Annotated in this window: 47 protein-coding genes; 22 read left to right on the top strand and 25 right to left on the bottom strand. The window is 46.7% G+C overall.

Annotation, left to right across the window (positions count from 1 at the left end; genetic code table 11):
- On the bottom strand, positions 1-1,061 hold a 1,061-nt coding region (locus tag SD450_RS09085), incomplete at its 3' end, for a hypothetical protein (RefSeq protein ID WP_404828237.1).
- 601 nt (positions 1,062-1,662) lie between these two features.
- Here SD450_RS09085 and SD450_RS09080 point away from each other — a divergent pair.
- The 6 genes from SD450_RS09080 to SD450_RS09055 all read left to right on the top strand — a co-directional run bounded on the left by SD450_RS09080 (position 1,663) and on the right by SD450_RS09055 (position 7,587).
- Positions 1,663-2,403, top strand: coding sequence for a carboxypeptidase-like regulatory domain-containing protein (locus SD450_RS09080; protein WP_318344252.1), 741 nt, complete (start codon positions 1,663-1,665; stop codon positions 2,401-2,403).
- Positions 2,400-3,209 (top strand): hypothetical protein, encoded by an 810-nt coding sequence (locus SD450_RS09075; protein ID WP_318344251.1) that lies wholly within the window; start codon positions 2,400-2,402, stop codon positions 3,207-3,209. The genes SD450_RS09080 and SD450_RS09075 overlap by 4 nt, the downstream gene beginning before the upstream one ends.
- A gap of 333 nt (positions 3,210-3,542) precedes the next feature.
- Complete coding sequence (locus SD450_RS09070) at positions 3,543-4,061, top strand: DUF6702 family protein (RefSeq protein ID WP_318344250.1); 519 nt, start codon at positions 3,543-3,545, stop codon at positions 4,059-4,061.
- 60 nt (positions 4,062-4,121) lie between these two features.
- Positions 4,122-6,437 (top strand): M1 family metallopeptidase, encoded by a 2,316-nt coding sequence (locus SD450_RS09065; RefSeq protein WP_318344249.1) that lies wholly within the window; start codon positions 4,122-4,124, stop codon positions 6,435-6,437.
- Positions 6,438-6,732: 295 nt separating this feature from the next.
- Entirely contained in the window at positions 6,733-7,011 is a 279-nt protein-coding gene (locus SD450_RS09060) for a Sec-independent protein translocase subunit TatA/TatB (protein WP_318344248.1), read from the top strand.
- A gap of 3 nt (positions 7,012-7,014) precedes the next feature.
- Positions 7,015-7,587: a phosphatase PAP2 family protein gene (locus SD450_RS09055; protein ID WP_318344247.1), complete on the top strand. Its 573-nt coding sequence runs from the start codon at positions 7,015-7,017 to the stop codon at positions 7,585-7,587.
- On the opposite strand, the gene SD450_RS09050 is transcribed toward SD450_RS09055, so the two are convergent.
- Positions 7,553-8,194, bottom strand: a complete 642-nt coding sequence (locus SD450_RS09050; protein ID WP_318344246.1) for an O-methyltransferase — start codon at positions 8,192-8,194, stop codon at positions 7,553-7,555. The genes SD450_RS09055 and SD450_RS09050 overlap by 35 nt on opposite strands.
- Positions 8,195-8,257: 63 nt before the next feature.
- Between SD450_RS09050 and SD450_RS09045 the strand changes: the two genes are divergently transcribed.
- The 3 genes from SD450_RS09045 to SD450_RS09035 are packed head-to-tail and all read left to right on the top strand — an operon-like array spanning position 8,258 to position 11,241.
- A complete protein-coding gene (locus SD450_RS09045) occupies positions 8,258-8,722 on the top strand; it encodes a GNAT family N-acetyltransferase (RefSeq protein ID WP_318344245.1) in 465 nt (154 codons plus the stop codon).
- Between the two features lie 58 nt (positions 8,723-8,780).
- Positions 8,781-10,049, top strand: a complete 1,269-nt coding sequence (gene kynU, locus SD450_RS09040; RefSeq protein WP_318344244.1) for a kynureninase — start codon at positions 8,781-8,783, stop codon at positions 10,047-10,049.
- A 43-nt stretch (positions 10,050-10,092) separates the two neighbouring features.
- Positions 10,093-11,241: an MFS transporter gene (locus tag SD450_RS09035; RefSeq protein ID WP_318344243.1), complete on the top strand. Its 1,149-nt coding sequence runs from the start codon at positions 10,093-10,095 to the stop codon at positions 11,239-11,241.
- 169 nt (positions 11,242-11,410) lie between these two features.
- On the opposite strand, the gene SD450_RS09030 is transcribed toward SD450_RS09035, so the two are convergent.
- Positions 11,411-11,770: a DUF4180 domain-containing protein gene (locus tag SD450_RS09030; protein WP_318344242.1), complete on the bottom strand. Its 360-nt coding sequence runs from the start codon at positions 11,768-11,770 to the stop codon at positions 11,411-11,413.
- A 291-nt stretch (positions 11,771-12,061) separates the two neighbouring features.
- Entirely contained in the window at positions 12,062-12,742 is a 681-nt protein-coding gene (locus tag SD450_RS09025) for a hypothetical protein (protein ID WP_318344241.1), read from the bottom strand.
- Positions 12,743-12,884: 142 nt separating this feature from the next.
- On the opposite strand from SD450_RS09025, the gene SD450_RS09020 reads away from it, so the two are divergent.
- The 4 genes from SD450_RS09020 to SD450_RS09005 all read left to right on the top strand — a co-directional run bounded on the left by SD450_RS09020 (position 12,885) and on the right by SD450_RS09005 (position 15,135).
- Positions 12,885-13,457 (top strand): RNA polymerase sigma factor, encoded by a 573-nt coding sequence (locus SD450_RS09020; RefSeq protein WP_318344240.1) that lies wholly within the window; start codon positions 12,885-12,887, stop codon positions 13,455-13,457.
- Positions 13,458-13,646, top strand: a complete 189-nt coding sequence (locus SD450_RS09015; protein ID WP_318344239.1) for a hypothetical protein — start codon at positions 13,458-13,460, stop codon at positions 13,644-13,646.
- Between the two features lie 37 nt (positions 13,647-13,683).
- Complete coding sequence (locus SD450_RS09010; protein WP_318344238.1) at positions 13,684-14,511, top strand: mechanosensitive ion channel family protein; 828 nt, start codon at positions 13,684-13,686, stop codon at positions 14,509-14,511.
- Between the two features lie 75 nt (positions 14,512-14,586).
- A complete protein-coding gene (locus SD450_RS09005) occupies positions 14,587-15,135 on the top strand; it encodes a ClpP family protease (protein ID WP_318344237.1) in 549 nt (182 codons plus the stop codon).
- A gap of 144 nt (positions 15,136-15,279) precedes the next feature.
- Here the strand turns inward: SD450_RS09005 and SD450_RS09000 are convergent, their stop codons facing one another.
- Genes SD450_RS09000 through SD450_RS08990 form a run of 3 tightly spaced genes read right to left on the bottom strand, consistent with a single transcriptional unit; the run spans position 15,280 to position 18,248 of the window.
- A complete protein-coding gene (locus SD450_RS09000) occupies positions 15,280-16,809 on the bottom strand; it encodes a cryptochrome/photolyase family protein (RefSeq protein WP_318344236.1) in 1,530 nt (509 codons plus the stop codon).
- Positions 16,806-18,110 (bottom strand): DASH family cryptochrome, encoded by a 1,305-nt coding sequence (locus SD450_RS08995; protein ID WP_318344235.1) that lies wholly within the window; start codon positions 18,108-18,110, stop codon positions 16,806-16,808. Before SD450_RS08995 ends, SD450_RS09000 begins: the two co-directional genes overlap by 4 nt.
- A 3-nt stretch (positions 18,111-18,113) precedes the next feature.
- Positions 18,114-18,248, bottom strand: a complete 135-nt coding sequence (locus tag SD450_RS08990) for a DUF2256 domain-containing protein (RefSeq protein WP_318344234.1) — start codon at positions 18,246-18,248, stop codon at positions 18,114-18,116.
- Between the two features lie 137 nt (positions 18,249-18,385).
- On the opposite strand from SD450_RS08990, the gene SD450_RS08985 reads away from it, so the two are divergent.
- The gene (locus SD450_RS08985) at positions 18,386-19,735 is read left to right on the top strand and encodes an FAD-dependent oxidoreductase (RefSeq protein WP_318344233.1); all 1,350 of its coding nucleotides are present in this window, start codon (positions 18,386-18,388) and stop codon (positions 19,733-19,735) included.
- A 65-nt stretch (positions 19,736-19,800) separates the two neighbouring features.
- On the opposite strand, the gene SD450_RS08980 is transcribed toward SD450_RS08985, so the two are convergent.
- Both SD450_RS08980 and SD450_RS08975 read right to left on the bottom strand, forming a co-directional pair.
- Positions 19,801-20,580 carry a zinc ribbon domain-containing protein gene (locus SD450_RS08980; RefSeq protein WP_318344232.1) on the bottom strand — a complete coding sequence of 260 codons (780 nt, stop codon included), beginning with the start codon at positions 20,578-20,580 and terminating at the stop codon, positions 19,801-19,803.
- A gap of 5 nt (positions 20,581-20,585) precedes the next feature.
- Entirely contained in the window at positions 20,586-21,680 is a 1,095-nt protein-coding gene (locus SD450_RS08975) for a Nif3-like dinuclear metal center hexameric protein (RefSeq protein ID WP_318344231.1), read from the bottom strand.
- A gap of 47 nt (positions 21,681-21,727) precedes the next feature.
- On the opposite strand from SD450_RS08975, the gene lpxK reads away from it, so the two are divergent.
- Positions 21,728-22,726: a tetraacyldisaccharide 4'-kinase gene (lpxK, locus tag SD450_RS08970; protein ID WP_318344230.1), complete on the top strand. Its 999-nt coding sequence runs from the start codon at positions 21,728-21,730 to the stop codon at positions 22,724-22,726.
- On the opposite strand, the gene SD450_RS08965 is transcribed toward lpxK, so the two are convergent.
- From SD450_RS08965 to SD450_RS08925, 9 genes are all read right to left on the bottom strand, one after another.
- Complete coding sequence (locus SD450_RS08965; RefSeq protein WP_318344317.1) at positions 22,723-24,927, bottom strand: tetratricopeptide repeat-containing hybrid sensor histidine kinase/response regulator; 2,205 nt, start codon at positions 24,925-24,927, stop codon at positions 22,723-22,725. The two genes, lpxK and SD450_RS08965, sit on opposite strands and share 4 nt — an antisense overlap.
- 23 nt (positions 24,928-24,950) lie before the next feature.
- Positions 24,951-25,961, bottom strand: a complete 1,011-nt coding sequence (gene gap / locus SD450_RS08960) for a type I glyceraldehyde-3-phosphate dehydrogenase (RefSeq protein ID WP_318344229.1) — start codon at positions 25,959-25,961, stop codon at positions 24,951-24,953.
- 24 nt (positions 25,962-25,985) lie between these two features.
- Complete coding sequence (lipA, locus tag SD450_RS08955) at positions 25,986-26,861, bottom strand: lipoyl synthase (RefSeq protein ID WP_318344228.1); 876 nt, start codon at positions 26,859-26,861, stop codon at positions 25,986-25,988.
- A 62-nt stretch (positions 26,862-26,923) separates the two neighbouring features.
- Positions 26,924-27,484, bottom strand: coding sequence for an RNA polymerase sigma factor (locus tag SD450_RS08950; RefSeq protein ID WP_318344227.1), 561 nt, complete (start codon positions 27,482-27,484; stop codon positions 26,924-26,926).
- A 37-nt stretch (positions 27,485-27,521) separates the two neighbouring features.
- A complete protein-coding gene (locus SD450_RS08945) occupies positions 27,522-27,731 on the bottom strand; it encodes a membrane or secreted protein (RefSeq protein WP_318344226.1) in 210 nt (69 codons plus the stop codon).
- Positions 27,732-27,788: 57 nt separating this feature from the next.
- Positions 27,789-28,547 (bottom strand): anti-sigma factor, encoded by a 759-nt coding sequence (locus tag SD450_RS08940; RefSeq protein ID WP_318344225.1) that lies wholly within the window; start codon positions 28,545-28,547, stop codon positions 27,789-27,791.
- Positions 28,544-29,110: an RNA polymerase sigma factor gene (locus SD450_RS08935; protein ID WP_318344224.1), complete on the bottom strand. Its 567-nt coding sequence runs from the start codon at positions 29,108-29,110 to the stop codon at positions 28,544-28,546. Before SD450_RS08935 ends, SD450_RS08940 begins: the two co-directional genes overlap by 4 nt.
- A 199-nt stretch (positions 29,111-29,309) precedes the next feature.
- Positions 29,310-30,326 (bottom strand): UDP-N-acetylmuramate dehydrogenase, encoded by a 1,017-nt coding sequence (murB, locus tag SD450_RS08930; RefSeq protein WP_318344223.1) that lies wholly within the window; start codon positions 30,324-30,326, stop codon positions 29,310-29,312.
- Positions 30,323-31,516, bottom strand: coding sequence for a pyridoxal phosphate-dependent aminotransferase (locus SD450_RS08925; RefSeq protein WP_318344222.1), 1,194 nt, complete (start codon positions 31,514-31,516; stop codon positions 30,323-30,325). Before SD450_RS08925 ends, murB begins: the two co-directional genes overlap by 4 nt.
- A gap of 147 nt (positions 31,517-31,663) precedes the next feature.
- Between SD450_RS08925 and SD450_RS08920 the strand changes: the two genes are divergently transcribed.
- The gene (locus SD450_RS08920; RefSeq protein ID WP_318344221.1) at positions 31,664-33,004 is read left to right on the top strand and encodes an aspartyl protease family protein; all 1,341 of its coding nucleotides are present in this window, start codon (positions 31,664-31,666) and stop codon (positions 33,002-33,004) included.
- Positions 33,005-33,064: 60 nt separating this feature from the next.
- On the opposite strand, the gene SD450_RS08915 is transcribed toward SD450_RS08920, so the two are convergent.
- On the bottom strand, positions 33,065-33,451 hold the full coding sequence (locus SD450_RS08915) for a DUF1573 domain-containing protein (RefSeq protein WP_404828236.1): 387 nt from the start codon (positions 33,449-33,451) through the stop codon (positions 33,065-33,067).
- 196 nt (positions 33,452-33,647) lie between these two features.
- Between SD450_RS08915 and SD450_RS08910 the strand changes: the two genes are divergently transcribed.
- From SD450_RS08910 to SD450_RS08890, 5 genes are read left to right on the top strand one after another with little or no spacing between them, the layout of a single operon-like run.
- Complete coding sequence (locus tag SD450_RS08910; protein ID WP_318344219.1) at positions 33,648-36,278, top strand: valine--tRNA ligase; 2,631 nt, start codon at positions 33,648-33,650, stop codon at positions 36,276-36,278.
- A gap of 55 nt (positions 36,279-36,333) precedes the next feature.
- Positions 36,334-37,722 (top strand): Gfo/Idh/MocA family protein, encoded by a 1,389-nt coding sequence (locus tag SD450_RS08905; protein WP_318344218.1) that lies wholly within the window; start codon positions 36,334-36,336, stop codon positions 37,720-37,722.
- Positions 37,723-37,729: 7 nt separating this feature from the next.
- Positions 37,730-38,782 carry a GHMP family kinase ATP-binding protein gene (locus SD450_RS08900; RefSeq protein ID WP_318344217.1) on the top strand — a complete coding sequence of 351 codons (1,053 nt, stop codon included), beginning with the start codon at positions 37,730-37,732 and terminating at the stop codon, positions 38,780-38,782.
- 5 nt (positions 38,783-38,787) lie between these two features.
- Positions 38,788-39,621, top strand: coding sequence for a sugar phosphate nucleotidyltransferase (locus tag SD450_RS08895; RefSeq protein WP_318344216.1), 834 nt, complete (start codon positions 38,788-38,790; stop codon positions 39,619-39,621).
- A gap of 53 nt (positions 39,622-39,674) precedes the next feature.
- On the top strand, positions 39,675-40,943 hold the full coding sequence (locus SD450_RS08890) for a sterol desaturase family protein (protein WP_318344215.1): 1,269 nt from the start codon (positions 39,675-39,677) through the stop codon (positions 40,941-40,943).
- Here SD450_RS08890 and SD450_RS08885 read toward each other — a convergent pair.
- From SD450_RS08885 to rsfS, 6 genes are read right to left on the bottom strand one after another with little or no spacing between them, the layout of a single operon-like run.
- Positions 40,940-41,203, bottom strand: a complete 264-nt coding sequence (locus SD450_RS08885; protein ID WP_318344214.1) for an acyl-CoA-binding protein — start codon at positions 41,201-41,203, stop codon at positions 40,940-40,942. The two genes, SD450_RS08890 and SD450_RS08885, sit on opposite strands and share 4 nt — an antisense overlap.
- Positions 41,196-41,861 (bottom strand): phosphatidylserine decarboxylase family protein, encoded by a 666-nt coding sequence (locus tag SD450_RS08880; protein ID WP_318344213.1) that lies wholly within the window; start codon positions 41,859-41,861, stop codon positions 41,196-41,198. Before SD450_RS08880 ends, SD450_RS08885 begins: the two co-directional genes overlap by 8 nt.
- Positions 41,851-42,654 carry a phosphatidate cytidylyltransferase gene (locus SD450_RS08875; RefSeq protein WP_318344212.1) on the bottom strand — a complete coding sequence of 268 codons (804 nt, stop codon included), beginning with the start codon at positions 42,652-42,654 and terminating at the stop codon, positions 41,851-41,853. The genes SD450_RS08880 and SD450_RS08875 overlap by 11 nt, the downstream gene beginning before the upstream one ends.
- Before the next feature lie 3 nt (positions 42,655-42,657).
- Positions 42,658-43,266 (bottom strand): LUD domain-containing protein, encoded by a 609-nt coding sequence (locus SD450_RS08870; protein ID WP_318344211.1) that lies wholly within the window; start codon positions 43,264-43,266, stop codon positions 42,658-42,660.
- 59 nt (positions 43,267-43,325) lie between these two features.
- Positions 43,326-45,272, bottom strand: a complete 1,947-nt coding sequence (gene ftsH, locus SD450_RS08865; protein WP_318344210.1) for an ATP-dependent zinc metalloprotease FtsH — start codon at positions 45,270-45,272, stop codon at positions 43,326-43,328.
- Positions 45,273-45,276: 4 nt separating this feature from the next.
- Positions 45,277-45,654 carry a ribosome silencing factor gene (gene rsfS, locus SD450_RS08860; protein ID WP_318344209.1) on the bottom strand — a complete coding sequence of 126 codons (378 nt, stop codon included), beginning with the start codon at positions 45,652-45,654 and terminating at the stop codon, positions 45,277-45,279.
- 83 nt (positions 45,655-45,737) lie between these two features.
- Here rsfS and SD450_RS08855 point away from each other — a divergent pair, with 83 nt between their 5' ends.
- Positions 45,738-46,481, top strand: coding sequence for a biotin--[acetyl-CoA-carboxylase] ligase (locus tag SD450_RS08855; protein WP_318344208.1), 744 nt, complete (start codon positions 45,738-45,740; stop codon positions 46,479-46,481).
- Positions 46,482-46,502: the final 21 nt, after the last annotated feature.

The following is a 46,502-nucleotide window of genomic DNA, read 5'->3' as shown; positions in this document are numbered from 1 at the left end:
GCGGGAACCCCAGTGAGGTTTCCCCACGCACCATCAAAGTCATCGTTGAAATCGGTGTCGAGGTTGGGAAACTGGTTATTGACGGCGGTGGCTACCTGTGCCTCGGTTAGTTGGGTGTCATTATCAATATTGTCATCAAACCCAGCGGGAATATTAGTTATATTGGCCCAATCAGGAAAGATAGTGTTATTATTTACCTCAAGTGCTCCTGTCGTTCCGTTTTGGACAAGTCCTGTTCCCGCCACATCAACATTTATTTTATCAGCTGTCACACTATCATCAACAAGTTGGGCGGTACCTACTGAATTGTTGGCCATTTTGGTGATGTCAACAGCATTTGTGGCCAATTCCGCATTGCCAATCCCGCCATCACTTACATCCAAAGTATAGGGGTCGGTATCCGTTCCTCCTCCCGATCTGACAAGCGAACCGCCTACCGTGGCATTCAACACTTCATTTCCAATGATGCCATCCGTTTCGGTAATATTGATATCCGCTTCATTGATCAGTTCCCAAACAGTACCGTTCCATTGGAAAAGGTCGCCATCGGCACCCCCATTCTGCAAATGGGTCAGTCCTACGGATTGAGGTGCCAAGTCCTGACTGCCTACGGACCCATTCTGAATTTTCTCACCATTAATTGCAGATCGAGCAATATTTGCTCCTTTAATTATTCCTACTTCGAAGTTATAATTATTGTCTACTTGAGTGATTACCACCGTGCTATCTTTTGCCTCGGGATTGAGTGGCCTTAAGTAATCCGCCCGAGTGCTCACCGTAAAGGAGTTGTCCAGCGCTTCGCAGATGTTCACCCACTCCGTTCCGGTATAGTAATGCAGACAGTCGTGGTCGGTATTATAGACCAGGGCCCCGCGCAAAGGATTGATGAGGTTCATCTGCGCATCGCTCACCCGCGTGATCACGAGCACGCGCGAAGAACTTTCCAGTTCCAGCACGGAAGCAGGGTTCAGAGTTTCGGGATTGTCGCCGATCTTGACCTGGGCGGTCAGGGCGTTGATCATCAGTAGGGCAATGACCACATGGCTAAAGTACGTTTTCACAGTGTCAGTATTTGAGGTTTTCCTAACGTAATCCACAAAACTAACCTTATGGAGGCATTTTTTTGACATTTCCCGTCCAAATGCGAAGTTCAAGGGTGAACGGGATATTGGTTGCGGGTTGGGAGATGTGGGTTTCATGTTTGGGGTTTGCAGGCTAAGACATAAGGATGAAAATTCAAAACCCAAGTGCCAAAATCCAATAAAACATAAACCAGACAACGCTCACCTATATTTCGGCAGGCAGGAGCAACTGTCCCCTTGAGGCCTGCCTGACGGAGGTAGGGGACTTTAGGGGTGTCTGTTGTGGGTTTGGAATGGACATTTGAGGGAAGAGTGCATGGAGAAAAACTGAAACAAGAAACCATAAACCAATACCGCCAAACTGCGTACCGCCTAGTGCAATCTGCCGCCGGACCCATAGAATTAACAAAAGTTTAGAACCCCTTTACTTTTTTATATGGGCTTCATAGGTTTTCTTTAACTTGTGCTAAGGGGTGTTATTGCAAAGCGTGGCCGGCCATTTTTGGACGACTCATTTTACCGTACCTTTGATGAAAAGCATCCGTTTAGGCCCTTGAGGCATCATTCTAAAAAACAAACCATGAAAAACATCTTTTTGGCCGTCTTCACTCTATTCATCTCCACTGTGTCGCTGGCACAGCAAGATCGTCAATTGCTCCGCGGGAAGGTGCTGTACCGAAACACCAATGTGCCCAATGAGAACGTGATCAACTCCACTTCGGGCGAGGCCACCATCACCAACGATGATGGGGAGTTTGTCATTGCGGTTAAAGTGGATGACCAAGTGGTGTTCACCGCCGTGAACTATCAATTGCGAGTGGTAAAGATCACCCCGGAGATCTTGCAGAACAACCGTTTGGTGGTGGAGGTGACGGAAAAGGTGACCGAACTGGACGAAGTGGTGGTGACGCCCGAGAACCAAGAGGGCTTTCTTCGGGTGAAGAACGAGGATTTCAAGCAGTTCGATTACGAAGTGGACAGGAGCACCGAGGTGGTGAACGTTGCGGAATCGCAGACCGTGCGCGGTATGCAGGACGGACTCAATTTTGTGAACATCTTCAAGGCCCTTTTCAAATCCCGCGAAGTGGACGGGCAGGAACGGGAACCGCTCAAAGTGAGCGAGGTGCTCCGGCATGTGTATGACGATGAGTTTTTTGTGGTGGACCTGAAACTGCCACAGGACAAAATCGATGCCTTTTTGCTGTATTGCGATGACAAGATCCCTTCCCAGACCCTGCTCAAAAAAGAGAACGAGTTCCAACTGATCGATTTTCTGGTGACACAGAGCAAGGCCTATCTGGAAACCATCAATGAGGAATGAGACATTTTTTTCTTCCGTTGCTGTGCTTCACGGCCTTTTTTGCCACTGCCCAAGATGGGACCACCAGAACGTTGAACGGAAGGGTCACCAGTACCGATAAGGATGTGGTGGGCGTGGTGGTACAGAACATCAGCTCGGAACAGGCGGTGATCACCGATATGGACGGAAATTTTGCCATCCATGTGCAATTGGGCGACACGCTGGTCTTCTCGGCGGTCCATTTCCAGCGAAAAATAGTGCCCGTCACCGAAGTGCTGTACAGGACCAGTTTTGTGGAAGTGCCCATGGAAGAATTCGTCAACGAACTCAAGGAAGTGGTGGTACGGCCCTACAATCTTTCCGGGGACCTGAGCCAGGATCTGGGCAAACTGACCCTGGAAAAGGATGTGAGCGCATCTGCCTTGGGATTGCCCAACGCTGGCGTGAAGCCATTGACCCAAAGTGAACGGCTGCTTCGGGAAGCATCGTCCATGACCATGACGGCAGGAGGCGGCCTGGGCGGGGCAGGGGGCGGAATGTCGCTCAATCCCATCATCAATGCCATCACGGGACGCACCAAAATGTTGAAGAACCGGGTGAAAGTGGACAATACTTACGCCAGGACCCAACGAGTACAGGATTTTTATGTGGATTCCCTGTTTGTGACCACCTTGAAGATCCCCATGGAAAAAGTGGATGATTTTATGTATTTCTGCGAGGTGGACGAAGTGTTTCAGGAAACCGTTGACACACAGGACAAATTGAAGATATTGGATTTTATGATGAAGAAGAGCCGCGCCTACCGCAAGAACAATAATTTGGATTGAAGGTTGGGAGTCGGGAGTCGGAAAGTGCCAAGTTCAGGTTCAAGTTTCAAGTTCAAGAACTGAGAATATGGAAAATAGAGGATAGACTATAAACTATAAACTATAAACCTTTAACCCTTAGTCATTTACTCTTCACCTTTAACCCAAAACTGACTTCGAGCATCAAGCATCGAGCATCAAATTCCAATAACCCAATAACCCAGTAACCCAATAACCCAGTAACCCAATAACTCAGTAACCCTATAACTTGACAGAAAAAGATGTTTTGGCAAACTAATTGCAGATAACCCCATAAAACTGTAACATTGCCCTTAAATTAACGTCAGATATACCATGATGAAGCGGAAAATTGCAAGAATGTTGATGCTGCCTTTGGCCATGGTTCTTTTATTGTCCTTCACCGCTGCACATAAATTTTACGTGAGCGTCACCAATGTGGCCTATGCCGAGGACGATGGTGCGTTCCAGATCACCTCGCGTGTCTTTATAGACGATCTGGATGCCGTTCTGTTGGAACGCTACGGCATCAAGGCCAAATTGGCCACCCCGGACGAAGCCAAGGTAGCCGATGCCTATATTGAAAAGTATTTCAGGGCCAAGTTTGCCGTAATGTTCAATGGTGAACCCGCCCATTACAATTTTTTGGGAAAACGATACGATACCGATGTGATCATCTGTTATCTTGAAATTCCCAACGTGCAATTGTCGGACATCAAGACCATGAGCGTGCAGAACGAAGTGCTCACCGATCTCTTCGATGAACAGAAGAACGTAGTCCATGTGAAATGGAACGGGAACAAAAAGAGCTTTGTCCTGATAAAGAGCGACAGTAAAGGAATGTTAAACTTATAACGCATCCTTAACATTCGGTTAAAATGCGTTATTTTTCACCCTTATAAAATCAAATTGAAAATGAACAGAATCAAACACTACGTAGCTTCCCTACTTTTTCTTATCGGTGCCGTGGCGATGGCACAGGAGGGAGAGGCCAAAAAGGAGCGGGAGCCCGGACACTACAACCAAAGTAGGTTCAAACAATTGTACGAGGAGTTCTCCACTCCCAATACCTATCGCTCAGCTTCGGGCGCCCCAGGCCCCGACTACTACCAACAGCAGGCGGATTATGTAATGAACGTGGAACTGGACGACAAGAATGCCAAACTATATGGTGAGGAAACCATCACCTACCACAACAATTCACCGGACAACCTGGAGTTCCTTTGGGTGCAGTTGGACCAAAACGTGCGTGCCAAGGATTCCAAGTCGCCATTAAGGGACGGTAACGGCGTGAACATCGCCTATACCGCGGGCAATTTTGCCGAAACCTATATGACAGAGCCCTTTGATGGTGGTTTCAACATAGAGTGGGTGAAGGATGCCAGCGGCAAACCTTTGTCCTACACCATCAACCAGACGATGATGCGGGTAAACATTCCCCAGGCCCTAAAAAGCGGGGAGAAGATTTCCTTTTCCATCAAGTGGTGGTACAATATTCCCGATCATACCGTAAACAGGGCCCGTTCCGGATACGAGTACTTCCCCAAGGATGGTAACCGTGCCTATGTGATCGCACAGTTCTTCCCAAGAATGGCGGTCTATAGCGATGTGGAAGGATGGCAAAACCATCAGTTTTGGGGAAGCGGCGAGTTTGCCCTACCTTTTGGAAACTACGATGTGAGCATCACCGTGCCCGCAGACCACATTTTGGATGGAACCGGGGTATTGCAGAACAGGGAGGAAGTGTTCTCCAAAGAAATGATGAAGCGTTACAAAGAAGCCACCAAGTCCTATGACAAGCCGGTGATCATTGTGACCCAAGAAGAAGTGGAAGCCTTGGAAAAAGGTTTCGCCACGGACAAGAAAACTTGGAAATTCAAGGCGACCAATGTCAGGGACTATGCGTTTGCCTCTTCCAGAAAGTTCATTTGGGACATGCAGGCCGTCAAAATAGGCGGAAAGGATGTTATGGCCGTTTCCATGTACCCCAAGGAAGGAAACCCACTTTGGGAAGACATGTCCACCAAGGCTGTGGTGCAGACCTTGCAGACTTACTCAAAGCATACGTTTGATTACCCCTACCACAAAGCCATCTCCGTACATGCCAAGAACCAGGGGATGGAATATCCCATGATCTGTTGGAACTACGGACGCCCCAATGAGGACGGCACCTATTCCGATAGGGTCAAATACGGTATGATCAGTGTGATCATCCACGAGGTGGGACACAACTTCTTCCCGATGATCGTCAACTCCGATGAGCGTCAGTGGGGATGGATGGACGAAGGATTGGATACCTTTATGCAATACTTGGCAGAGCAGGAATTTGGAAAGACCTATCCGGACATTATCGCCCCGAACGGAAAATACCCATCACAAAGAGGTGAACCAGCTGCCATTGTGCCCTACATGAGCGGCGACCAGAAGTATATCTCACCCATTATGTCCAACCCGGAGAACGTGTACCAGTTGGGCCCGAATGCCTATGCCAAACCAGCTACCGCATTGAACATCTTGAGGGAGACGGTTATGGGCAAGGAACTGTTCGATCATGCCTTCAAGACCTACGCACAGCGTTGGATGTTCAAGCACCCAACTCCTGAGGATTTCTTCCGTACCATGGAAGATGCATCCGCCGTGGATTTGGATTGGTTCTGGAGAGCTTGGTTCTACACCACCGATTATGTGGACATAGGGGTCAAGGGAGTCAAAAAATACTACGTGAGCAACAAGCCCACCAAGGAAATGGAGAAGTACATGGCCGATAGGAACCTTACCGAGGCCGACCTTCCCCCATTGGTATATTTGGCGGAAGAGGACAGTGAGGACTACATGCCGGAGCTCAAAGGAAAATCCCCAACGGAGACTTCGCAAAACCTCAAGGAATTTATGATGGACAACATGACCGAGGCCGAAAGGTCACAGGTGAAGGAGCCCAAATATTTCTATGAGATCACTTTTGACAAGCCGGGAGGAGTTCCCATGCCATTGATCGTGGAATATACCTATGCCGATGGCAGCAAGGAAAATGTGACCTATCCGCCAGAAATCTGGAGAAAGAACGATGCCGAGGTCAAAAGGGTCATTTCTTCACAGAAGGAATTGGTAGGTATTGTGGTCGATCCCAAATTGGAAACCGCCGATATCGATACCACCAACAACGCTTGGCCACAGAAGGATGAAAAATCGGACTTTGATAAGTTCAAGGACAGTATCAAAGGAGAAAAATAAAAACCGTTGTGGATTTTGACTGAAATTTGTCAGTTCGAGTGGTTTTTCGATAGAAAAATTGTACCTGCCTGGCGGCAGGCAGGTCGAGAACCAGAATTTCAAGTCCAAAACAGATTAGCTTCGCTGAATCTTTGATTTCTCGATACAAAATTCCTCTGGAATTTCACTCGAATTGACAGGTTTGGCATAAGAAGATCCCAAAACAACAACGGATTAGAAATATTTAACTAAGAAGAGCCCCGTGATTTCACGGGGCTTTTTTATTTTCCTGCCAAGTTCTGATTATATTTGTTGTATGTATTTTCTATTCATAAGCGGCGCAGAGATTTTTTTCATCCTATTTATAGTGGTGATGGTCTTTGGTGCCGATAAGATTCCCGGTATCGCCAAGGGACTTGGCAAAGGGATGCGACAATTGCGGGATGCTACCGATGACATCAAACGGGAAATCCAAAAAAGTGCCGAAAAACAGGGCATCGATACGGATTTTACCAAAGAGATCCGCAATGAACTCAACGAGGTGAAGAAAAATGTGGATGAAGTCACAGGCTCGGTAAAAAGAAGCACCAAATAATCCATGCTTGAAAAATTGCTCCAATGGGATCGGGATACATTTATCTATCTCAATAGTTTGGGCATTGAAAGATATGATGGTTTTTGGTCCACTGTGACCCATATTGCCACATGGATTCCCCTTTTTGTTCTTTTTGTGGTGCTACTATATGTGAAATTCCCCAAAAAGGAAGCTCATTACAAACTCCTGACGGTTCTAGGATTGGTCATCTTCGTGACCGCCATCACCCATTGGACCAAAATTTCTGTGGCGCGATTGCGGCCCAACAACACCGAAGAGATCAATACCCTGATCCGCATACTGAAAAGCCCGACCGACTACAGTTTTTTCTCAGGGCACGCCTCCAGTTCCTTTTCCATCACCATGTTGGTGTACCTTTTTTTGCGGACAAAATTGAAATGGGCCATCCTTTTCTTCATTTGGCCCCTGCTTTTTGCCATGAGCCGCATCTACGTCGGTGTCCATTTTCCCATTGACATCATTGTGGGAATGGTCGTGGGCATCTTGTCAGGCGTCTTGTTCCATTGGATTTACAGGCGTTTTATAGCACCCGGCTCAATGTCAGTCCATCCCTGATGGGCAATAGTACCGTTTCCACCCTTGGGTCATCCTTGAGTTTTTGGTTATAGGCCAGAAGGGCGGCCGTGGCCTTATCGGATTTTTCAAGGGGTTCCACCACTTTGCCGGACCATAACACATTGTCGGATAGAATAACACTGCCCGGCCTTGTTTTTTGGATCACAGCCTCAAAATAGGCATCGTAGTTTACTTTCTGCGCATCAATGAAGACCAAATCAAAGGTCTGTTCCAACTGTGGCACCACGCTCAGCGCATCGCCCGTATGCTGGATGATCTGTGAACCATACCCACTCCGATCAAAATAGTTACGCTGGATCTGGTGGAGTTCTTCGTTCACCTCAATAGTGTGCAATTGCCCTCCTTTTTGCAATCCTTCGGCCAAGCAGAGAGCTGAATATCCCGTGTAGGTCCCGATTTCCAAAATGTATTTCGGGGCGATGATCTTGGACAGCATACTGAGTACCCTTCCCTGAAAATGTCCCGTGATCATCCGGGGCTGTACCACTTTCAGGTGGGTTTCGCGGGTCAGTTCCCGCAACAGTTCGGGTTCCGGTTCCGAATGGTCGGCAATATAACTTTCCAACAAAGGGGAGAGGAAATGCATGGTCAAGTTTTCGCAAAAATAGGGAAAAGAAGTACATTCGATATGGATTCACGAATTTGGAAAATGATGTCAAAAACAATACAGATAAGAAAAGCCGAAAGGGAAGACCTGCCCACCTTGCTGCAATTTGAACAGGAGATCATCAAGGCGGAACGCCCCTTCGATGTCACCATCAAAGAAGGTCCGGTAAGCTATTATGACCTAGGGCAGATGGTGGAAGATGCGAATGCCTATGTAGTTGTGGCCGAAGCTGACGGAAAGCTCGTGGCATCCGGCTATGCCATCCCCAAGAAAGCAAGACATTACTTGGACCACGAGTGGTATGCCTACTTGGGGTTCATGTACACCGATCCGGAATATCGTGGTTTGGGCATCAACGCCAAAATTGTGGATGAACTGAAGCAGTGGTCGGAACAAAAAGGGTTCAAGGAAATACGGTTGACCGTGTACAGCGATAACCTTCCAGCCATCAGGGCCTATGAAAAAGCAGGGTTTAAAAAGCATATCATCGAAATGCGGTTGGAGTGATTTTCTGGGGGCGGGATTTAATTCCACAAATCGTATTTTTGAAGCAAACCAAAAGCACATGACATTCCAAAACACACTGGAATTTGCACAACAGCTCGACGCTGCCGATACGCTATCCAAATACAGACAAGAGTTCCACTATCCGCAGGTGAATGGCCGGGATGTCATCTATTTCACCGGAAATTCCCTCGGTTTGCAGCCCAAGCGCACCCAAGCGTATGTGGACGAGGTGATGAAGGATTGGAGGGAACTGGCCGTGGAGGGGCATTTTTATGCCGAAAAACCGTGGTGGGACTATCATGAGCGATTGGCGGAAGGATTGGCGAAAGTGGTGGGCGCACAGCCCAAAGAAATTTCGGTGATGAACACCCTCACCGTGAACCTGCACCTTTTGATGGTTTCTTTCTACAGACCAACCGCAAAGCGGTTCAAGATCCTCTGTGAGGAAAAGGCTTTTCCGTCGGACCAGTACATGTTGCAAAGCCAGGCCCGTTTTCACGGATGGGACCCAAAGGAAGCCATCGTTGAGGTGAAAAAAAGGGAAGGGGAACATGCTTGGCGAACGGAGGACATCATTGCAAAGATCAATGAGGTGGGCGATGAGCTTGCCTTGGTGCTGATGGGCGGGGTGAATTATTATAACGGGCAAGTGCTGGACATGCAGGCCATCACCGCAGCTGGAAAAGCCGTTGGGGCCTTGGTGGGCTGGGATTTGGCCCATGCCGTAGGAAACGTGAAGCTACAGCTGCACGATTGGGGCGCAGACTTTGCCGCTTGGTGCAGCTACAAATACATGAACAGCGGTCCTGGGAATGCCTCGGGTATTTTTGTCCATGAACGACATTTGGAAAAGGAAGATATCCCTCGTTTTGAGGGATGGTGGGGGAACAAAAAAGAGACCCGTTTCTTGATGAAGCCCGAGTTCGACCCCATTGCTTCTGCCGATGCCTGGCAGTTGAGCAATCCGCCTATCCTTTCATTGGCCCCTTATTTGGCCTCTTTGGAACTGTTCGATGAGGTGGGGATAGATGCCTTGATCGAAAAACAACGGACCATTGTGGCCTATCTGGAATTTATTCTCCATGAGATAGACAAACAGGTGGACAGCACTTTTGAGATCATCACCCCAGCGGAGCGGGGCTGCCAGCTCTCCGTGTTTTTGCACGGTGAGGGTAGGGCGCTGTTTGAGTATTTGATGGAGCAAGGGGTGATCACCGATTGGCGGGAACCCAATGTGATACGCTTGGCTCCGGCCCCCTTCTATTGCTCGTATGAAGATATGTACCGCTTTGGACAGATCTTGAAACAAGGCATACAGAACAAATAGCATTGACCACTCTTTATATGAACCCAACCAACCGCTCAACCTTATGAAGTCCCTCAAATTGATTCTGTCCAACCCAAGGTATTTTGGAACGGCATGGGTTTTTACCAGTATCAATATTTGGTTTGGTACCTGGGCCATATATATTCCCACCGTAAAAGAGAAGTTGGGCATCGATAAGGCAGATCTGGGCATTGCACTGTTTTGTCTGTCCCTCGGCGTGTTCACCATTATTCCAGTGGCATCCAAGCTCATCAACAAAATTGGAGTGGGCAGGGCTTCGTGGTTTGGTGTCGTAGGGGTCACTGCTACCGCCATGCTGCCGCTCATGGCCCCCAATTATTACTTGTTGATGGCAGCACTGTACCTATTTGGCGCGGGCAATGGTTTTATCGATATTGCTATAAACACCTTGGTCACGGAGATTGAAAAAGAGGACAAACAAAATTTCATGTCGGCGGCCCACGGCTTTTTCAGTCTGGGTGGTATTTTGGTGGGGTTGGGCAGTTTCCTCATCCCTGTTATTGGTAGTCCTGTGCTTCACATGGGCATTACGGTGGTGTTGGTGTTTATCCTCAATCTCTATTTTAGAAAACACTACATCCACATTGTTGCCGCTCCTGTGGAAAAGGAGCCATTTAGCCTCAAACTTTTTAAGCCTTTGCTGCTGTTGGGCATCATAGGTTTTGTTTCTTTCGGTAGCGAAGGTGCCATCATCGACTGGAGCGGGCTTTACCTTAAAGAAATGACCATGGCCCCCGAAATGCTGATCGGTGCAGGGTTCTTGGCGTTTTCCACGACCATGACGTTGGGCCGATTTCTTGGTGATGGGATCAGCGCTAAAATTGGTCCTATTAAAATTGTGGGGTTAGGTGCCTTTATCGCCGCTTTGGGCTATTTGTTGGTACTCACACAGCACACCACATTGTCCATCATTGGTTTTGCTTTTAATGGTCTTGGGTTTTCGGTCATTGTTCCCGAATTGTTCCGGATAGGCGGGAATGTAAAAGGAGTGGACTCTTCCCAAGGGGTTGCCTTCATTGCAGGGTCGGGTTATATTGGTTTTTTGCTGGGGCCCGTCATTTTGGGGTTCATTGCAGAAAGTGCTTCGTTGAAGTATAGCTTTATGCTGTTGTTGGGTATGGCCCTGTTGGTTATGGGGATCACTTTTTTTCTCGGTAAGAAGCGGAAATGAAAAATTGCTTGTTTGCAATTTGGTGAAAAAGACCTTGCCTATTGTTAATGACACTTTTCCTTTAATTTAGGTAATGCTTTTTGTATTTGTGCATGATGGAAATAATTGCAACTTTAGCTTCATCCAGTTCTTCTTTACTATATGTACTATATGTTTCCATCAATGTTGGTTAATTTGACAGAGCTTTTATCGCTTCCGATTTTGATATGGTAAAATTGATATGTTTCCCTTTGTTGCTCTCAAAAATAAAGTCATTTAAACTCTTGCTTTCAAATTTTGAAAAATCCCCAACAATGGCCAAAGGCATTCCATATTGTGCGAACTTTTGAAGTATTTCACCTGCAATTTTCGTTTTTAAATCAAAAAAGCCAGGAACTATATTTTTCTCGTACAGGATGATTTTGTCAAACCCTTGGTAATATAGATTCCCGAAAATTTCCAATCCGTCTTCAGGTGTTTTTAAAATGATTTCGTCCGAAATGATTTCGCCTATTTTTATGCTATTTATGGTATGGGTTTCAATTTTCATTTCAATCTTTTGAATTGATTAATTTTGGGCCAATTTTTTGATGCTGTTCAGAGTCCGCTATCAATATTTCCATCAGTTCTTTCATTTGTAATCCACATCCGTTTTTTAGATCGCAAGAACCGAATGGGACTATCATGAGGATCAAAAATTCATATTTGTTCCTATTCTTTAAACTTTTCTTTTCTGAATTTCGACAACGGATTGGATAACAATTCGCTTATATGGATGCAAAGAACACCGATATATACTCAAAATGGAGTATAAAAGATGTAATGCCCCATACTTGTGTTCTTACTCCTTTTTTACCGTCAAGCCCGTAAAATACAGCTTGGTGTTGCCCTCGGGCCTGTTGTATTGCTGTGCGAGTTTCAGCCCGCCTACCTCAGTATAATCCTCCCAAGTGGCGGCCAACGAAGGCTCTTCTTGGTTGGACTTGCGATAGACCCATTCCCGGATGATATGGTCGTCCTTGAAATAAAGATCATAGGCATCGCCAGGGGTATAGCCGCCCTCGTTCTTGTACACAATGGTGAGTTTTTGCATCTGCTCCCCACTGATGGGGGCCTTTGCATCCGCTGAGTGCTCAAACGTATAGCTCTTGGAGTCCCACATCAGGTTGAAGGGTGCCAACAGCCAGTACCGATCGTTGATGAACCCGCTGTTGGTCTTGTAGGCAATGGAATCCATGTTCCCTTTGTTGTACACCAAGGTGTCCGTTCCGGAAATGGCGGTCACTTCGTTCAGTTTGGGTCTCCAGGCCCAGCTGCGCTCAAAGTGCATGGAATCCCTGTCCACGTTGAAGGTAAAGGTGATCTCCTTCACCGATTTCCAATTTTGGTAACCATGCGCATCCGCCACCAGTTCGGGGACGGTTTTTTCAGGTGCTGCGGTCTCTTCCGTTTTTTTGGTCTCTGTTTTGCAGCCCATCAAAAGGATCAGGGAGCACATTCCAACGAGGTAAACAGTCTTCATATCTGGTTTTTAACCAAATATACCTGAAATTCCCCTATTTTTGCGCCCCTTTTTGAGGGACACCAAAAAATAAATCGAGCCAGGAGTGACTTTTCTGAGAAAACTGTTTCTAATCGTTATAAGTAACCCCGACAAAACGTTTTTGGAAGCAGAAGACCTTTATGCCCATCTGTCGGATGAGGAATTAGTGGAACAGATTGTTGCGAGCAATGACCCTCTATTGTTCGAGAAGTTGTATGACCGCTACGCCAAGATGGTGTACAACAAATGCTATGGATTTGCAAAATCCGATGACGAAGCCGAGGATTTGACCCAGGACGTTTTTCTGCAGCTTTTCATTAAATTGCGGACGTTCAAGGGGAAATCCAAGTTCTCCACTTGGCTGTATTCTTTTACGTATAACTTTTGTGTAAACTACATCAATCGGAACAAGCAACGGAAAATACGTGATAAATCCGTTCTTGTCGAAGAGACCGAATATAAGCTTACGGAAGATGTGCCCGATGAGAGCTTGTACGAAATGAAGGCGGACAGGCTCAAAAAGGCCCTGGAAATGATCTCTGCCGAGGATAAGTCCCTATTGCTGTTGAAATACCAGGATGGGGCCAGCATCAAAGACCTTGTTGACTTGATGGACATTGGCGAGAGTGCCGTGAAAATGCGGTTGAAAAGGGCAAAGGAAAGATTATTGGAAATCTACAATACCCAGGAATAGATGGCAACGCAACACAACAATCCGTTCAAAGAGCTGGAGGCCTCACTCAGGGAGGCCCCGCCCGGTATGAAAAAGAAGGTCATGAACGACATAGCGGCCGCAAAGCTGATCATGGACATGGCCTCTTTGTTTTCCATCAATTTGGGAAGCGCCCTGCGCAAACTCTTCAGGACCCTGGGAGATAACTGAACACCTAACAACTACACTATATAAATAAACAACAACTATGGAAACAATCAACAATTGGAAGAACATCACCTTTGATTCCCTTTCGACCATGGGAAGGGAAGTGGCAATGGTATTTCCCAAGATCATCGGGGCCATTGTGATCATGCTCTTGGGGTGGCTGGTCATCAAGATCGCCCTGTTCGTGTTGGGAAGGGTCTTGAAATTGGCCAAAGTGGACCTCCTCAACGATAAGATAAACACTATGGGCCTGAACAACAGGGGTGATTTTAAGATAGATGTGGCCAAGATTGTCCTGGGATTCGTCAAATGGCTCCTGATCTTGGTATTTTTGATCGTTGCAGCGGATATTCTCAACTGGCAGATCATTTCAGTGGAAATTGGAAACCTGTTGCATTACCTGCCCCGTTTCTTCAGTGCCCTTGCCCTGTTGATGATCGGGTTCTACATCGGCAACTTCGTCAAGAATACCGTGAAGCGATTGTTCGATTCCTTGGAGTTTGGCGGGTCCAATCTGGTGAGCAACCTGTTGTTCTACATCATCGTCATCTTTATGTCCGTTACCGCACTCAACCAAGCGGGGGTGGACACGACCATCATCACCAACAACATCACCATGATCATGGGGTCCTTCCTTTTGGCCTTCGCGCTGGGAGTGGGACTCGGTTCCAGGGAAATCATTGCGGACATCCTTCGGTCCTTCTACACCCGAAAAACCTTTGCGGTAGGCGACACCATTGTGATCGGGGGCGATGAGGGCACCATAGAATCCATTGACAACAATAGCCTTACCTTGGTCACCCAAAGGGGCAAGTTTGTGATCCCGATAAAGGATGTGGTGTCCCAAAAAGTGGAGATACGCTCCTAAACCGACCATTGTGCCAAAGCAGTGGCATGATTTCCTTGGAATTTGATTATTTTTGGACTTCACAACAATAAAAAAATGAGTTCAAAAAAAGGAAAGGTTCAGGAATTGATCCAAGAGAAGTTGCTCGATGAGCGCAAGATATTTTTATGGGGCCAAGTGGACGATGATTCTGCCAAGCACGTCATAGACCGTTTGCTCTATTTGGATCTTCAGAATCATAAGGAGATCCAGTTGATCATCAACAGCCCAGGAGGTTATGTGACCTCGGGCTTTGCCATTTATGACACCATCAAGCAGATCAAAAGCCCGGTTTCCACCGTGTGTAGTGGACTGGCGGCCTCCATGGGGTCCATTCTTTTGTCCGTGGGCGAAAAGGGGAGAAGGTTCATCCAGCCCCATGCGCGCGTAATGATCCACCAGCCCAGTGGCGGTGCAAGGGGGCAAGCTTCCAATATAGAGATACAGGCCAAGGAAATTGTAAAGACCAAGGAATTGGGGGCCCGTATCTTGGCGGAAAACTGTGGACAGACATTCGAAAAGGTCATGAAGGATTTTGACCGTGATTACTGGATGGGCGCCGAAGAATCCGTGGAGTATGGCATCGTGGATGGAATCTTGAAATAAAGACCCTATACCCTAAAAGGGAAAAAGTCCTTCGCAAATTTTTGAGAAGGACTTTTTTCATATATATGGACGCCGAAGCGGGATATTTGTAGTATTTACGACCCAATGGGCACCAAAGGATTTTGAGGGACTGTTAAAATAAATTTAAAACCTGTCCGGATCTGTCATGACCTCAATGGCACGTGCCTGCAACTGTTCCATTTCATTTTTGGTTTTTTTGTCCAACAAGCTGAACATCATCGACATTCTTGGATTGTTTTCAAGGAGAGGGCGTTTTTCCTTTAGGAAATTCCAATATAGCGCATTGAACGGGCAGGCCTTTTCACCGGACCGGGCACTGTGCTTGTAAAAACAGTCCGTGCAATAATTGCTCATTTTATGGATATAATTGGCACTGCTCACATAAGGTTTTGTGGCCAATAGCCCACCATCTGCAAATTGGCTCATGCCCCGTGTGTTGGTGATTTCCACCCATTCGATGGCATCAATGTAAACGCCAAGGTACCATTGGTCCACCGCATCGGGATGGGTTTGGGTCAACAGGGCATAATTCCCAAGGATCATCAACCGTTGAATATGATGGGCATAGGCGTGGTCCAGACTTTGGGTGATGGCATTCTTGAGGCAGTTCATCTTGGTGTTCCCTGTCCAAAAAAAATCGGGTAGGGGATTATGGTTGTCCAGTTTGTTGTATTGGGCATAGTTGGGCATCTCTTTCCAATAAACCCCTCGCATGTATTCCCGCCAGCCTATGATCTGTCTGATAAACCCCTCCACTTGGGAAATGTGTATGTCTTTTTGATGGGCCCGATAATGTTCCAGAACGGTGTCCACCACTTCTTTTGGGGACAACATTTTACTGTTCATGGCGAACGAAAGCCGGGAGTGGAACAGGAATTTCTCGGCTGTGTGCATCGCATCCTGATAATCCCCAAAATTCTCCAGAAGATGGGTGCAAAAATAATCCAGCAGTTGAAGGCTTTCCTTTCGGGTGACCGGCCAATTAAAACTTTCAGGATCAATGTTCCCGAACGTTTTTACCCCGGCCTTTTCCAATTCCGCGACCAAGGCCCCGACATTTCTTGAAAAAGTCATCTCACTGGGAATCTTTGGATGACCGGTCCACTTTTTTCGGTTGTGCTGGTCAAAGTTCCATTGGCCGCCCTCAGGTTGTCCATTCACCATCATAATGTCGTGTTTCTTCCGCATCATACGGTAGAAGCCTTCCATGAGCAACTGTTTCTTTCCGAAGAAATCACCCAGTTCGCCCCGTGTAGTATAAAAATGCTCGGTAGCGTAGGTCGCTGTAGGTATGGAAAGGGAATCACCTATTTCTTTCAACTGTTTGTCCAAGCGGTATTCATCCGGTAGTTGGTACTCCAATTTTTTGATTGCGTTCTCCGAAACGTAACGGTCTATCAGGACACCCAGATCCTGTGGATTGTCCGTGTCGCCAATTTTGAGATACGCTACGGTATGTCCACTGTCCTTCAGGGTTTCTGCAAAGGAGCGCATGGCCAAAAAGAAACCGACCACCTTTTGGATATGGTGTTTCACATAATCCGTCTCTTGCCGCATCTCTGCCATGAGATATACCACATCCTTATCAACTTTTTTGAACCAACTGTGTTCACTGTTCAGTTGGTCACCCAATAGCAATCGTAGTGTTTTCATTCTTCAAATAGTGAGGGTTGCAACCACAGCTTGCGAAAGCTACGGTCTGGATCGTACAAGGTGGCCTGTCGTTCGGTATTGAAGGTCCGGTCCCTGGGGTCGTTGCCCACGCCGCTGTTGTACATCCAATTGCCCCAATTGTTGTGCACATCATAGTCTATCAGCAGGGACTCAAAATAGGAGGCGCCTATTCTCCAATCTTGTTGTACATGTTTGGCCCAATAACTGGCCACATTTTGTCTGCCCCTGTTGCTCATCCATCCAGTGTGTTTCAATTCCAGCATATGGGCATTGACAAAATCATCGCTTGTTCTGCCATTGATCCAACTGTCCTTTGTTTTTTCATCATTTCCCCATTCATATGCAACTTCCCGGATACCGCCAAGTTTGAAAATCCGGTTTCCATGTTTCAAGGATATATATTTAAAATAGTCCCGCCAGAGGAGTTCAAAAACAAGCCAATAGGTACTTGCGTTCTTTTCCACCTCTTTTTCATAATGTTGCACTTCCCAATAAATGGTACGTGCAGATATACTGCCATTTGCGAGCCATGCGGACAATTTGGAGCTGTAATCGGTACCAATGAGACCGTTGCGTGTTTTTTTGTATGAGGAGAGTTTTTTGGTCTCCCAGAAATAGTGGTCCAAACGCGCCAAGGCAGATTCTTCGCCACCGCTGAAAGGAAAGGCCGAACGCCTATCTTTTTTGAAACTCGGGACTCCCAAATCGGCCAAAGTTGGGATAGAGGTGTTGGTTTCCATACGATTGCCGGGGGGCATGCTGGCAGGTCTTGCCGAAACTGGGCGCACCTTGGCGAGTCTTTCACATTTTTTCCGAAAATCGGTAAAGATTGCTGGAATATGTTCAAAGTCAGAAAAAGGAACGTCATCGGGATGGTACAGGAATTGATCAAAAATTTCGATGAACGAAATCGCTTTATCGACCTTGTTTTTAACAGCGGTGATGGTCTGTGCCTCTTCAAACGTCCATTCTGCCTGTATGAAAATAGTGTCGATATGGTACTTTTCCACCAATTCAGGAATTTTGTCCTCCGGCCTGCAAAAAAAGGTGAGCAATGATATGTTGATGTTCTCTAGGTTTCTCTTCAACTGCTCCACCGTTTCCAAAAGAAATTGGGCGCGAAACGGGCCTGTTTTTCTAAAACCGAATGCTCCAATTTCGTAATGCCTGGGATCGAAAAAATAGACAGCCATCAATTTTTGGCCATTCATGGCATGCTTGAGCACCTGATTGTCCCGTACCCTCAGGTTATTGCCAAACCAAATAAGGTTGTTTGTCATGGATCATGTGTTTCTTCGGCATCGCTCACTGCAATATTTCACCGATTCCCAATTGAGTTCCCATTTCTTTCTCCAGGCAAAAGGTCTTTTGCAGACGGGGCAGATTTTTTGGGGAAGATGAGATTTCTTGTGCGGCACGATATTATTTTGTTTAATAAAAATACAAAAAAATTAAACATTTTAACGACTTTTTCCTTGGGCCCCATCAAGAAACCATATGATCTCCAAATTCCCTATTTTTGCATCTTAATCAGAATTGGCCCAGTTGGGCATTTATGGCACAGACTCCCAAAAATATAGCCATCATCGGTTCCGGATTGGTGGGTTCGCTCTTGGCAATTTATCTTCGAAAAAAAGGACACACAGTTACGGTTTTTGACAGAAGGCCCGACATCAGGACCATTAAATTTTCCGGTCGATCCATCAACCTGGCCATGAGCAACAGGGGATGGCGCTCCCTCGAAAAAGTAGGTCTTGAGGCAAAGATCAAGGAAATAGCCATTCCTTTGGACAAGCGTGCTATGCACGTGAACGACAAACCGGTCTATTTTCAAAAATATGGAAAGGAAGGGGAGGCCATTTGGTCCATTTCCCGGGGTATCCTGAACAAGCGAATGATCGATTTGGCGGAAGAGGAAGGTACCGAGTTCCGCTTCAATGAAAAAGTATGGGACATTGACCTTCCCACGGCACGATTATACACCGGCGAAACCGAAAAAGGGGAGTGGAAGGAATATCAATACGATCTCGTGTTCGGGTGCGATGGAGCATTCTCAAGGGTCAGGCACAAGATGCAACGACAGAGCAGGTTCGATTATTCTCAAGATTTTATAGATGTGGGCTATAAGGAGCTTACCATTCCGGCCAATGAGGACGGCACCCACAAATTGGACAAAAACTCCTTTCACATATGGCCAAGGGGCCAGTTCATGCTCATCGCCATGCCCAATGTGGATGGCAGTTTCACCTGTACGCTCTTTTTGCCTTTTGAAGGGAAAGTGTCTTTCGAGAGCATTGCTACGGAAGATGATGCCCGTGCATTTTTCAAGGAATATTTCCCCAATGTGCAAAAGGTTATCGAGGACCTGACCAAGGATTTTTTCAACAACCCCACCAGTGCCATGGTCACCATGAAGTGCTATCCATGGACCTATTGGAACAAAGTGGCACTGGTCGGCGATTCCGCCCATGCCATAGTGCCTTTTTACGGACAGGGCATGAATGCGGGTTTTGAGGACATTTATATGCTCGACAAATTGATGGATGCCCACGGGGACGATTGGGATACCATTTTTTCGACCTATCAAAAAGAGCGCAAGCCGAACGCAGATGCCATTGCGGAGCTCAGTTACAGAAATTTTGTGGAGATGAGCAGTAAAACGGCCGACCCCAAGTTTCTATTACAAAAAAAGATAGAGAAACATTTTGCGGCAAAACATCCCGAAAAGTGGATTCCGGTCTATAGCAGGGTCACATTTTCTGAAAGACCGTATGCGGAGGCATTGGCCATTGGGGACCAGCAGGAAAAGATCATGAAAGAAGTGATGCGAATGCCCCATATTGAAGAAAAATGGGATTCCCAAGAAGTAGAGGACAGGATATTGGAGCTGTTGGGGGAGGAATAAAACAAATATAAACCAACAAAAAAGCCACCCTTTGGGTGGCTTTTTTGTTATCTGGTGGAATGCAATCAGAACTTAGCGAAAAGCTCTTGCATTTTTTCCTGTTCTTCCTCGGCCAAAAGTGGATCTACCAAAATCCTACCACTGTGCTCATCGGTGATGATCTTCTTGCGGGAAGCGATCTCTACCTGCACCTGTGGTGGGATGGTGAAGAAGGAACCTCCTGAGGCCCCACGCTCCACGGCAACCACGGCAAGACCGTTTTTCACATTGTGACGGATTCTTTTGTAGGCTTGCACCAATCTGTCCTCGATCTTGTCCTCGAATTCTTCGGATTTCTTCAACAGGGCTTTTTCCTCTTTTTCGGTCTCGGCCAAAATAGCGTCCAATTCCCCTTTTTTATGCTTTAGGTGTCCCTCACGCTCGGTCAGTTTGTCCTTGGTCTGCGCAATCACCTCTTTTTTCTGCTCAATCTGCGCCTTGAACTCCTTGATGTTCTTTTCGGCCAATTGGATTTCCAGTTCTTGGAACTCTACCTCCTTGGTCAACGAATTGAACTCACGGCTGTTCCTGACGTTCTTTTGCTGTTCGTTGTATTTTTTGATGAGTGTCTTGGACTCATCGATAAGGTTTTTCTTGGCAGTGATCTCAAAATTGATGGTCTCAAGATCGGTCTTCAACTTGTCCAATCTGGTCTTGAGGCCATGGACCTCATCTTCCAAATCCTGTACTTCCAAAGGCAGTTCGCCCCTAATGTTGCGTATTTCATCAACCCTGGAATCGATAAGCTGCAAATCGTACAGAGCTCTCAATTTTTCCTCCACGGTGCTTTCTTTCTTGTTCGCCATATAATTTATAGATACTTGATGGGATTCGTAATACTCTCTGATAAAGCGACTGCAAAATTAGGAATTTTTTTTGTAAGATGATCAACCAATAAATCTTTTGTAAACTGCTCAGTTTCAAAGTGCCCAATATCGGCGATGACGATTTGGTCCTCCGCCTCAAAAAACTGGTGGTATTTAATGTCCGCGGTAATGAAAACATTGGCCCCGGAACGCTTGGCCGCAGCTATAGCAAAGGCACCGCTCCCCCCCAAAACGGCCACCTTCCTGACCTTTTTGCCCAATAAACGGGAGTGTCTCACCACAGCTGCCCCCATCCGCTCTTTGACCATGAGCAAAAAGTCCCTTTCGTCCATGTCATGTCCCAAAGTCCCTACCATGCCCATGCCCATGTCCTGGTTGGTGTTTTCCAAAGTGACCACTTCGTGTGCCACTTCTTCATAGGGATGGGCCTCAAAAAGGGCTTCCAGTATTTTATTTTCCTTTTCAAAGGTATAGATCACATTGATCTGCGTTTCCTTTTCAAAATGTACCTCCCCGATTTTTCCAACGGTCGGGTTGGCGTTGTTCCCCGCTTTGAAACTTCCTGTGCCCTCAAGGCTGTAACTGCAGTTGCTGTACTTGCCGATTTCGCCTGCCCCAACGGCAAAAAGTGCATTTTTTACCTTTTCGGCATCCTTCAAGGGGGCGTAGGTGGTCAGCTTTTTGATGGCACCTTTTCGGGGGATAAGGATCTTTGGATTCTTGATGTTCAATACGTCACAGATTTTCGCATTCACGCCCATGATGCTGTTGTCCAGGGCGGTGTGCATGCTGTAGATGGCAATATTGTGGGCAATGGCCTTCATCACCACCCGCTCCACATAGGTGCTTCCTGTAAGTTTTTTTAGCCCTCCGAAGATGATGGGATGGAAGCTCACGATCATGTTGTATTTTTTCTCAATGGCTTCGTCCACTACGTTTTCGAGGGTGTCCAAAGTCACCAAAACGCCCTCAACGTGCATGTTCGGGTTGCCTACCAATAGTCCCACGTTGTCAAAATCCTCGGCATGTGCCAAGGGAGCGAGCTCTTCGAGTATTTTTGTGATGTCCTGTACGGTCATTTTAAAATTCTTAAAGGCCTAAAGATAAAATATTATATTTTCGTTCAATGCAGCAATTGCTCCGTAAAATAGCATTCCCGTTTTCACTGATTTATGCCTTGGTGGTCCACCTAAGAAATGCACTCTATGATGTGGGGGTCTTTACCTCTGTTTCCTATGGAACACCCACCATTTGTGTGGGCAACCTGAGCGTTGGGGGGACGGGAAAGACGCCCATGACGGAATATCTGATCCGCATGTTGCAAGACCATCGGGTGGCCGTGCTGAGCAGGGGATACAAACGGCAGTCCAAAGGATTTGTATTGGCCACTCCCCACACTGGGGTCCTGGAGCTTGGGGACGAACCCTATCAATTGAAAGAGAAGTTCCCGAACGTGGCCGTAGCTGTGGATGCGGACAGGCGAAACGGCATTGCCCAACTGGAGGAGTTCGTAAGGCCCGAAGTGATCATCTTGGACGATGCCTTCCAGCACAGAAGGGTAAAACCCTCATTTTCCATTCTCCTTACCATGTACAATATGCTATATGTGGATGATTGGTACTTGCCCACTGGAAATTTGAGGGACAGTAAGAAGGAAGCCCGAAGGGCGGATGTCATTATTGTGACCAAGTGTCCGGCCCATCTTTCCCATACCGATCGTGAGCGGGTGGTGAAGAGGTTAAGGGCCAACCCCGACCAACAAATACTGTTTGCTACTTTGGAATATCATAACGAAGTGACCGATGGTGGACAACGAAAGATGGGATTGTTGGAGCTAAGGGGAAAACAGGTGGCCCTGGTCACTGGGATAGCATCACCGGAACCCCTTGTGAATCATTTGGATTCATTGGGCATCCAGTTCGAGCATTTTGAATTTGGGGACCACCACCATTTTACCGACAAGGAGGTCGAACAGTTCAAAAGCCATGAAGTGGTTTTGACCACTGAAAAGGATTTTGTGCGACTGGAAGGCCGATTGAAAAACCTTTTTTATGTGCGGATAACCCACAGTTTTGATGCCGACGATAAGGACACACTGGAAAAAATGATAAGAAAACTGGTCTAGATCTCGCCTATGGAGCCTTGCATCCTTTTTTTGAAGATGTTTTCCCCAATTTTTTGATAGAAGACCTCAGGCTTGAAGGGCTTGGTCACCACATCGTTGCAGCCAGCTTGGTAAAAACTTTCGAGACTATCGTCCAATGAAATGGCAGTGAGGGCGATGATGGGGATGTCCTGATCGAACTTCCGGATCTGTCTTGTAGCTTCTTCCCCACTGATCCCGGGCATGTGTATATCCATTAAAATGGCATCATAGGTATTGTTCTTGGCCAAATCGATGGCTTCGTTACCATTGTTGGCAATATCGCAGCTGATCTCTTTCTTGTTGAGCATCTTTTTGGTGATGACCTGGTTGATCTTGTTGTCCTCCACGACCAGAACATGCAACCCACTAAAATCAAATTCTTCCGGATTCAACTCAAAGGAAAGTTCATCCAGGGCCTTGCTGTCACATTTTAGATCCATTTCAAAAAAGAAGGAACTGCCGTGCCCCAACTCACTTTCCAAATGGATGGTACTGCCAAATAGGCCCAAAAGACTCTTTACGATGGTAAGGCCCAGACCAGTTCCCCCATACTCGCGGTTGATCTGGATAGATCCCTGTTCAAAACTGTCAAAAATATGCTGTTGCTGTTCATCGGAAATCCCGATGCCGTTGTCCCTTACTTCAAAATAGAGTTTCACTTGGTCCTCTTCCTTTCGGAGGAGTTTTGCTATGACCTCCACTTTTCCATTTTTGGTGAACTTTAGGGCATTGCCCACCAAGTTCATGAATATCTGGGAAAGTTTTATGGGGTCGCCAAGAAGATGCGTTGGTATGTTGGGGTCATAATCCAAGATCAACTTGGTCTTTTTCTCGTTGGCATTCTGTTGAAGGGAGTCCACGACATCCGTGAGCACTTTGTTCAGTTTGAATTCTATGCTCAGAGGCTCCAACTTGTCGGCATCGATCTTGTTGATCTGCAGGATATCATTGATGAAGTTCAACAGGTATTCCCCGGAGAATTTCAACGATTTCAAATGTTCTTTTTGGTGTTCCGAAGGATTTTCCTCCAAGAGCAGGTGGGTGAGCCCGGTGACGGCATAGAGCGGTGTTCGGAGCTCGTGGGTCACAGTGGACAAGAAATTTGTTTTGGCCTCCATGGCGGAAACAGCGGCATCCCGGGCCAGCTCCAGTTCCTTGTTCTTGGTGTACAGAAGATCGTTTGTCTTCAATTTGATCTGGTTGTTCCTAAAAAGGGACACGGCCAATAGGGAAATGATGGTTAAAAATGCCGAAGTCAATATGGCGGTGATCTCAGATCGGTTCTTGGATTCGCTCAGTTCCTCATTTTTGGCCTGTAGTTTGTTCAGCTCGGTCATTTGGTGCTCAAACCGGATCTTGTCGGCGGTAGCAATATCCAATTTGGCCTTTTCAATGTTGAAAATGGAATCCTTGATGCGTTCCAGCTTCTTGGTGTAGAAGAGTGATTCATCATAGCGACCCATTTTTTCATAAATGTTGGACAATTGTTCGTAGGCATTCTTCACCTCTTTGGAAAAGCCATGTTTTTCTGCCAGTTCCAAGGTGGCCTTGGAGTGGATGATGCCTTCTTCCAGATCATTGAGGATGATGCTGATCGCGGCCAATTGTAGGTTGGCCTTGGTGGCAAGGTAGGCCCGTTCCTTGTCGTCTGAGTTAACGATCAACGCATTCAGGTTTTTGATGGCGTTCTCGTAATTGGTGATGTTGGTGTAGATGTACGCCTCCAAAAGAAGGATGTTGTTGCCGAGGTTCCTGTTGTTGCTGAGTTTTTTGGATTCTTCCAATAATTTCAACGACTGGAAATTGTTGCCTTCATCAAAACGGAGGGCAGCATCCAAATAGAGGTGGAAGGCCTGTCCGTAGGAATAGGAAATGTCCCGCAGGAGAATGTTGGCCCTGTCCCAATAAAAAAGGGCGGTTTCCCTATCTCCTTCCTCAAGGTAGAGTCGGGCATATTGGTGATAGACATCGAGCAGTAATTTCGCATCTTCGTTGCTTTCCGCAATGTTTGCGGCCTCATCAAGGGTTTGGAGCGCTTTGTCCACCTTGTTCTGGTGCCTGTAGTCCATGAAGTTGTCAAAAATAGACTGGATCTTACTGGTGGAACTGGCATCGTTTTGGCCAAAAGAAGCTTGTGTGCATATCCAAATGCACAAGATAAGCAGCGTTTTCACGCCCATCCCTTTGTGTAGCAAGCCTGAGGTCAAACGTAGTCTTTCTTTATAAGCAAAGCTATTAAATCGATAATTCTGGAGCAATATCCAGTTTCATTGTCATACCATCCGATGATCTTCACCATTTTGCCGATCACAGAGGTCATCAAAGAATCAAACGTACAAGAATGATAACTATTGTTTATGTCGATGGAAACAATGGGGTCTTCCGTGTAATGGAGTATGTTTTTTAACTCATTTTCGGCATATTCCTTAAAGGTAGCATTTATTTCGGCAATGGATGTTTCCCTTTTTACATTGAAAGTGATGTCGGTAAGGGAACCATTGGGCACCGGTACCCGTATGCCACAACCGCCGATGACATTGGAGAGTTCAGGGAAAATACCTGTGATTGCCTTTGCCGCTCCCGTGGTCGTTGGAATGATGGATTGCGAGGCCGCCCTGGCCCTTCTGAGGTCACGATGCGGCGCATCGTGCAGGTTTTGGTCCGAGGTAAAGGAATGCACCGTGGTGATATAGGCCTGTTCCACCCCACAAAGCTCGTTGATAACCTTGATCATGGGTGCGGCATTGTTGGTGGTGCAGGAGGCATTGGAGATGATGTGGTCGTCGGCCCCTATTATTTTCTCATTCACACCCAAAACGACCATTTTGATGGATTCGTCCTCTGGCGGCACGGAAAGAATCACTTTTCTGGCCCCATTGGTCAAATGATGCAGTAATTGTTCCCTTTTCTTGAATTTTCCGGTCGCTTCCACCACAAGGTCCACTTCATGGCTTTTCCAGACTATTTCTTTGGGATGGTTTTGGTTCAATACCTGAATTGTGCGCCCATTTACGATAATCGAACTGTCCTCTGAACGGACATCTGCATCAAAAGTGCCATGTATGCTGTCATATTTCAGCAAATGGGCCAAGGTCACGGCGTCTGCCAAATCGTTGATGGCCACCACTTGGATGTTCGGATGTTTTTCCAAGAGCCTAAAAAGGGTCCTGCCGATACGCCCAAAGCCGTTGATGCCTATTCTAATGATTTTCATGATGGGATGGGGGGAGGTTAAGGGCTAGTGAATGTGCTTGTGCGCTTTGTAGGACGAACGGACCAGAGCCCCGCTCTCCACATGCCTGAAGCCCATTTCCAGTCCAATTTCCTCATATTTCTTGAACTGTTCGGGCAGGATGAACTGCTTTACGGGCAGGTGTTTTTTGGAGGGCTGTAGGTATTGGCCAATGGTGACCACGTCCACATCCGCTTTTCTCAGGTCTTCCATGGTGGTGATGACCTCGTGTTCTTCTTCGCCCAGCCCAAGCATAATGCCCGATTTGGTACGGTTGGCACCGTTCTTTTTCAAATAGTTCAATACCTCGAGGCTTCTTTCGTATTTGGCCTGTATGCGTACTTCACGGGTAAGTCGCTTCACGGTTTCCATATTGTGTGAAATCACCTCAGGGGCCACTTCGAGCATTCGGTCCAGATGGGATTCAATTCCTTGAAAATCAGGAATCAATGTTTCCAGTGTGGTTTCGGGGTTCATCCTTCGGACCGCTTTCACGGTCTCTGCCCAGATGATGGAGCCCATATCTTTGAGGTCGTCCCTGTCCACAGAGGTAAGCACCGCATGTTTGATGTTCATGATCTTGATGGACCGTGCCACTTTTTCGGGTTCTGCCCAATCCACACTTTCCGGTCTTCCGGTCTTCACCCCGCAGAAACCACAGGAACGGGTACAGATGTTCCCCAAGATCATAAAGGTGGCCGTGCCCTCTCCCCAGCATTCGCCCATATTGGGGCAACTTCCGGAGGTGCAGATGGTGTGGAGGTTGTACTTATCCACTAGGCCCCTGAGCTGGGTATATTTTTTCCCCGTGGGGAGCTTTACCCTCAGCCATTTGGGCTTTCCTTTGGGTGGCTGTACGTTTTCCGCAACACTTGTGCTCATACAAAGAAATTTGGTTTACAAAGATACGAAACTGGGAAGGAAAATGCAGTTGTTGGAACGGCTCACTTTTTTTTGATGATCTCGGCCAGGAGTTTTTTGGCGCGTAGCAATTTCACCTTGACATTGTTGACAGGTTCGTTGAGTTCCTTGGCAATGGCTGCATAGCTCAACTCGTTGAAATAGCGAAGGTTGATGACCTGTTGGTAATGGGGTTTCAGTTTTTTGATGTCCAGGAGCAAATCGGCAAGGTTCTGTTCCGTGATCAGGCGGTCCTCCACGGTGGGGGTTTCGTCCAGCACTTTTTTTACGGCATCCCCTTGGGATTCCATTTCGTCCAAAAGGCTTCTTTTTCGCTTTCGGATGAGGTCCACATGGAGATTCTTGGAGATGGCTATGAGCCAGGTCTTGAACTCGAAGGCATCATCGTAAGTGTCTATTTTGTCAAAAGCTCGGGAAAAGGTGCGGATGGTGATGTCCTCTGCATCGTTTTCATTTTTGGTGCGGAGCAATTGAAATCCGTACACATCGTTCCAAAACGTATCCAAGAGTGTGCTAAAGGCAATTTGGTTTCCTTCTTTTGCCTTTTTGATAATGTCTCTGATGGAATCGTCGGTTTTTTCCAAAAATGTGGCTTTTGCCTAAAATACTATATTGAGGGGATTATTGCAATCCGGGTACAGAGTCTTTTTTGCATTCCTGTTCGTCGGGCATTTTTCCGCAAAATCCACATGCCTCGCCATCTTTGTTCAGAAAAGGGCTCTGGCTGGCACAGGTGCCTGCGAACTTTCCGTCCTTTTTGCCCCAGATCTTAATGGCTATCCCAGCGAATGCGAGGGCCAGAAGACCAATGGTCAATAGTGCTAACTTCATAATCCAACTTTTATGCAAAGGTACAAAATACCTGACTAAAAGTGGGGGATTGGGTCATCAATATGTGATGTTGGCCACGATGTTCTCCACGGTGGGGGAAGTGTTCCCGCCTTCGGGTTCAATGGTGATGTAACCTATGGCCTTGTCGGCATAGGGAAGAGGGAGAAGCTTGTCCTTTTCGTTGAACTGCTTGATCACGCCCAAGTTCACCAATTCCCCGTTCACCTCGGCCCACATTTGGAAGCATTTGTTCTCGGGCAATTCGGGAACATTGCTCACATTGATATAGGAAAGTTTTTTAACCGGGTTGATATAGGCGATGGCCTTGAGTTCCTTGCCTTCTTTCTTACCATTGACCTGATACTTCTTGGTATCAGGGTTGTTGAGAACGATAAACTGGTTCCTCATGTCTTCCAGTTGGTTCTTCATGTCGTCCTCCAAATATTTGATTTTGTTGGTGACCAATGCGTTTTCTTCCTGAAGGTTTTTGTTCTGGTTCCAAAAGAACAGTGATGAACCTGCAAAGACCATGAGGGCCACACTGGCAGCGATGGCATACCTGTAGAACCTTCTGCTGACCATTCTTTCCTTTCGGGCGCTGCTCAGAATGATTTCCTTAAGGCCCTCGGGAGTTTTCTTGGCATACATCCTTGCAAAGGTTTCCAAGTTTTTCTGAAGCTCATCATACGTCTCGCGTACCTCTGGGTACATGGCGATGTATCTTTCCACTTGTTGGGACTCTTCTTTTGAGGTGTGCCCCAAGAGGTATTTTTCCAGTGAGTCGGATTCCAAAAATATTTTAACTTTCTCTTTCATAACAATAGATTTAAGACCAGGAGCAAGACCATTGTTGTACCGTATATCTTTCCAAGTTCCCTAAGTCCAATTTTCAGTCTGGATTTGATGGTGCCCAAAGGGATATCCAATTCCTCACTTGCCTCTTGTTGCGTCATTCCCTCAAAAAATAGGGCCTCCAAAACAATTCTGTACTTAGGTTCTATTTTGTCCATGTTTTCCTGGACATCCAGATGTTCGGGGCTAATGCCACTCACTCCAAGATTATATACGTCCGAAACGTCGATTTGGACTTCCTTGCTGGCTTTATTGTTCACACTTCGCAGTTTGTCGATGGCCGTGTTCCTGGTAATGCGGAACAACCATGTAAAAAGCTTGGCTTTGGAGGCATCGTAGGAGTCTGCTTTTTTCCATATTTTGATGAAACTTTCCTGGAGCACATCTTGGGCAAGTTCATCGTCCTTGACCACTTTGTGTGCCACCCCAAAAAGCGTGTCCCCATAATGTTCATACAGTAGGGAGATGGCCCTGTCGTCCTTTTCGGCCAAAAGTGAAACAATATGTTTCTCGATCAATGTGCTCATTTACGATGCTTTGGTAATTTTTTTTGGGACAAAAATCTAAAATAGGATTTATATCGTACATACTACAACGCTAAGGTAGAAAAAGCATTACTTGTCAGCGTTGGATTGAGTAAGAAAAAGGGGTGAAACCCTCTACGATATATATAATTTTGGTTAGTTTGGTTTGGTATAACCCCCGTTATTGGTTTCAATGCGGGGGTTATTTTATGATGTTCACTTCGGGTTGGATGTCTATCCCAAATTTTTTCTTTACTTCCTTCTGTATGCTTTCGGCCAGTTCCAAGATCTCTTTTCCCGTGGCATTTCCATAATTCACCAGCACCAGGGCCTGTTTTTCGTGTACCCCGGCATCCCCGAAACGTTTTCCCTTGAACCCACATTGTTCGATGAGCCACCCTGCCGGTATTTTGAACTCGTCATCTTCCAGCTCATAAAAAGGGGTTTTGGGATGCGATTTGATGAACTTGTCGAACTTTTTTTTCGAGATCACGGGGTTTTTGAAAAAACTACCGCTGTTGCCCAGTTCCTTCGGGTCGGGCAATTTACTTTGTCGAATGGCGATCACCGTATTGGAAATATCCCTGATGGTAGGATAAACAATGCCATTGTTTTTCAGTTCTTCCTCAATGGCGCCGTACCCTGTGTGCAGCACATGGTCCTTTTTGGTCAATCTGAGATTTACCGAAGTGATGATATATTTGTCCTTGGCGTCGTTCTTGAAAATGGAATCCCTGTACCCAAATTCACAATCCTCCTTATCGAAAGCGACGAGTTCCCCAGTCTCCACATCCATTGCAGTGCAGCTTACAAAGACATCTTTCAGCTCTACGCCATAGGCGCCAATGTTCTGTATAGGTGCAGTCCCCACATTACCAGGGATAAGGGATAGGTTTTCCAGTCCGCCATACCCTTTGTCCAAGCTCCACATGACCAGCTTGTGCCAATTTTCGCCGGCCATGACCTTGATTTCGACGGTCTCTCCATTTTCCTCGGCGATGGAGATGCCTTTCAGGTTGATGTGCATTACAAGGGCATCAATGTCCTTGGTGAGCAGCATATTGCTCCCGCCACTGATGATAAACCTTTTGGGATATGCCGTCAGCTCCAGTACCTTTTGTAGCTGGGCCAGTCCGGTTATTTCCACAAAAAAGCGTGCCTTCACATCAATACCAAAGGTATTGTGGTTCTTGAGGGATATGTTTTCCTGTATGGTCACTTCGCGTTGTACTCCTTTAAAGCCTTGCCCAAAATCTGGACAGCCTTTACAAGTTGGTCTTTTTCCAGCACATAGGCAATCCTGATCTGGTTTTTTCCCAATCCGGGAGTGGCATAGAAGCCTGCTGCCGGTGCGACCATGACCGTGTTGCCATCCAGCTCGAATTTTTCCAACAACCACTGCGCAAAATCATCGGCATCGGCAACGGGCAGTTCCACGACACAGTAAAAAGCACCTTGTGGCACAGCCACTTTTACGCCCTCCAATTGTTGCAGTTCGGAGATGAGCACATTCCTGCGGGAGACATATTCTTCGATGACATCGTCAAAATATTCCTGGGGGGTCTCCAACGCGGCCTCACTGGCTATCTGGGCAAAAGTGGGGGGAGACAATCTGGCTTGGGCAAATTTCATTGCGGTTTGGATCACTTCCCTGTTCTTGGAAACGATACATCCGATGCGTGCCCCGCACATGCTGTACCTTTTGGAAACGGAATCCACCACTATGGCGTGTTCTTCAAGGCCACTGACCTGCAAAATGGAATAATGTTGCCTTCCTTCGTAGGTGAACTCGCGATAGACTTCGTCCGCAATAAGGAAAAGATCATGTTTCTTCACCAAAGTGGCCAGTTGTTCTATTTCTTCCTTACTATATAGGTATCCTGTTGGGTTGCCTGGATTACAGATCAGGATGGCCTTCGTCTGTGGGGTGATGAGTTTTTCGAATTCAGCGATGGGCGGAAGGGCAAAATTGGTATCGATGGAAGAGGCAATGGGAACCACCTTTACTCCTGCTGCAGTGGCAAAACCATTGTAGTTGGCATAAAAGGGTTCAGGGATAATGATCTCATCCTCGGCATCCATGATGGTTCCCATGGCAAAGGAAAGGGCTTCCGAGCCTCCCGTGGTCACGATAATGTCCTTAGCGGTGACATGGATGTTCTTTTTTGCATAATAGGCCGCGATCTTTTCTCGATAGGTTTCCGAACCTTCGGTCATACTATAGGCCAGAACTTCGATTTTATGGTTTCGGACGGCATCCAAAGCCACTTTTGGCGTCTTGATGTCCGGTTGGCCTATATTGAGGTGGATGACGTGGGTCCCTCTCTTTTTTGCGGCTTCGGCATAGGGGACCAATTTTCGGATGGGGGAGGCGGGCATTTGCCTTCCTTTTTCAGAGATACTCGGCATGTGCTAAATTTTAGGCAAAAATGGGAAAACCCACACTTGAAAACAACACATTGCAGGTTTATTTATCTGTTGACCAAAATGTTAATTTAAGGTGAACGAACCGTCTTATTTTGTATATTTAATTAGTTCAATTGACTATAAGTAAGAATGTTAAGGAAAAAACTTGCTTTTTTTGTCTTTCTTGTGATGGTGCCCTTGCTCGTTTTGGCACAGGGCTATTTCTTGCCCAAAGGACAGAAGTTCGAAAAAATCAAGTTTGAACTGATCAATAACCTTATCATTATCCCTGTCGAAATCAATGGCGCAGAACTCACCTTCATCTTGGATTCTGGGGTCAGCAAACCCATCCTGTTCAACCTTTCCCAATCCGATTCCATACCTATCAACAATGTGTCCGAAGTGACCATAAGAGGTCTTGGTACTGGGGAACCCATGAAGGCACTCAGTTCAAGATCCAATATCTTCCGGTTGGGGGATGCTAGGAATTTCTCCCAGGACCTTTATGTCGTATTGGACAGGGGAATCAATTTTTCCACCTCATTGGGCATTCCGGTCCATGGCATCATGGGCTACGATCTTTTCAAGGATTTTATCATTGAAGTAAATTATGGCTCACAAACCATAAAACTCCATAACCCTGAACTGTACAAACACAAGGAAAAAAGAAATACGCAGACCCTTCCATTGTCCATTGAAAGGAACAAGGCCTACGTGAAAGGAACGGTCCTAATGAAGGATACGGCCAATATTCCCGTCAAATTGCTCGTGGATACAGGCAGTAGTGATGCCCTATGGCTGTTCCGGGAACCCGAAAAAGGACTCGATGTCCCCGAAAAAAACTATGAAGACCATCTGGGAAGGGGACTCAGCGGTGATATTTTTGGAAAGCGTAGCAAAATCAATGGGGTCAAAATTGGAGGGTTCGAACTCAAAGAGGCCAAAGTGGCCTTTCCTTACTGGGAATCCTTTGCGGCCTTGGAAAATCTCGGTGATCGAAATGGCAGTGTGGGAGGGGAGATCCTGAAACGGTTCAACATCATCTTCGACTATACCCCCGGATTGGTTACCCTGAAGAAGAACGGTAATTTTAAAGAACCTTTCCATTACAATCTGGCCGGGGTGGAACTCCAGCACAACGGACTACGGTATATAGCCGAAAGTATTGCAGGGCCTGACGGGATTGTAAAAGATGACGACTCCTCCTTTGGCAATGTCCAGATCTTATTGGAGAACAAGACCAGGCTCAGTTTGGTGCCTGAGATCATCGTGTCCGGTATAAGGGCCGGAAGTCCAGCCGCAGAGGCAGGATTGCGTGAAGGGGATGTGATTCTGGCCGTCAATGGGAAAAGTATTCATCGGTATAAACTACAGGAAATCCTCAAAATGATGAACGAGAAGGAGGGAAAACGGGTAAAGGTGCTCATCGAGAGGTACAACAAAGATCTTTTGTTCTCTTTTGTGCTTAAAAAGGTCTTTGATGATGATTGAAATAAAAAATCCCCGAAAAACGATCGCTCTTCGGGGATAGGGTCATAATTTTCTTTTTACTTACTTAGCTCCTGGGCCGTTAACGTTCCCTTTTATTTTTAGAACCTTGGTAGGAGTGTCCGCATTCGAGGTCACCGTAATGGCCTTTCTGATGGGTCCTACCCGGTTGGTATCATATTTTACCTCAATCTTCCCAGTTTTTCCAGGCATGATGGGTTCTTCCGGCTTTTTGGGAATGGTGCAGCCACAACTTGATTTTACGCTGCTGATCACCAAGGGTGCATTTCCAGTGTTGGTAAATTCAAATACCCGGACACCGTCGCTGCCCTTTTCGATTTCACCGTAATCAATGGTCTCGCTCTTAAATTCAATCTTGGCAGTTTCCTGGGCATATATCCCTAAAGATAGGAGCCCTACAAACAGCATCAGTACAGTTTTTTTCATCATTTTTGGTTTTTGGGTGAATTCCAAATGTAGATGTTTTGTCACCTGCATCCAAAATTCTTTTGTTATGTAATAACGTTACTTATTTTTGTTTCGTATTTCTGGATTGGATTCCATCAGAAGAATGGCATGTAACTAAACATTTGATCCCCTTCAAAAAACCAATCCATATTCTTATGAACAAAAATTGTACCGAATAATGGAAATTCCATCAAAATATGAACCCAAAAGGGTTGAAGGACACTGGTATGCCTATTGGACAGAGCATGGCTATTTCAGTTCAAAACCCGATGAAAGGGAGCCCTATACCATCGTGATCCCCCCCCCAAACGTGACCGGGGTGCTGCATATGGGCCATATGCTCAACAATACCATCCAAGATGTTTTGATACGAAGGGCAAGGCTTTTGGGCAAGAATGCCTGTTGGGTACCGGGAATGGACCATGCATCCATCGCTACGGAGGCCAAAGTAGTCGCCAAATTGAAGGAGGCGGGCATCAACAAGGCCAACCTGTCCCGGGAAGAATTCCTAAAACACGCTTGGGACTGGACGAATGAATATGGAGGTGTCATCCTTCAGCAGTTGAAAAAGTTGGGTTGCTCCTGCGATTGGGACCGCACCAAGTTTACCATGGATGACGATATGTCAGCCTCGGTGATCAAAGTTTTTGTGGATCTCTATAATAAAGGATTGGTTTACAGGGGGTTTCGAATGGTGAATTGGGACCCTGAGGCCAAGACTACCTTATCCGACGAAGAGGTCATTTATGAGGAAAGACAGGGAAATCTCTATTATTTGGCCTATGCCATAGAAGGTTCCGATGAAAAAGTGACCATTGCCACCACCCGCCCAGAGACCATTTTGGGCGATACCGCCATTTGTATCAATCCAAATGATGAAAGATACCGCCACCTACGCGGCAAAAAAGCCATTGTGCCCATCTGCGGACGCGTAATTCCCATCATTGAAGACGAATATGTGGATGTGGAATTCGGGACTGGTTGCCTGAAAGTGACCCCAGCGCATGATGAAAATGATAAAAATCTTGGGGACAAGCACAACTTGGAGGTCATTGATATCTTTAATGAAGATGCGAGCCTCAACTCTTTTGGACTTCACTACGAAGGAAAGGACCGTTTTGTGGTGCGCAAGGAAATTGCCAAGGAACTGGAGGAAAAAGGTCATTTGGTCAAAGTGGAGCAGCACATAAACAAAGTGGGCACTTCGGAACGGACCAAAGCGGTCATTGAACCCCGACTGTCCGACCAATGGTTCCTGAAAATGGAAGAATTGGCCAAACCGGCCCTCGAAGGGGTTCTGGAAACGAACGACATCAAACTATACCCATCCAAATTTGACAACACCTATCGCCATTGGATGGAAAACATCCGTGATTGGAACATTTCGCGCCAATTGTGGTGGGGACAGCAGATTCCGGCCTACTATTATGGAGATGGAAAGAACGATTTTGTGGTAGCCGAAACACCCGAAGAAGCCTTGAAACTGGCACAGGAAAAAACTTCGAATTTCGGACTTCAGACTTCGGACTTGACACAAGACCCAGACGTTTTGGATACTTGGTTTTCCTCATGGCTGTGGCCCATCAGCGTGTTTGGCGGTATTTTGGAGCCGGACAATGAAGAGGTGGACTATTATTACCCGACCAATGATCTGGTCACTGGACCGGATATCCTGTTTTTTTGGGTGGCCCGTATGATCATGGCCGGATATGAGTACCGTGGAAAAAGACCTTTTGAAAATGTATATCTGACCGGATTGGTCCGCGACAAACAGCGTCGGAAAATGTCCAAATCCCTGGGAAATTCACCCGATGCGCTAAAATTGATCGAGGATTTTGGGGCCGATGGCGTTCGTGTGGGACTTTTGTTGAGCTCTGCCGCTGGCAACGATTTGTTGTTCGATGAGGCCCTTTGCCAACAAGGTTCCAACTTTGCCAATAAAATCTGGAATGCTTTCCGATTGGTAAGGGGATGGGAGATTGCCGATATCCCACAGCCCGAAGCGGCGAAAGTCGGAATCGATTGGTACAAAGCCAAGTTTGACCAAACATTGGTGGAAATAGAGGACCACTTTTCCAAGTACCGCATTTCCGATGCCCTGATGGCCATTTATAAATTGGTCTGGGACGATTTCTGTTCCTGGTTGTTGGAAATCGTGAAACCGGATTACCAAAAGCCCATCGATACCAAAACATTCGATGCAGTCATCCATTTATTTGAAGAAAATTTGAAGTTGCTGCACCCATTCATGCCATTTTTGACTGAAGAAGTATGGCAACACATTGCGGAGCGAACCCCCGAAGAGGCATTGATCGTGTCCCAATGGCCAAAACCCGGCAAAGTGGATAACTCCCTGATCAACGGATTTGATTTTGCTGCCGAGGTCATCTCTGGCATCAGGACCATCCGAAAGGAAAAGAACATTCCCCAAAAAGATGCCTTGGAACTTTATATGATGAATGCGGAAGGAGTGGACAACCAAATGGATGCCATTGTTCGAAAGTTGGGGAACCTGTCCAAGTTGGAAGCTACGGACGCCAGTTTGGATGGTGCGCTGACCTTCAGGGTGAAGAGCAACGAATATTTCATTCCCATCAGTGGGGCCATCGATGTGGAGGCCGAGATTGCAAAAATCACGGAGGAACTCAATTACACCAAAGGCTTTTTAAAATCGGTACAAGGTAAATTGAGCAACGAACGCTTTGTGAACAATGCCCCCGAACAGGTGGTGGCCATCGAACGAAAAAAAGCCGCGGATGCAGAGGCCAAAATCGAGACTTTGGAGAAAAGCTTGGCCAGTTTGAAATAACGTAGGCCTTTTGAAATATGAAAGGTAAAAGACCTAACAAAAATATCCAAGGCACATGAAAAACCTCAATAGAAGAAGTTTTATTCAAAAAACGTCCTTGACGGCTGCTGCGGTGGCCATTGCCCCCAATTATTTGCAGGCAGCCCCCGATAGGCCGATCTCATCGACCTATATGGGCGGTTTTTCGGCTCCAAAGATGGCAAAGGTCCGTGCCGCTTTCATAGGGGTAGGGGCCAGGGGAGGCACCCACGCCAAGTTCTTTGCAGCCTTGGAAGGCACGGAAGTAGTTGCCATCTGTGACCTTTATGAAGATTTGGTCAAGGAGAAGACACAGTGGGTAAAAGAGGCAGGCGGACCAAACAAGCATAAGAACATAGCGCAATATTGGGGCGATGAGAACCAATGGCAAAAAATGTTGCAGGAGGTACGGCCGGATGTGGTCTTCATTGCCACCAATTGGGTAAACCATGCCCCTATGGCCATCGGTGCCATGGAGCAGGGTGCCCATGCCTTTGTGGAGGTGCCCATCGCATTGACCATCCAAGAAATGTGGGACATTGTGGATATCAGTGAGCGTACCCAAAAACATTGCATGATGTTGGAAAATGTCAATTACAGCCGTGACGAGCTCATGTTCCTGAACATGTGCAGGCAAGGAATGATCGGTGAAGTATTGCATGGCGAAGCAGCCTATATCCACGAATTGCGATGGCAGATGGAGGAGCAGGAAAGAGGCACGGGTTCTTGGCGCACCCATCATTATGCCAAGAGGAATGGAAACCTATATCCGACCCACGGTCTGGGGCCCGTTGCGCAATATATGAATTTGGGCCGGGGAGAGGACACCTTTGGCAGTCTGGTTTCCTTCTCGACCCCATCAAGGGGACGGGAACTCTATGCGGAAAAGAACTATCCCCAGGACCATAAATGGAACCAATTGGAGTTCAAGGGTGGGGATATGAACACTTCCATCATCAAAACGAATCTGGGAAGGACCATTCTGGTGCAATGGGACGAGACCAGCCCCAGACCCTATTCCAGGTTGAACCTGATACAAGGTACCAAAGGTACATTGGCCGGATTTCCGACGCGGGTCGCGCTCGAAGGAGGCGTTGAAGGACTGACCAAGGACCATCATTCTTGGGTGCAGGGCGAACAATTGGAAAAATTATATGAAAAATACGATCATCCATTATACAAAAGGTTGAACGAGGCGGCCAAAGGCAGTGGACATGGCGGAATGGACGGGATCATGGTCTATCGTATCGTGGAATGTCTCCAAAAAGGACTTCCCTTGGACCAAAACGTCTATGAAGGATGTCTCTGGAGCGCCGTTTCTCCACTGAGCGAACGCTCCGTGGCCAGCGGAGGAGCCCCACAACCCTTTCCTGATTTTACAAGGGGCAACTGGAAAGAAACTGCCCCCTTGGACATTATAAGCTAACCATCACATGATTCAAATACAAGTTCCGGCACGTATCTGCTTTTATGGGGACCACCAAGATTATTTGGGGCTTCCGGTAATAGCAGGTGCCATAGATCGCTATATCAACCTAACGGCTCGGCCCAATACCGAGGAGAAATTTATTTTGAAGCTATTGGATCTGGGAGAAGAGGCCTTTATTGCCTTGGACGATGACCTAAAAAATGTCCGGCCCGGCGATTTTTTCCGTTCGGCCATGGCCGTTTTGAAGCAAGAAGGGTTTTGTTATCAGCAAGGATATACCATCGAAATATCGGGGAATATCCCGGTAAATGCAGGCCTTTCCAGTTCTTCGGCCCTGCTGGTGGCCTGGATTCGTTTTTTGGCGACGATCAATGGTAAACTGGATGAAACAAGCGATTTTCAGATAGGCAGATGGGCCTATGAAGCCGAAGTGGTTTTCTTCGATTCACCAGGCGGGTTGATGGACCAATACACCATTGCGCAACGCGGCTTGCTCTACATCGACACCGAAAGTGGAAAAAGTGAACGGTTGGTAGGGAACATGGGACAATTGTTGGTGGCCGAATCCGGTCTGGCCAAAAAGACCCTCGAAGTGCTCAAGAATGCCCGTGTCTTTGCCCAAAACGCAGTCGAGGCCGTGAAAAGGAACCACCCCGCATTCGTGTTGAAGGACTCTGTGTTGGACGATTATCAAAAATATCTGGAATCGGTGCCCCATGAATTTCGGGACCATTGGTATGCGGCCATCCATAATTATCACATCACCCTAGAAGCAAAAAAAGAGCTTCAAAAAAGCAATACCGATGTTCAAAAACTGGGCAGTTTAATGAACGATCATCAACAAATCCTTCAAGACCAAATCCAAAATACACCCAAGGAAATGGTACAGATGATGGAAGCAGCCAAAAGGGCAGGGGCCATTGGGGCAAAGACCATTGGCTCTGGTGGGGGAGGTTGCATGGTTGCCATGGTGACTGGCGATGTCAAGGAAGCCGTGCGAAAAGCTTTTCTGGATGCCGGGGCCAAAGCAGTGTACGAAGTTGAAATAACAGCATAGTGAAAATGGAAAACAATAGTTTGGTGATCATGGTAGGAGGGGCTTCGTCCCGGATGAAGAGAAGTCTGTCATCAGATCGGGAAAACAAGGGTGTGATGGATAACATTCCGCATAAAAGCCTTATTCCCGTTGGAAAAAATGGGAAACCTTTTTTGTTTTATCTTGTCCGGAATGCCAAGGAAGCGGGTTATGAAAACCTCTATTTGATTACCAGTCCTGGGAATGGGGCTTTCAAAAACCTAGTGGACGAAGGTGGTTTGCCATCCGGACTGCAGGTGGCCATAGCCATCCAACAGGTGCCAGGGGACAGGCAAAAACCCTTGGGAACCGCAGATGCCCTTCAGCAATGCTTGGACCAATATCCGGTGCTCAAAACATCCACTTTTACGGTCTGCAATGGGGACAACTTGTATTCCGTTGGGGCCCTCAAGGATTTGCGGAGCGAAAGAAAAGCGGCCAACGCACTCATCAGCTATGCCAGTTCCGGATTTGAGTTTACGGACGAGCGCATCTCCAAATTTGCGGTCATGGATATTTCCGAAGATGGTTTCCTGAAGAGAATTGTTGAAAAACCTGCCCTACAGGATATGCCCAACTATATCGACGAAACGGGGGAACTTCGTGTGAGCATGAACATTTTTAGTTTTTATGGTGAGGACATTTATCCTTATTTACAGAATTGTCCCCTAGATCCGGTCCGGGACGAGAAGGAATTGCCCAAGGCTGTTGGCAATTTGGTGACGGATAACCCACAAAGTGTGCTCTGTATTCCGCGTTTGGAACACATTCCCGACCTGACAGATGCCAACGATATCCAATTATTCAAAAATTTGGAGTAACTTCATGGTGCACAGCCCCATACTTGCAACGAGTAAAATTTTAAACTATTGGAATGGAATCGTATGCAACGGCATTGTTATATGCCACTCCCTTTTTAATAGGTCTGGTACTTTTCGAAGTGCTCTACGGCCGTTTTGTGAAAAACCAGAAGCACAACCTGATGGATACCGTGAGCAGTCTCAGCTCAGGGTTGACGAATGTGGTTAAAGATTCTTTGGGGCTGGTACTCGTCTTGGTCAGCTATCCATTTTTGTTGGAACATTTGGCGCTTACCGAAATCAAGGCCACTTGGCTGGTCTGGGTAGTGGCCTTCATAGTGCTTGATTTTGCGGGGTATTGGAACCATCGGCTCAGCCACCACATCAATTTTTTCTGGAACCAGCATGTCATTCACCACAGCAGTGAAGAATTCAATCTGGCCTGTGCCCTTCGCCAGCCCATTTCCAATCTTTTGGGCTATTATGCGCTGCTGTTGATTCCTGCGGCACTTCTTGGGGTTCCGCATGAGGTCATTGCTGTTTTGGCACCCATCCATCTTTTTGCCCAATTTTGGTACCATACCCAACATATCGGAAAAATGGGATGGTTGGAGTATGTGATCGTTACCCCTTCGCAGCATCGGGTTCATCATGCCATCAACAAGGAATACATCGACAAGAACCTAGGGCAAATATTTTGTATATGGGACAGGATGTTCGGAACATTTCAGGAGGAACTGGATGAAGTGCCGCCCCAATATGGTGTCTTGAAACCTGCCAACACGTGGAATCCCATTATCATCAATTTTCAGCATTTGTGGCGACTGGTGAAGGATGCATGGCGGACCAGAAGCTATTGGGACAAACTACGGATTTGGTTCATGCCCACTGGCTGGCGGCCTGCGGATGTGAAGGAAACCTATCCGGTGGAGATCATTGAAGATGTCTATAATTTTGAGAAATACAGGCCGGAAGCTTCCAATTCGCTGAAGGCATATGCCTTGTTCCAACTCATCATGACCACGGCCCTGATGCTCTTTATGTTTTACAACTATTCCAACATTGGTTTTGAGGGCCTTTTGCTGTTCGGGGCCTTTGTTTTTGTGGGGGTCTATGGGTACACGACCTTAATGGACCGAAAAAAATATGCTGTCTGGATCGAAGTGTTCCGGGGAGTGGCGGGGCTGGCCTTGATTTTCTTCACCAAGGATTGGTTCGGGATCGATTCTTTTTTGCCGATGGCCAGTTATTCCGTGGCGATCTATTTTTTGATCACCATTTTTGGAGGGGTCTATTTTACCTATTTTGAAAAGCCATATGCAGCGCCCAATTTAGCATCCTAAAGCGTTTTCAATTCTGAGTTCACAAGTTCAATGTATTTTTCCATGGCCTCTTTCCGGCCCATGTTCTTGGCTTGGAACAGAGCATTGGCCTTGAAGGCATTGATCAATGGGGTCCTGCTGCCCGGATTGTCAAAATTTCGGTTGGCAATCTTGAAATAGGCATACAATTTTAGTAGAAGATCGGCGGGCAAGGGTTCCGTATAGCTGTTCACAAAAGCCACTGCCTCCTCAAATTTTTTATGTAAGGCTTCGTCAATCATCTTCTCTTCTTACAGATGCAATGCAGGTTTTGGCCCCGGTCACTTTTTGGTTCAGTTTCACGGTGATGTTGCAATTCAAGGGCAGCAAAAGGTCCACCCTGGACCCAAACTTTATGAATCCGGCATCTTCGCCCTGTGTCACTTGTTCGCCTTCTTCCGCATAGTTGACGATGCGCCTGGCCATGGCCCCAGCAATCTGTCGGTATCCGATCTCGCCAAATTTTGGGGTATGGAGCACTACAGTGGTGCGTTCGTTCTCCGTACTGGATTTGGGGTGCCAGGCCACCAAATATTTCCCAGGATGGTATTTGGAGTAGGTTACCGTTCCGCTGGCAGGGTATCGGGTGACATGCACATTTACCGGCGACATGAAAATAGAAACCTGTCTTCTCCGTTCCTTGAAATATTCGGGTTCGTCCACTTCCTCAATCACCACGACCTTTCCATCCACGGGTGCCAAAATCTCATCAAAGTTGGGGGTCACTGGTCTTTTTGGGTTCCTGAAAAACTGGAGGATGGTAATCAGAACAACAAGGGCTGCAATCTGTATGGTAAACCGCGCCCATTCCACATCAACCAAATACTGTGCGGCGAATATGGCGGCCACCACAAGAAAAAAAGTAAAAATGACTATTTTTTGACCCTCTTTATGAAACATAGGAGAAAATATTAAGTATCAAATATGCAAATGGCGAAGCGAACACCAAACTGTCCAATCGGTCCCAAACCCCACCATGACCGGGAAGGATGGCACCACTGTCCTTCACTCCCGCCATACGTTTGAATTTGGATTCCAAGAGATCGCCAAGGCTTCCCGCAACCACGATCAGGGTGGCCATCGCCATCCATTCCATCAGGCTGAGCTTGGTTTCGTACCAAGACAGGATGTAGGCGGCCACCAGTGCAAAAATAAGACCTCCCAGAGAACCTTCAATGGTTTTTTTTGGGGAAACTGCAGGAAACAATTTTCTTTTGCCCATCAGTCTTCCCACCAAATAGGCAAACGTATCGTTGACCCAGATCAGGATAAAGATGCCCATGATCAAAAATTGAGCAAAGGCATCGTCCTTATAGGGGATCATGGTCAGGAAAATACATCCGCCGCCAATATAGAAAACGGCAATGATGGATTTTTGGATTTCCGTGAACTCTTTTGGCCTTTTGGAGAAAAGAAAGGCGAGAAGTGCCAGGTCCACCGTTATGGTCAGCAACATCAGGAGGGTTACCAGTGTGCCGTCCTGAACTAGATAGATGAAGATCCACCACAGAGCCAGATAGGCGACAAAGATGTAGTATCCCTTAAGCTTTACGATGCGTTTGAATTCATACAGGCAGGCCAGTCCAAAAGCCATAAAGAGGAAATCGAAGGCGTCCGAACTTAAAAAAACCGCTCCCAAGAGAAGCACCACGTAGATGACCCCCGTTATAGAGCGCCTTAAAATCTCTTTCATGTACTAATAGTCTTCCAGGAGTAAAAGATAGACATTTTTTGAGGCACTTCCATAGGAAAGGAAGTCGTCCTTGTTCTCCGGAGTGGGTTGAAAATGCTTGAGCGTGGTGATATTGTTGGGAATGTCCTTTCGATATTTTTCCTTGATGATCTTGAGTGCCCCACTGATGGAATCCACCAATTGACTGGTAGTGGCGAACACAATCAGGTTGGAGGGGAGTTCGTCCAATTTCTTTTCCTTGATTTGATTGGAACACACCAAAATGGAGCCGTTATGGGCAACAAGATGTTCGCAGGTGGTGAAGAAAATGTCACTTTCCTGCCTCTTGTCCGTAAATTCAAGTTTTTCTGAAGCAAATCGGGTCTCCAATCTAGGATCGAGGGAATAGAACATATGGTTCTGCCAATTGTTCTCGGAGATGATGTTCCTCAGGGCCAAGGATATTTCTGAAAAATCCTCGCAATAAATGAACTTGCCCCCGTTTTTCTTGAAATAGATGGTGAACTTTTCGTCAATGGGAATTTTCAGATCGGGCATGTGGTCTCCACGGGTTTCCAAAGTTTCCTTGGAAACCTTTTTTCCTCCTCCGAAAATCTTTTTAAAAACTCCCATTTAACGTATCGAGTGCATTTTTCCTATTTCAGTTTGGATCCTATTGCCCGGAACCCAATCTATTTGGCAGGTTCCAGTTTTTCCTCCTCTTTTTCAAAAGGTCTTCTGCCAAAGATCTTTTCCAGATCGTCCTTAAAGATAACTTCTTTTTCCAAAAGCCTGTCAGCTAGCTCGGTCAATTTGTCCTTATTGTCGGCCAATAATTTAATGGCCCTTTGGTATTGCTCCTCTATCATTTTGGATATTTCCTGATCGATTCGCTGTGCGGTCTCCTCGCTATAAGGCTTGGTGAATCCGTATTCGTTCTGTCCGGTGGAATCGTAATAGGTGATGTTCCCCAGTTTATCGTTCAGACCATATATGGTGACCATGGCCCTGGCCTGTTTGGTCACTTTCTCCAAATCGCTCAAAGCACCTGTGGAAATCTTGTCGAAGATGACCTTTTCAGCAGCCCTGCCTCCCATGGTGGCACACATTTCGTCCAACATCTGTTCCGGACGAACGATCAAGCGCTCTTCGGGGAGGTACCATGCAGCTCCCAACGATTGTCCACGTGGGACTATGGTTACTTTCACCAAAGGTGCGGCATGCTCCAGCATCCAGCTCACAGTGGCGTGGCCTGCTTCGTGGTATGCAATGGTCTTTTTCTCTTCTGGGGTGATGATCTTGTTCTTTTTCTCCAGACCACCGACAATCCGGTCCACGGCATCGAGGAAATCCTGCTTGGTCACCGCCTTTTTCTCTTTACGGGCAGCAATAAGGGCGGCCTCGTTACATACGTTGGCGATGTCAGCACCTGAGAAACCTGGGGTCTGCTTGGCCAAAAAGTCGAGGTCCAATGTCTCGGCAGTCTTGATAGGGCGCAAGTGCACCTCAAAGATTTCTTTTCTTTCGTTCAGGTCGGGAAGGTCCACGTAGATCTGACGGTCAAATCGTCCGGCACGCATCAAGGCTTTGTCCAGTACATCGGCACGGTTGGTAGCGGCCAGTACAATGACATTGGTGTTGGTGCCAAACCCGTCCATTTCGGTGAGCAGCTGGTTCAAGGTGTTCTCGCGCTCATCGTTGGAACCTGTAAAATTGTTCTTGCCCCTTGCACGTCCAATGGCATCTATCTCATCGATAAAGATAATCGCAGGGGATTTGTCCTTGGCCTGTTTGAAAAGGTCACGCACGCGGGAAGCTCCCACCCCTACGAACATTTCCACAAAATCGGAACCGGACAGGGAGAAGAAAGGCACTTTTGCCTCTCCGGCCACGGCCTTGGCCAAAAGGGTCTTACCTGTTCCAGGAGGTCCTACCAAAAGGGCTCCCTTGGGTATTTTTCCACCGAGCGAGGTGTATTTGTCAGGGTTTTTAAGGAATTCCACAATCTCTTGCACTTCTTCCTTGGCACCTTCCAAACCGGCCACATCCTTGAAGGAAGTGCGTGTATCGGTCTTTTCATCAAATAGCTTGGCCTTGGATTTTCCGATGTTGAAAATCTGTCCTCCGGCACCACCTCCGGCACCACCGGACATCCTTCGCATCAAATAGATCCAGATGGCGATGATCAACGCAAAGGGCAGCAAGGACAACAATAGATCCCCAAGGACATTGGATTCTGTGTCGAACTCCACAATGGTGTCCAGGTTGTTCTCTTTCTTGATCTCTGTGATCTCGTTCTGAAAAATCTGAAGGTCCCCATAGTCCAAGATATACTGGGGCATCAAACTGGAGGAAGGGAATAGGGGCTTTTTGGCCACACCCTTGTGCACATCCTTGTTGAGGGCCTCTTCGGTCAAATATACCTTTGCCTGACGGGTATTGGTGATGATGACGATCTTGGAGATGTCACCATTGCGCAAAAATTCCTGTAATTCGGAAGTCGTGGTCTTTTCGGTACTGGAGAAACTGCTCCCGCCAAAAAACTGGAAGCCAATGATCAGGGCGATGACCACGCCGTATATCCACCACGAACTAAAACGAGGTTTCTTAGGGGTATTTGGATTGTTTTCTTTTGCCATTTTTTTAAGAATTGTAGCTGCTCTCCACCATCGTCACCTTGGCATCTCCCCAAAGTCCTTCAATGTCGTAGAATTCCCTTATATGTTTTTGAAATACATGAACCACCACATTTACATAGTCCATCAATACCCATTCTGCGTTGTCTGAACCTTCAATGTGCCAAGGCTTGTCTTGGATGGCCTTGCTTACGGTTTTTTGGATAGAGGAAACAATTGCATTGACATGCGTGTTGGAAGTACCGTTGCAGATTATGAAGTAGTCACAAACTGTGTTTTCGATTTCCCTTAGGTCCAGTAGATTGATATCAACTCCTTTTACGTCTTCTATCCCATGCAAAATCAAGGTAATCAGTTCATCTGCGCTGGCTTTCGTTTTCTGCATTCAAAAATTTTAGTTTTTTACAAAGTTATATTTTTTTTGTTTTCTTAGCCTTAGTTTTTAACAAATCAATAAGGCGTACCACATTGGGAGAACATACTCGGATAATCAAACTTGATGCCACGGATTCCACAAATGTGTATTTGAAGGAACTATCGCAGTCGAAGCAGTTGGCCGATTATACGGTCGTTGTGGCAAAAAAGCAGCTCAAGGGTAGGGGGCAGATGGGTTCTGTATGGCAATCCGAAGAAGGTAAAAATCTGACCTTCAGCATTTTAAAAAAATATGATTCAATGCCTGTTGAACGGCAATTTTTGCTGAACATCGGGGTGTCATTGGCGGTCTGTGATACGTTGGAAGGGCTTTCCATGCCCGATATGATGGTGAAATGGCCCAACGACATTATGTCAGGTTCCTTCAAAATAGGTGGCATATTGATAGAGAATGTCCTAAAAGGACAATGGGTCCAACATTCGATTATCGGAATCGGGTTGAACGTGAACCAGGTCCATTTTAAAAACCTGGACAAAGCAGCGTCGATGAAATCCATCACTGGACATTTTTATGAACTTGATGAACTTCTGCACAGTATCTTGGACAAACTCTATCTGCATTTGGATCAAATTGAGGGAAAAACGATGACCCAGCTTTTGCCAAGCTATGAAAAACGCCTGTTCAGAAAGGACAAACCGTCCACTTTTACCAATGCCAAAGGTGAACGTTTCATGGGATTCATCCGCGGGGTGTCGGATACGGGCAAACTCGTTTTGGAGCTTGAAGACCACATTTTTAGGGAATATGACCTGAAGGAAGTAACCTTGCTCTATTGAACTGTTGTTCGGTTATTGAGT

This window comes from Flagellimonas baculiformis, assembly GCF_033441575.1.
Classification (GTDB): Bacteria; Bacteroidota; Bacteroidia; order Flavobacteriales; family Flavobacteriaceae; genus Flagellimonas; species Flagellimonas baculiformis.
This window is presented reverse-complemented; position numbering and strand designations above follow the sequence as displayed.

Bases quoted from the DNA above. Each gene is read 5' to 3' on its own strand.
- SD450_RS09080 (WP_318344252.1), top strand. From the start codon at position 1,663: ATGAAAAACATCTTTTTGGCCGTCTTCACTCTATTCATCTCCACTGTG.
- SD450_RS09050 (WP_318344246.1), bottom strand. From the start codon at position 8,194: ATGCATTTCCTCTCCCCTTTGTTGGAAAGTTATATTGCCGACCATTCG.
- SD450_RS08910 (WP_318344219.1), top strand. From the start codon at position 33,648: ATGGAAATTCCATCAAAATATGAACCCAAAAGGGTTGAAGGACACTGG.
- SD450_RS08875 (WP_318344212.1), bottom strand. From the start codon at position 42,654: ATGAAAGAGATTTTAAGGCGCTCTATAACGGGGGTCATCTACGTGGTG.
- SD450_RS09075 (WP_318344251.1), top strand. From the start codon at position 2,400: ATGAGACATTTTTTTCTTCCGTTGCTGTGCTTCACGGCCTTTTTTGCC.
- rsfS (WP_318344209.1), bottom strand. From the start codon at position 45,654: ATGCAGAAAACGAAAGCCAGCGCAGATGAACTGATTACCTTGATTTTG.
- SD450_RS09035 (WP_318344243.1), top strand. From the start codon at position 10,093: ATGAAGTCCCTCAAATTGATTCTGTCCAACCCAAGGTATTTTGGAACG.
- lpxK (WP_318344230.1), top strand. From the start codon at position 21,728: ATGCAGCAATTGCTCCGTAAAATAGCATTCCCGTTTTCACTGATTTAT.
- SD450_RS08935 (WP_318344224.1), bottom strand. From the start codon at position 29,110: ATGAGCACATTGATCGAGAAACATATTGTTTCACTTTTGGCCGAAAAG.
- SD450_RS08915 (WP_404828236.1), bottom strand. From the start codon at position 33,451: ATGATGAAAAAAACTGTACTGATGCTGTTTGTAGGGCTCCTATCTTTA.
- SD450_RS09055 (WP_318344247.1), top strand. From the start codon at position 7,015: ATGCTTGAAAAATTGCTCCAATGGGATCGGGATACATTTATCTATCTC.
- gap (WP_318344229.1), bottom strand. From the start codon at position 25,961: ATGAAAATCATTAGAATAGGCATCAACGGCTTTGGGCGTATCGGCAGG.
- SD450_RS08975 (WP_318344231.1), bottom strand. From the start codon at position 21,680: ATGACCGTACAGGACATCACAAAAATACTCGAAGAGCTCGCTCCCTTG.
- SD450_RS08995 (WP_318344235.1), bottom strand. From the start codon at position 18,110: ATGACAAACAACCTTATTTGGTTTGGCAATAACCTGAGGGTACGGGAC.
- SD450_RS09045 (WP_318344245.1), top strand. From the start codon at position 8,258: ATGATGTCAAAAACAATACAGATAAGAAAAGCCGAAAGGGAAGACCTG.
- SD450_RS08925 (WP_318344222.1), bottom strand. From the start codon at position 31,516: ATGCCGAGTATCTCTGAAAAAGGAAGGCAAATGCCCGCCTCCCCCATC.
- ftsH (WP_318344210.1), bottom strand. From the start codon at position 45,272: ATGGCAAAAGAAAACAATCCAAATACCCCTAAGAAACCTCGTTTTAGT.
- SD450_RS08890 (WP_318344215.1), top strand. From the start codon at position 39,675: ATGGAATCGTATGCAACGGCATTGTTATATGCCACTCCCTTTTTAATA.
- SD450_RS08980 (WP_318344232.1), bottom strand. From the start codon at position 20,580: ATGGCGAACAAGAAAGAAAGCACCGTGGAGGAAAAATTGAGAGCTCTG.
- SD450_RS09025 (WP_318344241.1), bottom strand. From the start codon at position 12,742: ATGAAGACTGTTTACCTCGTTGGAATGTGCTCCCTGATCCTTTTGATG.
- SD450_RS09070 (WP_318344250.1), top strand. From the start codon at position 3,543: ATGATGAAGCGGAAAATTGCAAGAATGTTGATGCTGCCTTTGGCCATG.
- SD450_RS08885 (WP_318344214.1), bottom strand. From the start codon at position 41,203: ATGATTGACGAAGCCTTACATAAAAAATTTGAGGAGGCAGTGGCTTTT.
- SD450_RS08965 (WP_318344317.1), bottom strand. From the start codon at position 24,927: ATGGGCGTGAAAACGCTGCTTATCTTGTGCATTTGGATATGCACACAA.
- SD450_RS08940 (WP_318344225.1), bottom strand. From the start codon at position 28,547: ATGAAAGAGAAAGTTAAAATATTTTTGGAATCCGACTCACTGGAAAAA.
- SD450_RS08920 (WP_318344221.1), top strand. From the start codon at position 31,664: ATGTTAAGGAAAAAACTTGCTTTTTTTGTCTTTCTTGTGATGGTGCCC.
- SD450_RS09065 (WP_318344249.1), top strand. From the start codon at position 4,122: ATGAACAGAATCAAACACTACGTAGCTTCCCTACTTTTTCTTATCGGT.
- SD450_RS08905 (WP_318344218.1), top strand. From the start codon at position 36,334: ATGAAAAACCTCAATAGAAGAAGTTTTATTCAAAAAACGTCCTTGACG.
- SD450_RS08985 (WP_318344233.1), top strand. From the start codon at position 18,386: ATGGCACAGACTCCCAAAAATATAGCCATCATCGGTTCCGGATTGGTG.
- SD450_RS09015 (WP_318344239.1), top strand. From the start codon at position 13,458: ATGGCAACGCAACACAACAATCCGTTCAAAGAGCTGGAGGCCTCACTC.
- SD450_RS08895 (WP_318344216.1), top strand. From the start codon at position 38,788: ATGGAAAACAATAGTTTGGTGATCATGGTAGGAGGGGCTTCGTCCCGG.
- SD450_RS09060 (WP_318344248.1), top strand. From the start codon at position 6,733: ATGTATTTTCTATTCATAAGCGGCGCAGAGATTTTTTTCATCCTATTT.
- SD450_RS09030 (WP_318344242.1), bottom strand. From the start codon at position 11,770: ATGAAAATTGAAACCCATACCATAAATAGCATAAAAATAGGCGAAATC.
- SD450_RS09010 (WP_318344238.1), top strand. From the start codon at position 13,684: ATGGAAACAATCAACAATTGGAAGAACATCACCTTTGATTCCCTTTCG.
- kynU (WP_318344244.1), top strand. From the start codon at position 8,781: ATGACATTCCAAAACACACTGGAATTTGCACAACAGCTCGACGCTGCC.
- lipA (WP_318344228.1), bottom strand. From the start codon at position 26,861: ATGAGCACAAGTGTTGCGGAAAACGTACAGCCACCCAAAGGAAAGCCC.
- SD450_RS09005 (WP_318344237.1), top strand. From the start codon at position 14,587: ATGAGTTCAAAAAAAGGAAAGGTTCAGGAATTGATCCAAGAGAAGTTG.
- SD450_RS09000 (WP_318344236.1), bottom strand. From the start codon at position 16,809: ATGAAAACACTACGATTGCTATTGGGTGACCAACTGAACAGTGAACAC.
- SD450_RS08945 (WP_318344226.1), bottom strand. From the start codon at position 27,731: ATGAAGTTAGCACTATTGACCATTGGTCTTCTGGCCCTCGCATTCGCT.
- SD450_RS08870 (WP_318344211.1), bottom strand. From the start codon at position 43,266: ATGGGAGTTTTTAAAAAGATTTTCGGAGGAGGAAAAAAGGTTTCCAAG.
- SD450_RS08880 (WP_318344213.1), bottom strand. From the start codon at position 41,861: ATGTTTCATAAAGAGGGTCAAAAAATAGTCATTTTTACTTTTTTTCTT.
- SD450_RS08900 (WP_318344217.1), top strand. From the start codon at position 37,730: ATGATTCAAATACAAGTTCCGGCACGTATCTGCTTTTATGGGGACCAC.